The sequence below is a fragment of the Marinoscillum luteum genome, assembly GCF_044005705.1.
In the GTDB taxonomy this organism is placed as follows: Bacteria; Bacteroidota; Bacteroidia; order Cytophagales; family Cyclobacteriaceae; genus Marinoscillum; species Marinoscillum luteum.
The window spans coordinates 1-57,671 of the sequence record NZ_JBIPKE010000020.1 but is presented as its reverse complement, the minus strand read 5'-3'; the positions used below and the strand labels follow the sequence as shown (position 1 = coordinate 57,671).

Sequence of the window (57,671 nt, the reverse complement as noted above, 5' to 3'; positions counted from 1 at the left end):
GAAAACATGGATTAAAGGCGCGAACCTATGGATTTTGGCATGCCGATTTTCCGGTGACATATGTGAAACGATTTATGGAACCAATGGGTCAGGGCATGGCCAAAATGGGCGAGCGAATGGCCTGGAAGTACGCCCGCAAAAACTACAACCAGATGGATGGAGTGGTGGTGTCTAGCAGGCTGATTATGGATAGGATGGAAAGGAATGGTTTAAAGAATGTTCATTTTTTGCCACTGGGGGTGAATGAACAACTTTTTAATCCAGGCAGAAGGGATGTGGGGCTGATTGCCGAATTGAAGAAGGGGAACGAAGATCGGTTACTGCTGTTTTTTCCGCATCGGTTTAGCAAAGAAAAAGGGCTGGATGTCATACTGAAGGCTTACCACATGATGTGTGAAGGACTGGATCATGAACCAGTGTTGATCATAGCTGGCGCCGGCCCCTATGAACATTTAGCCAGAGAAGCCGGTGAAAAGTATGAGTTTGTTGAACTCAGGGGATTTATAGAAGGAAAGGAAGAAATGGCTCGGTATTATGCCAGTGCAGATCTTGGGTTTGCACTGAGTAAATGGGAAACTTTCGGGCTTTCGCTGTTGGAATCTCTTAGTTCTGGCTTACCGCTGATAGCGGCTAATGAAGGAGCGGCCTATGAGCATATCGATACATCTGGGGCGGGTACCATAATTAAAGAGGTAACCCCCGAAGCAGTGGCCAGAGCGGTAATAGAGTTCTCATTAATGGACGCTAAGAAAATGCGTGAAAAGGCCAGAGCATACGCTGAGCCATTGACTTGGGAAAGCTGTTTTGAGAATCAGTTGGCCATCTACAGGGGTTAGTCAAACAGTTTCCAATCCCCTTCAAAATACCGATAGAGGGCGTCATTGTTCGAATTGTCCGCATTGGCAGTGTCTCTAAGGCCCTTGGTTTTTAGGTGCTTGTAGGATTCCATTCGGCAGTAGGCGAAATTTCCCATCACCAAAGTCCTCGGGATTTTCTTTTTGGCCAGGTGGCCACTCAGCCAGATGTCATCAGCAAAAAAGGCTCCCTTTGGCGCATGTACATAGTCGAATACTTCGTTGGTGAAAAACGACTTTCTGATTGCATAAGAGGAGGCTCCCTGTATGATTTCCACGGATGTGTTACCCGATATATTGGGTTTGGGCTTTACTATTTTCAAACCCGCTCCACGCAGGATTTTTTTGTCCGAATGTTCAAGTGATTTGGGTATCCTCCATCCGCACAGCGTCAGCGCATGATTAGGAAGTGTCCTGGCATGGTGCAGGTAATTTTCTATCAGCTTTTTGGGGTATACCTGATCATCATCCAGCACAATGATCAGTGCGTCAGAAGGGATGGATGGAATTTTAAGGGTAGGCAATGATTTGGATGCCGGCCCTAGGTCCTCTTCGATGAAGTTGATATGAACTAATTTCATATGGTTGATAAAATCAGGGATTTCATACCTAATCCCGCCTTTCGATATTTTGGGGATATTAATGATAATTTCCTCCGGTAAAACAGACTGATCTGAAAGAGAAATGAGGGTGTCCCTGAGCTTACTTATCCGGGAGGGGGTAGTGGTCAGGGAGACGTACACCCCGGATTTTTCCTTTCGCTTTAATTTTGGCTGAGGGTGGAAGAAAGAAATCTTAACGTATCGTAATAGCTCCGGGATTACAGCCATTATTTGACGAAGCTAAGGATTTTCTTATACCAGTGACCTGCCCACAACTGCGGTAGGTTGTTGAATTGAGGAGATAGCTCAAGCCACTTCTTTTCAAGTGCTTCCTCGGTCACTTCTTCCCAATCTTCCACGATCCACACCGGGAACTCCCGGTACATGGGGTCCAAAGGAGTGGAGGTAACCACAGGGATAGCTCCCAGGTAAAGGGCTTCCCAAAGCCGGAAGGTATCCAGCGCCTCTCCCGGAGGAGCAATCACGAACCTGGATCGGTGCATCTCCTGGGCATACTGCAGCCATGATCGCTCACCCACACAGGTGGCAAAGGACTGGGCTTTGAAGTAATTCACCGTTTGAAGCCGGTTTTCGTAACGCGCCTGTTTTTTGTGTCCGATGCCCACGTTTACATAACATGTGATGTCCTTTTCTGGTGGGGTGGCCCGCATCTGATTCCAGAATTCCTGAGAACCACCACGCTCATGAGGATCACGCTGATTGGTTACCCCTAGAGGAATGGTGTTGGATTTTGGATGATCATAAACCAAGTTTTTGCCAAACCAGGCAAGCATCCGGTCGTCATCCAGATGCTTTTCATATTTAGACCAGTCTGGGGTCATGCCATTGTGAGTGATCAGGACAAATTCCTGATCAATCTTGTGGATGATTTTATCGAAAAAGATATTGACAAAGTCGCCGGGTCTGGTCTGAATGGCATAGACGATCAGTGGACTGTCCTTTTTGGGTATGGTGGGGTTATGAGAGCTTTTATCGATGATCACCTCTCCGATGGCCCTGAACGTATCTCCTGAGAGGTAAGGAAAGAGTGTTTTGTATCGGTAGTCAAAAATGTCAAGTTTCCTATTGATCGGGGCCTTCCAGAATTTCCTGACTCTTCTTGATTTTAAATTTCCCATGCTTGGTTGTCGTAATGAAAAAGGACGTAAATATCTTAAAGATCGTTTACTTTGCCCACAAAACAGGTCATAAAGATGGGTTTAAAATTGGTGACATTGGTGGATAAGATTGACGAGCGAATGTCGCCCCTGCAGCGGTCTTGTGAGGAGCATGGTTTGCAGCTGGAAGTGGTGGGTGTGGGTACTGTCTGGAAAAGAAATGCTTTTAAGTTTAGGGTGTTGGAGAAGTACCTTCAATCAGAGGGAGTTGATGATGATGATGTGCTATTGCTGGTGGATGCCTTTGATGTGGTGATGAATGCCGGAGAGAGTGATCTCATGGAGAGATACCTGGCACAGAATGCAGATGTGGTGTTTTCTGCTGAGGCTAATTACTACTTCCGTGAGGCTGATCTCAGCCTGAAGTATTGGAGGATTTATCCTCGGCAAGAGGGTTCTGTTTATCACTTTTTGAACTCAGGTACCTTCATGGCCCGGGCTTCCGCCCTGAAAGCTTTGTTGTCTGAAATTTCCGTTACCTATGGTGTGGATTATCAGGATGATGATCAGCTATATCAGGTAAGATCGGATCAGTACTTATATAGCCGTTATTATGTAGATGCTACGGTGGGCCTGGTTCATCCAAAGTTCACCATCAAACTGGATTCAGAGCAGAAGCTTTTTGGCTGCTCCGGCGGACGAATGTGTGTGGCATCCTGGGGACGGGTATCAGAAATACAGGATTACCTGTTTTTTAAATATGAGCGGAGGATGCTAAAAACCTTTTGGATAAAAGAAACTCAGGAAAATTGTCGCGACCTCAGTTTTTCGGGAGGACAATTTCACAATACCCTCACAGGAAGTTCCCCGGCAATCATTCACCTTCCCGGGACTTATACCCGTTTTGAAACCGTTTTGAATAAGATCAAAGGAAAGCCCACGTTTAACCGATGGACATGGGCGCGGCCTCTGGCTTTGGTACTGAGTTTCATAGCTTTTCTCAGGTCAGTGGTCAACTTTTGGTACATATCGCGAGTGAATAGAGGGGTAACTGAGATTAAGGGTATTTTTCCTATACAAAAGGGCGCTGACCTGACTAGGTTTGCGGACGGAGGTTATTTTAGGTCCGGGAAGTGCTACCCCAAAGACAATCCTTTTACGATTTGAGTGAGTGGTATTATGATTAAAAAAACATTAGGTGTCCTTTTATTTCTTTTGGCCATTGCCGGAAAAACGCAGGTTTTGTACCCAGATTCTTATCTGGTGGACTACAATAAGTTGCTGGAATTGCAAAATGATTCGCTGCGCAAACGCATCATGGTGAATACTGCAAATGTTTCTCCTAATGAGTATGACAGAACTCCTGAATGGAATGCCTGGGGAGATCATTATCAGATTTACACAGGTGGTGAGAGTCGTTTTAGCGTCCTTCCAGTGATTTCTTCTTTTGGGTTTAACTCGAAGTACCCCAGAAGCTATAACGACGGGCCCGTATGGCGTGGTAAGGGGATGAATGCAGATATTAATTTTGGTTTTAGAGGACATTTTGGGATGCTTCATTACACCTTCGCTCCAGTGGTTTACTATGCCCAGAATAAGGATTACCCTCGGCCTAATGGTGCTGCTAGCGAATTTAGTTATCCCTATTCATCTAAGATAGACTGGGTGCAGCAGTATGGGCCTGAGGCTGTTACCAGATTTCATATGGGGCAGTCTGATTTACGCCTGATTTATAAAAAACTGACACTCGGAGTTTCCACACAGAATGTAGTACTGGGTCCATCGCAGGTTAACCCAATCATCATGAGTAACAATGCCGCGATGTTTCCGCATATAGATTTCGGCACAGATACGCCTATTGAAACAGTGATCGGAGATTTTGAATTTAGATCCTACTGGGGCATTATGAACGAGTCTGATTACTTCGACGATAATGATAGAAACAATCAGCGGTATTTTCAGGGTGGAGGAGCCTATTACAGGCCATCCTTTCTTCCCGGTCTTTCCGTGGGTGCCACCAGGATTCACTATAGGGACTGGAAGATTCAGAAGTTCGCTTTGAGTGATGTTTTTCTTTCTTTTGCTGATTTTTCGAGCAATAAGGATAGCCTGAGTTCGGGTAGTGTGGTCAACGATGTATACGACCAGATGATAGCCATCAATTTAAAATGGACTTTTGAAGAGGTGGGTTTTGAAACTTATCTGGAGTTTGCTAAAAATGACTTCAGCAATATCCGTGCGCTGGCCACAGAGCCCGAACACAGCAGAGCCTATACCATTGGTTTTATCAAGGTGTTTGATCTAGGTGACAACAAGGCAGTGAAGGCTACTTACGAGCACACAACATTAGGTCAAACCCGATTGATCAAATTGCGATTTTCGCCTCCTTATTATTTGCATCACCTGGCACCTCAGGGCTATACGGAGGGAGGGCAACTGCTTGGCGCGGGCATTGGGCCGGGTTCTAATGGTGATATACTTATGGTTAATTATTATTTCCCTCAAGGGATGTATGGGATGAGCTTGCAACGAATCAGGTTTAACGACGACTATGCATTTGCCGCCTTTGATCCCAATGGTGACAGACCCTTTGATGTGGAGTACACGGCTACCTTAAAGGCTCTGCGCTTTGTAAATGACTTTACAGTAGGAGCAGAGCTATCGCTCAGTAACAGGCTCAACTGGCAATATATCAAAGATAACGATGTGAATAATCTCTACTTTAGGTTTGTATTGGGGTACCAGTTGGCAAATTTGGCGAAACAATAAATAAAGTATACTTTTCCAAATTACACTCACGAAACAATGGTAATTTGACGCTAAAAGAGCTCGGACAAAATCTGATCATAGGAATCAATCGCTATTCTCCAAAACCCATCTTCCATCCATTTAGAATGACCGGGCCGGAGAAAAAACTCTTCGATGCTACTGTTGGTTTGTCCGATTACTACCTTGAATTTGGGATGGGAGGTAGTACTTTTCGTTCTTTGGGAAAGTCTGAAGCCGATATATGTTCTGTCGATTCTTGCAAGGAATGGGTGAATATGATGAAACAGTATCTTTTCATTCGCCGAATGGAGAAGACAAGGTTGAATCTGGTTCACGTGAACATCGGGCCAACAGGAGAATGGGGAAGACCGCTTGGTGATGAATCCAGAGAGCTCTTTCCTTCCTACTCAGCGGAGGTCTTTGAGCAGATAGAAAGCGAAAAAATAGATACTGTATTAGTCGATGGACGTTTTCGGGTTTCGTGCGTGCTCAAAACCATCATGGAGTGCCACACCAATAAGCGATTGAATATCCTCTTCCATGACTTTCACCGGGAACAATATCAGGTGGTGCTGAAGTACCTCGATGAAGTGTCGATGGTAGATACTCTGGTACTCCTGAAGCTCAAAAAAGAGATTGACTTTGATGCCTTAGAGCAGGATTACGATCGGTATAAATACGATTCTGATTAATGAGCTATTAATTGAAAAACTCCTGCAGCTGATCGTGCAGCAGGTGAGTTTCCAATAGCTGACCTTCTTTGAGCATGATCACCTCATCTGCACAGTCGAAATAGGATTCGTCATGGGTGATGGCAAAAACGGTTTTACCACGAGCCTTCAAATCCGGAATCAATTTCTTGTAGAATATTTTCTTATAGTACGGGTCCAAACCGGCTGCCCACTCATCAAACAAGTAGATGGGTTTGTCTTCCAGATAGGATATCAGCAGTGCCAATCTTTTTCTCTGCCCGGTGGATAGGTTGGTGGTGGTGAGTTTTCTGTTCACGATTTCCACTTTTTTGTCCAGCTCCAGCAGTTTCAAATATTCCTGAGCTTTTTCATCGATGACGGACTGTGGGATATGGATGATTTCATCAAAAAGGTAGAAGTCTGCAAAGATGACATTAAACTGGTCTCGGAAATTTTCAACATTCTCAGGGACCACCTTTTTTCCGAAGTGGGTCACTTCACCTTCCTGAGGAGGATAAAGGCCGCAGAGTACTTTGGCCAGGGTGCTTTTACCGCTACCATTCCCACCTATGAGGAAAGTCACCTGACCTTTTTTGACATCCAGATTGATCGGGCCAAGTTTGAAAAATTTCTCTTCTTCGGTGTGGTAGTAGCTATAGGCAACATTTTTCAATGAAATGACAGGCTCAGATTCCACTACGGGGAAAATCTTGGTGTTGTCCTCTTCCAAAGCCGGGGCGGTTTCTTTTTCCAGATCCAAACCGGCTGAGTCAATTTGCTCCAAAGCGATATTGATTCGCTGAAAATCAGGGAGTACCCGGGTGATTTTAGAAAGAGGTGCAATGGTGAAAACCGTTACCGTGAGGAATTGAACCATTACGTCATAGGTCGTTACACCAGTTTCTTTGATGATCAAAAGGATACCACCAATCCCCAGAAACAGGATAACCTCGCCCCATCGGGAGAATATCTCCACGGTCGTTTTGCCAATTACCTGATGCTTTTTTTGCTCTTCGGTGAGTGGTTCAATGATTTCCTTGGTGTAGAGACTCCTGAATTTTTTATTGATGGTGAGTTCTTTGAGGCCGTAGATAAGTCCTTCAAAATAGCCGAAAAGCACATTCTGATGGTTTCTGGTTTTCCTCAGGCGTTCGCCATAAGAGTTGAGCGGGAGCCTGTACAGGATAAAGGCCATCAGAAATACAATCATGAATAAACAAAAGAGCTTCCAGGAGATGAAGATCATGTAAGCGAAGCAGGCCATTACCGTGGTGACCGCTGTGAAAATGGCTGGTAGCTTGATAATGATGGAGGAAATAGTGTTGATGTCATCCGTGAGGATGGTGAAAAGCCTTTTGGTCTGATATTCGAGCTTGTGAAAGGAGGCTTTCAGAATTTTATTGCTGATGGTGAGGCGCATGTCCTGGATCACCACCTGGCTGAGGAGTGTGATCAGGTAAGCACCAAAAATGCTGGTGGTGACATAGACGAGCAGGATGCCCAGAAATTGCCAGATGATCGTGTCGGAATTGGCCATTTCGGTTTTGATGGCCTCATTGATCATGTAGATCACCGCAGTGAGGGCAGTTCCGGAGATGAAGCTGGCAATGGCTGCTACGGTAAATTTCCATGCCGAAGACTTGAAAAGAAGGGCAATTACTTTCATAGATATTAATGTCGCCTGTACAAAATTCAGGAATTCGCAAAGTTAAGCGATCTGTGCGAAGTACATACTTCAATTTGAGTATACATGTTCAACGTGAAGTCTGAGCTTTTAACCTACATTGGTTTGGTTTAGTTTTGCTCATTCCAGATCATGAAGAATAACCCTCCTGTAAAAATTTTCTGTTTTGAACAAACTGGCAAGTCGCCCCGCGATGAGCGTCCTGATAACTTGCTGAAGGCCGAGGTGGAGTGGTGTCCTGTGGTGACAACTCAGGAGCAGTGGCTCCAGGTACTTATCGATGCGCTTGATAAAGAGAATGATCAGACAGTGGTTTTGGTTATTTCAGACCCGGAGCGGGTTTCCCTGAGTGGTGAGGTGGCCATGCTGGCAGACAGATTTGCTCTACTGGGTACTGATGCGGTTTTTGCCGCTTCCTCAACCTATTTACTGGAAGACCAAAGACTCCACTATTTTTACTGGAAACACTACCCAAGACCTCATGAGCGGTACAATTACCTGGATTCTACAGCCTTTGTGGGAACTGCCGGTGGCTTGAAGGCCCTACTTCGTCAGGCCATGGAGCGTTATGGGGAGCAGTGTTCTTATCACGATACACTAAGCAGATATTATGCTGATTCGGCCTGCGGATGTTTTCAGTCTGAAGTCAATTTCATTCTTGATCATGATCAGGTGTTGATAGCGAGCACCAGGTTATCTGCAAAACCACAGGCTCAAAAGGGATGGATGTACGAGATGCTTTATGCCCGAAACGAACGGGATATTTACAGTCAGAACCACCTCATTTCCGCTTTATCCAAGTCTTTGAATATTTCCCGGATGGGAGATACTTTCCGCCATCTGACCGGGACCAACCCACTGGTGGTGGGGCAGGATACGCCATCACCGGCAACCCCCGGCAAAGCATCTTTTCTGCTCAATATGAGGGCGCATTTGCAGACTGTTCGTCAATTGTTCTTGATTGGTAAGGCCAATAAATGGCATTTTCAGAAGGAACGAATATTCAGGCACCTGCCAAATAAGAGTGCAGTGATTCACAAAGCCACGGAGCTGCTGGTGGGTCGACTAGAGGCCAAGAAGCCGGTGAGTTTTGCCCATTATAATGACGGAGAGCTTACGTTCATTCAGGATTTCTTAAAAGGCGAGCAGCATGAAAAGTGGTTCGGAAGGAAACAGCAACAATACAATCCGGTACTCGCAGAGCGGCTTTATGAGGCAATGCGCTTTCAAAAAGAAGGCTATCTGGTGGGAGTTCCGTGTTCTCTGGATCATCCCAAATTGAGAAAACAGGCTGACGAAATAGTGGGTGATTATGAGTATAAAGTTCAGGCCATGGCCATCCATCATAACCTCGCTTTCATGCCGCGCTTGTTGGAGGCACTAAAGGGTCGGGAAGTATACTTTTTCACCAATGAGTATCAGGATCTTTCATTTTTTGAGGCTTTTGGGGTAGAAATGGTTTCAGAGCGAATATTTCAGGTGCCTTTTAGAAACTCATACCTTGAATATGACCGATTTAAGGATATGAGGTTTCCTGATGAGGCGGTAGTGGTGCTGACCTGCGGAATGCTGGCCAAAATATTGACCAAAGTGTGGTACGAAAATCACGATTCTCTATCGGTACTTGCCCTTGGCTCTAGCTTAGATGATCACATTCAAAAGAAAAACATATCCTTTGAACTATATCCGTCAGACCTGCCGCTGACACGAAACCTACACCGCTCCAGGTCATTCCTTTTTGGCTATAAGCCTACCTGCAAGGAGTGCTTTGATTTTGATGATTAATCATTCACCAGGGTGTCCATCTCAGAAATGAAATAATCAATTTTCTCAGCGATCAGCACTGGGGCCATGGCTTCTGAAAGAATCAACGAATCTATTTCATAGTAGATATGTCGTTCCAGGTTCATGTTGGGCAAGTCCGAATATTGAGAGGCGCTTTTGAGGTGCATTTGAGCGTACTTCAGTGCCACCATGGCCTGAACAGGATTGTTACTTTCAGCATAGCGTTCTGAAATGCGCAGCTCCGCAAGTGTGAGCGCATTCAGGGCGAATTCGAAGGCTTTGTTAAGATCCTCAGAAACGAGGGAATCTCTGGCGATCTCTTCATAAATCATTTCCAGATGAACAATTGCCTCATCCACTTTTTGCTTGCTGTTGATATCTATGTCTGTTTCGATTTTCTTAATCGATTCAATGGCCTTATCAAGGTGATAAAGGCTCCGTTCAGCCAGTTGTTCTTTGGCATAATGCCGCACATTGCTGAGGTAGAGGTCCGGTTCGGCGGATGTTTCGTTCAGTGATGGGTGGTCTGGGTTGGTTTGCGTGAATAGTCCTACTACAAACAGGATGCTTATCAGAAATACCAGCGTCCCGGCGTATTGAAAAATCTTACTTGACATGGCAAAAAGGGGTTTGATTGGCTATCATTAAGTTAACGAAAAGGAATTGAAGATGGACAGCTTTTTTGTTGTAATTACCATGCTTTTGACCTCCTATCATTCGGTGCTTTCGTTTTTAGGTTTTCTTTCTGGGCTAATCGTTAACAAATTTCCACTGGTTGAATACATTTGTTTGTTTGAAGTTTACCCAACTGATAGATGAATCATAGGAAAGTACGCTTATGTCTGGCGGTTTCAATGCTGTGTTTAGCAGGGAGTGTATACAGTCAATCAAGTCCGAGTTTTTTTCTGACATTTAGCAGACATCAGAGTGCCATATTTCAATCACAAAATAGTTTTCTGAATGGTGACAATGGCTCCGAACAGAGGATCTCTCAATGTGCCGGGTACAAAGGTGAGCTTGGCTGGCAGACAAGAAATGCCAGTGCTGAGAATCAGTTGTTGCACTATCCGGCTTTCGGTTTTGGATATACCTCCTTTCGCTTTCCTCAAACCGATGAGTTAGGCAGCCCATTCGCTTTGTATTCATTCTTAGATGCGCCATTTATCCGCACCGAGAAATTTGCCCTTAAATACATGTTTCGCTTAGGACTTTCCCTCAATTGGAAAGCCGAACACCCCGTACTCAATCCGAATAACAGTGTTATCGGATCAGCAAGAAACTTGTATATCAACTCGGGTATTTTGCTGGAATACAACGTATTCCGCAATACCACATTGAATTTGGACCTGGGGTCTTCGCATTTTTCCAATGGCCACAGGTCTTCACCAAACAGAGGTGTCAACCTGTTGACCGGTTCTGTGGGTGTGCGGTATCATTTTCAGGACTACCAAAGTTTGGCCGCCCGTTCCATAGGCGAAATTCTTGAATTTGACGACCGCAATGAGTTGTATTTTACTTTTGGAACAGGTGTTAGAGAGCAGACTTTTGGCTACTTCGAGCTGGATAAGAAGGTGGCCTTTGTTAATAAGAACTATCGCTTTTACAACCTGTCAGTGGCTTTGCAGCGTCAAACGGGCTATTTACTCAAATGGGGTGGGGGGATAGACCTGATGAGCAATGGAGCAGCCAACGCCAGACTGGAACAACTTCCAAACGGGGCCTGGAGGAAGTTGGAAGTACCACAGAGTGAAAAGTTACAACTGGGCTTATTCGGGTCTTTGGAGTGGGTAATGAAGGATTTTTCCATATTGATCCAGCCTGGCTATCGGGTTATTGATCAGGAGAAGATCCGAAAGGTGACCCGATTTTACCAGCATTTAGGAATCAAATATCATGTCCAGGATTTCATTATTGGTATGGGAATCCGATCGGTTAATTTTTCCGAATCTGAATACGTAGAGTTGAACCTTGGTTATAGATTGTTTTGGTATGGTAAATAAGGGGTTACTGGCTTTTTTGGTTTATTTAATGGCGTCCGTGCTATCAGGAGCCCAAGCTCAGAATTCTGACTTTTTCGTAGAGATTTTGGGTGGTGCTGGTGTAGGCTGGTCAGAGATGGAAGAGACTTTTATCAGTGGAGAGGACGACAAGACTTATGTCTTAACCGAGGGAACAGGTGTTGGATCCAAAAGTCTGGGCGTATTGGTGGGGAAAGCTCTGGGACAGAGTGTTTTTACAGTGCTGGCAGGGGTAGAAGTGCAGCAAACCGGAGGCAAGTACATTTTTTCAAGTGGTCATTTTTACTGGAATACAGACAAAGCCGAGTGGGATATTGAGTCCGGCGAAATCAGGAAGCTGCAGCAGGATTTGGTAAGGCTGCAATTTCCGGTCATTATCCGGGCAGATGTGGGTTCAGGCTTCCAGCTTTCATTTTCAGTTTTTCCTTCTTTCAACATCAAACACAGGGATAAGGCATGGGAGAGTACCATGGAGCTATCACCCAATTTCCGCTTTGAGGAGGATTTTGGTGCCAGGGGGCGATTCAGTCTGGGGGTGATCAAAGCGCTCGATTCCAACTTCGCCTTGTCAGTATCCTGGACCGGGGATTTTCAGGGACGTGAATTCCTGGAGGTTGATCAGGATGTAGTGACTGTGTCTCCAGCTTATCAAAACGTGCAGTTACACCTGCACATCAATTGCTCCGCCTTTTGGTAATCAGGTGGAATGAGAAACCCTGATAAAAAACAAAAAGCCCGCTGACTTTACGTCGGCGGGCTTTGTTCGTCGGGGTGGCAGGATTACAACCACCCCACGCAAATCTTTATGTATCAGCAAGTTACAAGAACGAATTTCAGCGGGTTCACCGTTCAGTTCTCAATTTATTCGAACTGGTTTGAGTGCATTTGGTGAACTCCGAAACCTCTGTAAATATACAAAAAAGCCTACGTTTTGGGTTCAAATCGTGGCAAAAAGTGCTAAAATTTATTGGCAAAGAGCCATAGATTTTAGTGCCGTTTGACTGCCTTCATCTGGCAAGATCAATCGGTGATGTAACGCTCAACAATGGCCGGTGCAAGGCCGGTGAACTCGCAAAATTCATCTATGCTGATGAACTGATGCGGTTCTTTGGAAAGCTCCTCCCTGATCTTGTTTAGGAGCTTTCTTCCGTAACGCTCGCTCATGCCCGTGATTCGCTGCACGTCTTTTGGATAGATACAGGCTCTTTTGGTTTCAATCATACTTTATCTATGCTTCATCTATGCTTTTGGTGTACTGTAAATATAGGAAATGCCATTGGCAGTTCATTTTGAACCAATCGGAATAAACGGTATCCAATGTTCCTATGCGGAACCTGTCTTTTGTCTTCCCTCCTGATTTATCTGATTTTCGGTGAGTTGCAACGAAGCAACAAATCAAAATTTCAAATGATATGGCAAGACAAGCTGGGATTATCAAGTTGAAGGGCAAGGTCGGTGACATGTCCTTTTACAAAACTAGAGATGGCTACCTGGCCCGTGAAAAGGGCGGGGTGGACAAGGAACGGATCCAGAACGATCCGGCTTTTCAGCGTACCCGCGAAAACGGTGCTGAGTTTGGCCGTGCCGGTGCAGCCGGACGGACTTTGAGAACGGCCTTCAGGCCGCTTCTTCTGCGAACCTCTGATAGCCGGTTGACCTCCAGGCTGACCAGGGAAATGGTGAAGGTCATCAAAGCGGATGCAACCAGTTCCCGGGGAGAACGGAACGTTCTCGATGGTGAACTGGAGCTTTTGCAGGGCTTTGAGTTCAATGCAAACGGTCGCTTGGGAGCTACCATGTATGCACCATTCGATGTAAGCATTGACCGGGCAACAGGTGAAGCTGTAGTGAATGTGCCGGGCTTTGTGCCCCAGAATACCATCGCTGCACCTCAAGGTGCTACGCACCTGAAATTCGTCTCTGCAGGTGCGGAGATTGATTTTGAGTCGGATGACTTCACGCTGGTGACATCCGAAAGCGGTGAGATTGCGATCGGCCCACAGGCCGAAGCGGCTGTAAGCTTGACCAATGCTTTGCCCGCTAACAGTACTAAACCCCTATTGTTGGCTTTTGGTGTAGAGTTCTACCAGGAAGTGAACGGGAGCTTTTACCCGTTGAAAAACGGGTCTTACAACGCCCTGGCGTTGGTGGCTATTGATGGTGCCCCTGCCGTTCAACAAACCTAATCCAGATTCGGATGGAATTGATTCTGACAAGAAACTATCATCCGGAGGGAACGAGTGGTAGCCTGTTTGATGGGGTGCAGCTGGTTTGCTCCACTATCGAACTTCCCTGGAGGGAAAACCAGCGAATGGTGTCGTGCATCCCGGAAGGGAGGTATGAGCTTGTAAAGCGATATACCAAAAAACGGGGCTGGCACTTGCTGGTAAAAAATGTGCCCAACAGAAGCGGCATCCTCTTTCACCCCGCCAATGATGCCCTGAAGGAACTGAAGGGTTGTATAGCCCCGGTTTCACAAGTTGTTGGCCCAGGTAAAGGGACGCAATCCAAAATTGCCGATTCCAAGCTGAAAACCCTTGTGTTTGAGGCCATGGAAAGAGGCGAAAGTGTATTTCTCATTATTCAAAAAGCAAAAATCGTATGACAATCATAGAAAGGGCGAAAGCCCCAACCCCCAAGTTTTTCAGGGTGCTCCGTAATGTAGGTCTGGCACTAGCGGCAGCTGGTGGCGCTTTGTTGGCAGCACCGATCAGTTTACCAGTCGGAATAGTTGCTCTGGGCGGCTATCTCACCGTAGGCGGGACGGTACTGACTGCAGTCAGTCAAGTGACCGTAGAGGATAGCGCAAAAGCGGACAGGAAAGATGGCTAACCTGGTAAGGGGAGGTGGCACGAAGGCAGGAACTGCCGGAGGCACGTTGCTGAGTGTCCTGGTGAATATCAGCTCCGGGGATATCCTCCACACCTGTGTATTAGCTGCTGTTGGAGCGATAGTGAGCTTTACCGTGTCCATTCTGCTAAAGGTGTTATTCCAACGGTTCAAAAGAAAACATCCACCTCCGAAGGGGATGTGATTCCCGCAAGTCGGGAAAGTTTGTGTTCCTCTCAATGAAAAGGCCTCCTCATGGGGCCTTTTTTCATTCCAGGAGTATCTGAAACATGATGGCTCTCTTGACCTGCTTTACCAGCTCTACCTGCTTTTGCAGGATCTTAGCTTTCTTCTCAAAGTCCTGAAGGAGTGCCAATGACTTTAGGTACTTCCTACGGTCTTTCAAGGCCTTTTCCTGCCCTGCCAGCAATACCGCTCTGGCATCACCTATCCTGATGAATGGGACAACAGAACCGGTCAGGTGTGGCATAAACGCCTGTGCCTGCCAAAGACCGTAAGAGAGCCAGAAATAAAAGTTCCGTGCCTCCTCCGATTCTGTGGTGATGGTGAAGCAATTGGGACAAGGGGTTTCGAGCGGCTTTCCCGCATTCAGTCCTTTGGAAAGCATGAAAAAGTGAGGCTTTACCGTGGTTAGTCCATCCCTGTAAGTTTTCATCTGGAAATTGTGCATAGTACGAGCATTTAAAGTTTAGCTCGCTCCGCTTCGCACACATTTCAAAAGAGAAAAGAAAAAAGGGAAAAAAAGAAAAGAGAAAGCCTTTGGTCAGGTGGGCATGGACAGGGCAGTCAAGGTTTTTTGGAAAAATACTACCCGCCAGTTGGCGGGTGGAGATTTTTTTAAAAACCCGCAGGGCTTGACCTTGACGGTCCTGATCAGGGTTGGCCTTGTGGGGCCCGCCTAACTTAGCTGCACTCTTTGTTTTGTTCTAATTGGTTATCGGATGTAATTTTCGAATCCCTTCTCATTAAGGTATTGGTTCATCAGATCGAATCTCATCTCTTTTATGTCATTGGTTTCTCTTAACTCATCGATCATTTGTCTAAGGGTTCTTTTTCTGGCATCCTTTGCGACAATCTTATTGAACCACTCGATCCCATTGAGATTAGGATCAGTTGACTTATTATTAGTGAATTTGATGATGCTTTCGAGTCCTGACTCTGGAATAATATCCCATGAAATACAAAGCATATTAATTGCGGTAAGTAGCTCCCGATTGAAGGGATGAATTGGTGCTTTGTCTTTGGATCCTGAAGAATTCCCATCCCCGGGTACATAATTCCCCTGTTCATGTATCAAAGGATTAAAAAGTGGAAGGGGATTGTGTTTGATAATATCAAGGAATTCGTTGGCACAATGAGTACCGACAAAAAAATATTTCGATTGAGCGTTATAATCTCCCCTGGGTCTATATGAAAAGATGTAGTATTTATCATCCAAAGACCCGCAACAGCCTTGTTTGTGTTGACCATTAAGAAGTTTCAAGTAGTTAACGGGTTGAATATAAAATTTTCGGTTGAGCTCTTCCTTTCTTTTTCTGGTTCTACAATTCATAACTGTGGCAATGGTTAACTGTGGGATTTAATTTAGTGCGGGAACGCAGGAAAACCAAAAACGGCTGGCCGGAGGCTGTGGAGCGCAGCGTAATGGACGAACGGCCAAGCCAGCCGGAGAGAGGAACGAACGGAGGCTTGCGAGCCGTCCTGCGAGTGGAGCAAGGGGGCCAGACCGGAAAGCTGTGAGGAACGAACAGCGGGGGATGGCTATGTGTGTAGTGGAATGCAGGGCTTTTGTATTTTGACTTTCGACAAAAGCCCGGAATGGAACGGAACTACACAAGGGCTGGCGTGATTTTTTGCTTTGAGCGTTGGGAAGGTATAAGCGATTGCCTGTGTGGTGGGATACCAAGCGTTGGTGCAAAAAGCATGACAGCCTGCAGCCCGCAGCGACCCGCAGGCGAGCAAAAACACGGGCAGCCGGTGGATTTTTTGCGGCTGAACGAAGTGCAGTGAGCACTGCCAAGCTGAAGCAGACCGCTTTCAATTAAACAATTCCTGCAAAGCCTGGCAAGCGCAACGAAACGAAGAGAAGCGGCAAAAAAGACAGAGTAGGCTGCCGTGAGGATGACAACCGAGTTGCAAGCAGCATGACAGGCTCGGAGCTTTAGCGGAGACCTGTAAGGCAACACAGCTTATTTTTTGACCTTAGAAAATAGACCCTTTAAAAAAATGGGCTGTGGTGGCCTGGCATGATGCTATGCCGAGGGCGGAAGACGAACACCGCTTTTCCTGCGTGGGGTCAGGGTTGGGAAAAGCAAGTGTGGCACGGTATGGAATGGAGCGAAGTGGAATGGAATAACGGGCTACTCTTGCTGTGCGGTGCTGGAAGCTTGTAAGTGCAGCGCAGCGGAATGAGCAGGCTGGAGGCACAGGGGTGTGGGGAGAGACTATCTTCGGTAAGGGATTGACCTTAATTCGCTTCTCTTTGAAGGAGATCATGATGTATGTTAGACATCACTCAGTAATTCCGCTTTACACTTTCTTAAAAAGTACTTGAATTGAAGTAAATCAGATTGGCTTCTGACATCATTATTGAAAGTAGAAGGCTTACCATAAATCAAGGATTCAAAAGTGATTAATACTTTGTTCGTGCTAAGGCCATCGTAAAGGTTTATAAGCCCATCAAATATTTGGTCTCCCATCATGATGAAAACTCCTCGGATATTCAGGCTTATGCCGTGTTCAAAACTCATTATTTCTGATTCTAATAATTCCTCAGAAATTAGACCTCTATCTAACAGCTGTTTTACAAATTTCTTTCTAGCCTGATAGGCATTAAATTTTTCTTGATCAAAGGTATACTCGTTAATCTGGACTGTAACTTTTTCCAAATCGAGAAATTTGCACAAAGTCATTCTGTGCTGGCCGGTGGTAGTAAAATAAAGAGAGCCAAACTTTGAAACTGTTCTGGATTCGTTGTAATCACTTTGGGCGTGCTCGATCAACTCTTCATGAGTCATGTTTGAATGACGAATATCCTTAAACCTTTTCAAATTGTTCAATAAGTCAATCCAGGTAATATCACTCTCATCGTTATAAGCATAGGCGTATTGAATACCTTTTATATCTAGCGGACTAATGATTCCTCTGTAAGTCTTTGTTGAATTCCGAGAATAGAACCTATAGTTCTCAATTTCATTTATTCTGAGAACCTTTTCAGTATGCCACTTTTTAGGACGAATTGGGCATCTTTTTTTCAGCCAATCAAGATTGCTCTGCTTACTCTCCACCATAGATTTCATCAAATGTTGAATAGTTCTTAAAGCCTTTCCCTCTGTTGATCCTGCCTTGCTTTGTATTGTCGATGCGATGCTGGAGGAACAAACATAGAGCCTCAAACTGGGCTTCTGGGACTTGGTAGGCACTGGCTTTAAATTCCTTTTTGATGATGCCCCAAATGGCAGCATAGTTCATTTTGGATTTACCAACATCGCCTTCCTTGTATTCGTTATATCGATCTATCAGATGCTTCACATAGTTTTTCAATTCCGCTTTTTTACCTATGGCACCATCAGCGAATTCCATCTTTGGTTTGCTTCTGGATTTATAAACAATGGTCTGTGCACTGATCGAATTGGCCACTGTAGAGTTGGACACATTGCCTTTGATGTTGATGGTATTTGATGACTTTGCACTGGATTTGCCTTTAGCTTTAATCATAAGATAGTTCTTGATTTGTTTGACCTCCTCCTCACTAATATCACCTTTTGTAATCTTGGAATGGCAAATCGGGCAAAGCATCAAAAGGTTGTCAGGGGAATTGTTTTCGGGAATTTCGTCAATATGATGAATTTCAAAATGATCTACATTCTGATCATCACAGATTGGGCACTGGGAGTTAATCTCTTGCTGTAAAAGAGATTTCGTTTTTTGGGGTATGGATTTTCGAGCTTTGGCCATGGTCTAACTTTGCTTCAGTAGTTGGTACAATTGCTGGTTGATGAAAATATTCTCTTTCCCGATAGGTTCGAGTTTTAGGATTCCAATGGATTCCAAAGTCTTTAAGTACCTGGAAGCGGCTTTTCTTTCTACGCCCAGCCCATTAGAGATATATTCTATTTTGGTATAGGGGTGAACAAACAATTGTTCGATCAAGTCTTTCGAGTAAATTTTCGGGGCTTCATTTTTTACCTTATCCTGGATCTCATTGAAGATGCTGTTGATCCCATGGATCTGGGAAATGGCCTTTGTCGCAGTATCCTCAATGGCCTTAAGCATAAACAATATCCAACCTTCCCAATTGTCTTTAGTCCTCACCTCTTGTAGCAATTTGTAGTAAGCTCCTTTGTGGCCTATAATGTAGCCACTGAGGTACAGCATGGGTATTTCCAACAGATTGTGAAGGATGAGGTAAAGCACGTTAATAATCCTGCCCGTCCGGCCATTTCCATCATAGAATGGATGGATGCTCTCAAACTGGTAGTGTTGTATGGCCATCCTGATCAGGGGAGACATTCTATCGGGTTCATCATTGATAAAGTCTTCCAGATTTTTCATCAGTCTGACTATTGTTTCTTTATCGTCCGGTGGTGTATAGATGGTTTTACCCGTCAGATCGTTTTTTAGGGAAGTACCAGGTAGTTGTCTAATTCCGGCCTCATTCTCTTCCAATATGGATTGAATCCGGACAATACCATTGGTGTTTAGGAAGCCTTTCTTTTTAATCTCTTCAAAGCCATAGAGCAGGGCTTCCCTGTATCGTAGGACTTCCTTTGTCGAAGGATCAATTGTCATTGACTTGGCCGCCAAAGCCTGGTAGAGCTTGTCATGTGTAGTAATAATATTCTCCACCTCTGAACTGGCCTGTGCTTCTTTGAGTACAATGGCATTGATCAAAATACCCTGATTGGGTAAGGTTCTTGCCAATCCCTTCAGCTCTGCAAGGGCAACAGCAGCTTTACTTTCCTGTTTGAGGATTTCGATAGTCTCCACTTTTTCCACCGGAGGAGGTAAAAGAGGCAAATCATTGAAAGGCTGTGAGGGATCAATATTCTTCATTCCTATAATTACGTGAGACAAAAATACGAAAATTGGGACATGAAACAAGTTATATGTACCATGATGGGACATGAGACAAAAACCTTAAGAATAGGACATGAAAACCTGCACATGTACCACGCTGGGACATGTCACACCCTTTTATCCTTCGCTTCTTTATCAAAAGCAATCACATTCATCATTTCTCTCATCCTCGATCTTACCCTATTCCCATAACAGTTCTCAATCTCACTGGCGGAAAGATTGGTGGTAGCATGAGTGAGCATGTGCCGACCAATGAACATATCGTAGCGGCTTAGAAGGATCTCGGCCATCACATTGGTTTCGTTTCCATAATATTTGATGTTGGACTCTACTCCCAGGTCATCAAAACAATAGGCTTTAGGGATCAGCTCTCCGCTTGTTTGCTGGAAGGCTGCTTTGGAGTATTTGTTGATAACAGGATAGCCGTCCTGGATGAATTCCAGAGTGATATCACGAGCGGATTTGATGATGTACTGTTCTTTGGGTGCAAGCATGAAGCGAAGCAGGGTCATCAGGGAGGTTTTGCCACAACCGACCGGACCAGTCAGCAAGATGCCCTTGTGGAGGTCAATGCCGTGCTTTTCAGCATTGGGTTTGTCCTGATAGAAGTAGACCAAAAGTTTGAATATAATCAAGTGGTCTTCCTTCCATATCCTGAATTTTGGACTAGTGTAGGCTTTGCCTGCTTTCTCCAGGAATTCAAGGCATTTGTCGAACTGGATGACGTTGCTTCGAACACTCTCTGAGTGAGACTTAGAGCGGCTCGCCATAGTCCTTGCCGGTTCCTGAGTGGAGGTTTCCGGGTTTAGGACCTGGCTGATGGTTTCGCTGATCTTTTGCATAGGTATTGAATTTTTGTGCGTTCAGCATCCAGTTGCGGGCGGCTGCTTTCCAGTCCTTCATCTTGGAGCGGCCACCTACCAGCCAGCCATTGCTCTGGAAGTAGTTGTAAAACTTCTCGGCCTCCACGGGCGGATAGCCTTTTTCGTCAAAGTAGATTTTCACATGGGCTTCCAAGGGAGGAATGTCCGGGCCATAGCCAGCAGCTTCCTTTTTCTTTTGCCGCAACTTTTCTTTTTCCTTCATTTCCTTAGCATTTGAACCTCTATCAAAATTTTTGGCTCGCTCACCCAAGTTTGTTTCGTTTTCATTGTTTAAAGGGTTTGTATTGTTTGTATAAGGTCTCACGGCTATTTCACTACCTGTATCAGCACCTGTCTCACTACCTTTATCAAAACTGTACAGGTAAATGAGGCTACCCCGATGCGGATTGTATGACGGTTCGTAGCGGACATACCCGTATTGATCCAACTGCTTCAGACACTTGGTGTAGGTGTTCACTGAACCGATTTTTGACAACCTCATCAGTTCGTCCCGGGATACAGAAATCGGGTTCCTGAAAAAGTTGAGATTCCACCGCCTGAACAAGGCCATATACAAACTGATGTGGTAGGGCGTGAGCCTGGTATCTGCATCCATCTGCTGGAACGCTGCGGAAAGGTGCTTGATGTAGTTCATGCCCGGCCATGTGCTTTTACCTCAAGCGGTTTTGAAACTTATTGGACTGGAGCATCCCTTGGATGTCTGCATAGTCATAATAGATCACTCCTCCTATCTTGGTAAAAGGTAATGTGCCGTTTACCCGTAGGTTCTGCAATGTGCCGGGCGAAATGCCCAGGAGCTTGCGAACCTCATAGGATTTCAGCCATTTCTTGGTTGGCTGTCCGGAATGTTCTTTGAGTAGCCTTTTGAGATCTTCCAGGAGTTCAATCTTGAACTCACGAAGGTCATCCGTAGTAATAACTTCTGCTGCCATATCTTAACAAATGTTGATTGAATAGCGAAGATGTTCCCGTTTAGTGGGTTTTATTCACAAGGCAAACCGAAGTTGGGAAAGATTTTGTGCTATTTCTCATCAGCTTCATCCATTCTGCGGATAAGGCTTTCATGCAGGGAATCGAGGAATTTCGTCCTTCCTGTCTTTCTGATACGTATTTCGAGGAATGTGCGGTGGTATTGCCCTAAATCTACTCCAAATGTGTCTTCCAAACATTTGGAAATTTCTTTCAAGTCTGCTCTGCCATGGTTAAAGACCCCACGGGCATGGAGGGCGTACATCAGCTCAATCAGAGCTACTTTGGAGTCTGTCCATGCCATTTTCCCCTTCGGTTCGACTTGTGATTTTCCGTTGCTTAAGTCCCTCATATCCAGCTTATTCAATTCATCTTCCAAATAGACGTTGAGCAGATCATTGGCCAGGATGTTGGAAACTTTAAAATCATGGCTGGTAGAGAAATTTGGATCGGTCTCGAAAAAAAATGAATCAAGGGTTAAGCGTATATCTTGCTTGCCACGGACAAAATACTTGTGGTCCAGGTAGTTGCTGTGTGTCCGGTAATAGCGGTAAAACTCCAGGTTGTTATCAAAGTACCGTTTGAGCTTATCTAACTCGTTCTGATAGTACTTGCGTCTTACCTTGATCCCTCCGTTGGGTTTGTTGGTTTCAATATTGAATACACTGAGGTGGTAGATGAGCTTACTAACGAATTTCGGTTTGATCTCCTTGAAAAACAGGATTTCGCTAGCTTGAGAATCTAATGGGTTTTTAGTCAAGCCCTCCCTTAACTGGTTAATGGCAATCAGGACCATTTGAAAGCTCTGTTCAGATTTTTTGAGGAGGTTATCTTCCTCCAAATCGATCATTCTAAGCTTTTCTTCTAAATCTTCATATAGTTGGTTATAGTTATCAGACATTTAAAAAGTGAGTTTATCATTTCCATAGCTTTAAATATTCCTAATTACTTTTGCATCCTCACCGCATTCAATATTGCCAGTAGTGCCACTCCCACATCGGCAAATACGGCTTCCCACATAGTGGCCAGGCCTCCGGCACCCAAGGCAAGGACTATGACTTTTACACCGAAAGCCAGGCCGATATTTTGCCATACGATCCGTTTAGTCTGTTTACCTATTTGAATAGCAGTAGCAATTTTAGAGGGCTGGTCGGTCTGAATGACCACATCGGCTGTCTCGATGGCGGCATCACTACCCAAACCACCCATTGCCATGCCCACATCTGCCAGAGCAAGGACGGGAGCATCGTTGATACCGTCCCCCACAAAAGCGATGATACGGTTGGTATCCTTTTTCAGTTCTTCAACCTTTTCCACCTTTTGTTCCGGTAACAGATCACCAAAGGCTTTATCTATTCCGAGTGATTTTGCCACTTGTTGGGTCACTGCATTCTTGTCTCCTGACAGCATGATCAGTTCCCGAACTCCTGATTTGTGTAATGCATTGATTGCCTGGGCAGCATCCTCTTTGAGTTCATCTGCTATCACCAGGTAACCGGCATATTTTTGGTCAACGGCTATATGGATGACGGTATTAACCTCTCCGGCAGCATCAGCACAGGTAACGATCCCCTCCTTGTCCATCAGCTTTTGATTGCCGATGAGCACATGCTTACCATTTACTTTTCCTTTCAGACCGTGCCCGGCTATTTCTTCCTGTTGCTCGGGTTCTGAAATTTCTTTGCCTTGCTTTTTAGTATATTCTGTAATGGCTTTTGCGATGGGATGGGTGGATTTGCTTTCCATAGCAGCCGCCAGACTAAGCCAATCTGTAGTAATTCCGTCCATGGTCACGGCTTTCTGAACTTCAAACACTCCCTTGGTCAACGTACCTGTTTTGTCCATCACCACGGTGTTCACTCTGGTCATGAGGTCAAGAAAGTTGGAACCTTTGAATAATATGCCTTTGCGGGAAGCTGCCCCAATCCCTCCGAAATAACCAAGTGGAATAGAAATGACAAGCGCACAGGGACATGAGATCACCAAAAAGATTAATGCCCGGTAAAGCCAGTCTTCAAACACATAGTTTTCTACAAAAAAGTAAGGCAGGAAGGTCAATCCCACTGCCAGAAAGGTAACAATGGGTGTGTAAACCCGTGCAAACTTACGGATGAACTGCTCGGTTTTTGCCTTGCGGGCAGTGGCGTTCTGCACCAGCTCCAAGATGCGGGCAAGTGAACTTTCGTTGAACCGTCTGGTTACTTTCAGCTCAATCAGCCTGTCGAGATTCACCATCCCAGCCAGCACATTTTCTCCTTTGTTGTAGGTGGCAGGTTTACTTTCACCAGTCAGGGCGGAAGTATTGAAGCTGCTTTTTTCACTGATCATTTCCCCATCGAGCGGTACTTTTTCTCCGGGTTTCACCTGTATGGTTTCCCCAATTTGTACTTCTTCCGGGTGTACGGACACCATTTGCCCGCTTCTATATACAGAGGCCGAATCCGGGCGTATGTCCAGCAGGGCTTTGATGTTGCGTTTGGCCCTGTTCACTGCTGCATCCTGAAACAGCTCCCCGATGGCATAGAAAAGCATCACCGCCACCGCCTCAGGATATTCGCCTATGGCAAAAGCTCCCAGAGTGGCTATGCCCATGAGGAAAAATTCAGTGAACACATCACCTTTCAGTATGGACTTCCAGCCTTTGACCAATACCGGCCAACCCACAGGCAAATAGGCCAGCACATACCAGCCTATGCGGATCCATCCCTGGAAAAATGCAGGCTGTCCCCATTGATCAGCGGCTATTCCTGCAAGCAGAATGACAAGGCTTACAATACCACTTCCCCAGGTTTGCAGGAAACTGGAGGAGGTTTTTTCCTCCTGCTTTTTTGGTTTGTCCGGATGCTGGTCGGTGCTGCAGCAGGCTTTGTTGTCTATATTGTTAGTATTAGTCATACGCTTGTCTGTTTTAATGTGTGAAAAAGGAAATGATGCCCGTGACAATGAGGATGCACCCCGAAACCAGCCCGGTATTATGCTCCAGCCTGTGCCAGTTGAAACGGTGCAGGCCTTTCTGGGCGAGGTACACCCAAAAGGTGATCCCTAACACGGAAACGATGGTGTAGAGCAAGCCCACGGTCAGGATCATCGGCCATCCATGAGTCCCTGCCATCAGAAAGTAGGCTTCAATTTCCAGGCAGGGGGAAAGAAACATCATAAATACCAGCAAGGTCACTACTTGTGTTGCTCCGGCCTGGTCCAGCTTTTGCTTTTCATTGAAGTGAAAATGATGGTGTCTGTGGTGTTGGATGATGAAATAGAACCCTATGGCAATGAGCAAAGCAGGAATGACCCAACGGGTGTAACTGTTAAGCGTTTCTGCCAGTGAAAGGCTGAATAAGCCCAGAAACACGCCCAACAGAAAGGTACTCAGCGAATGAGCCAGAGCTGCCATAGCCGCAATGCGAACCGTCTTGCTACCTTGCCAGCCAAACCGTTCTTTCAGTGCCAGCACAAGCAACCAATGGCTGGGGATCAGACCGTGCAGGAGACTGAGCATGATGGTACCGGTGAGTAAGGTGGTCATGTTCGGCTTGGGTTAAATCTAGAATTCTATCTCGTTTTCGATAAATGCTTTTGCTCCACCGGGCCCTGATAGTTCAAGCCAGATAGGAGATCTTGGCCCGGCAACCGTAAGACTGAAAGTGAAAAAGTCACAGCAAAGCCGTTCGGTTTTGATGAAGTCGCTGATTAGGTCCAGCGTTTGATCCGAGCCATCAAACCTGTACCTGAACCCGTTGACAAGTTCCTGTTTTTCTAATACCATCTCTTTTAAGGAAGCTATCACAGTAGCTTTTCTTAACCTCAGCTCCAGAGTAGTGAGCTTGCAAGTGATTTTGTTTTCGTCCATAGTGATTGCTTTAAGAAGTTCGTGGGGCATACATGATTATGAGTATTGAATCTCATCTTGTTAAGTACCTACCTGAAAATACGTGTAAACACAATGCACAGTAATTGCAATTTTCATCCTGCACACTTCCCGCAAACTCCCTTTACCACCAAGTTGGCTTCTTCGCCTTTGAACTTATCTGGCAGGTCAATTTCCGGGATTTTGTACTTGGGCAAACAGAAGGTTTCGCTACACACCCTGCAATGGAAATGTACGTGCAAATCCCGTTCGATATTGCATTCACAGCCTTCTTCGCATAAGGCGTATTTGGGCGCTCCGGTACCATCATCTATGCTGTGCACCAGTCCATTTTCCTGAAAGGTCTTCAGGGTGCGGAATAGTGTCACCCTGTCCGACTTTTCAAATGCTTTTTCCAGGTCAGAAAGGCTGATGGCTGCCTCCTGACTGGTCAGGGCTTCCAGCACCAACAGCCGCATGGCTGTTGGTCGGATGTCCTTTTCTTTGAGTTTATTTTCGAGTTCTTTGATCATAGGTGTCCTTTATTTTAATGCCCGTGTCCTCCTTCTTCTTCTGTATTTTTGGCTTTCGCCAACAAGGTGAAGGCACCTTCGGTGACAAGTTGAATGTTGCTCAAGTCCTCCGCTGTATCGGCCAAAGAAATCTGCGTATAGCCGTCTTCGGTATATCCCTTGATGACTTCCAGCATTTGAAAATCGTGTACGGTTTCACCGTTCTCTGATTTCTTACCCGCATAAGAAAAAACGTATTGTTTGCCGCCAAACCGCACAATGGAGGCTTCCGGTGCAGTCAAGGTTTCATTGCTGTCGGTTTCGATCTTAGCCGCCACATACATGCCCGGCTTCAGGTCTTCATGCATCTGCTTTAGGTGGCCGTGTACGGTTACGGAACGGTCTTCCCTTACTCCACTGCCCACAAGGAACACTTCGGCTTCCCGCCATTCTTCGGGTGAATTTGCCAGGGCAAAACGGATGCGCTGACCTTCCTTTACCCGTGGGATGTCGTTTTCATATACCGTCAGTTCCACATGCAGGTCTTCGGCATTGGTGATGTCCATGATCACATCCTGTGGGTTGATGTACTTGCCTACATTGGTGTACACCTCTCGAACTGAACCGTTTACCGGGGCATAAATATTGACAGACGCTGAAACGGTACCTTGACGTATTTTTGCTGGATTGAAACCGATAATTTTCAAACGTTCTTCCATGCTTTTAATTCGTGCCTCATTGGCCAGGTAGTCACTTTTAGCCTGTTGAAAGGTTTTGCCAGAGGCCACCTTTTCATCAAACAACTCCTTCTGACGGTCATATTCTGCTTTCAGAAATTCCTGATTGGCCAAGCCCTCAAGATAATCCTGTTGGAACTGGATAAACTCCGGATTTTCAATCACTACCAAAAGCTGACCTTTTTTCACTTTGCTGCCCGGCAGCATTTCGGTATATTTCACAAAGCCACCATAGGGCATGTTGATGGAAATATTGCTCTGAGGAGGCACGTCAATCACTCCATTAACCCGTAGCTCAGAACCGATAACCTTTCTTTCGGCATTTCCAATCTGAATGTCTGCCTGATCGTATTGTGCCTCAGTGAGTTCTACCGTATTCTCACCTTCTTCGTGATGCTCCTCTGTTGTTCCTTCATTTTTTGAACCACAGGAGGCAATAGTCAATCCCAGTATAAAAACTATTGAGATTCTGTTGATGTATTTGATTGTATTTTTCATTTGTTGATTTCTTTTTATTGAACGCCTGAGATAAACTCGATCTGGATAATGGTCTGGTTGTATTGGTTGAGAATGTCCAGGTAATTAAACCGGACTGTCAATGCCCGGTTAAGTCCCTGGATGTATTCTACATAGCCAATTTCCCCGTTTTCAAATCCTTTCTGAGCTTGTTTGAGAATTAGCTCTGCCTGAGGCAGGGCGTTTTGCTCGTAGTAGTCGATACTGGTCTGAAATTTTTGGTACTGCTGAATGAGAGACCTTAGCCTGCCTTGCAGTTCGTTGGTCACCGCTTGTAGCCTTGCTTCGTTTTCCTGCTTTTTCAATTCGGCAGCCTTGATGACCGATCCTTGCGACTTGGCACCAAAAATGGGGATGGCTATTCCTACCTGAAAACCGGTAAAGCGGTCGCTGGAAGTGAAAGTGACCGGATTGCCATCCAAATCCTGATTTGGACCATTGAGAGACTGGTTGAAATAACCTATTGTGAGATCCGGTAGTAGTCGTGACTTCTCCACCGATTTTTCTCTTTCGGCTACTACCATTTGTTGGCGGAACCAGGCAAGTGTTGGGTTATTCGCAATGCCTTGCGTATCGAGTAATACTCTGCTTTCCCTTGCTTTCAGGTTGCCCACTGTGATATCTATCGGGCTTTCCAGGTTGAGCAAGGTTTGAAGCTGGGTCTGATAGATTTCAATATCGGACTGGTTTTGCTGCAACATGGCTTTTATTTCAGCTACCTGCGACTCAGCTGTTGCTTTTTCCAGCAAGTTACTTTCCCCCGTTTGATAGCGAAGACCTGCTGCCCGTACGAATCGCTGGTAAATGCTGTCCTGCTCCAGCAATAACTGTCTTTTGCTTTTTTCAAACCAAAGGATATACCAGGTAGCTTTTACCTGCTGCACCAGTTCATTTTGCGTGGCGTTTTTACGCCATTCGCTTGCTTCCATCCTCGCATTGGCCAGCTTGTTTTGATTGGCATAAACCGTAGGAAATTCGATGGATTGAGAGATATTGAACTGATTGTCATTGTCGTAAATGCTGTTGTACTGCCCATGTGTAAGGCTGAAATTGGTTTTGGACAAATTCCAACTGGCACCTTTTAGTGCTCTTTCCTGCTGAGTTTGCAGGTCCGCTGCTTTCAAGGTCGGATTGTTTTGGATCGCTATTTGTATCGCCTCATCCAGGGACTGAAAGGAAGCAGGTGATTCCTGGGCCTGGGCTTTGGAAACCTGAATGCTCAGTAAACCAATAACCAACAATGGGGCTACTGCTCCGGGTTTTACTTTAATCCCTCTTTCAAAATAATAGTAAAGGATAGGCAACACAACCAGTGTCAGGAAAGTAGCAGTGATCAACCCGCCAATCACCACGGTGGCCAGTGGACGCTGTACTTCTGCTCCACCTGATTGGGAAAGTGCCATCGGCAGAAAGCCCAGGGAAGCCACGGCAGCCGTCATGATTACCGGGCGCAGACGTACACTTGTCCCTTTGTAAATCCGCTCGAAAATATCGGAGATGCCCTCTTTTTTCAGGTGATTGAACTCGCTGATGAGCACTATCCCATTCAACACCGCTACCCCAAACAAAGCGATGAAACCAACGCCTGCCGAAATACTGAAAGGCATATCCCTGAGCCATAAAGCGAAGATGCCACCTATAGCAGAAAGTGGGATGGCTGTAAAAATGAGGATGCCCTGCTTAATGGAACCGAAGGTGAAATAGAGCAATACAAAAATCAATAGAAGGGCCAACGGTACAGCAAAGGAGAGTCGTTCACGGGCTTCCACGAGGTTTTCAAACTGGCCACCGTAAGAAACGGTGTAGCCAGGAGCAAATACCACCGATTCATCAATTTTCTGCTGAAGCTCGGTTACTATGCTTTCTACATCCCGGTTACGTACATTGAAAGCTACAATGATCCGTCTGCGGGTGTCGTCTCGCTGGATTTGGTAAGGGCCTTCCTGGATTTCCACTTCGGCCACCTGGTAGAGCGGTATTTGGTGCCCATCTTTGCGGGCGATGTAAAGGTTCCGAACGGACTCTACATCCTCCCTGTTGGTCTTATCCAATCTGACCACCAGGTCAAAACGCTTTTCATTTTCATATACCAGTCCGGCTGAAGCCCCAGCAAAGGCTGCCTGTACCGAACGGTTTACATCCCGGATGCTCAGGCCGTACTTGGCCAGTTGATCCCGTTTGTAATTAATGACAATTTGCGGAACACCAGTTACCTCTTCTATGTACAAATCCTCAGCTCCTTCCACACCAGAAGCCAGCCGTCCTATCTGTTCGGCATACTCCGAAAGCTCATTGAGATCCTCTCCGTATATCTTAACCGCCACATCCTGGCGAACTCCTGTCATGAGTTCGTTAAAACGCATCTGGATGGGTTGCTGAAATCCAAAAGTAACTCCCGGAATAACCTCCAGCGCTTCGGCCATCTTGTTGGCCAGTTCTTCCCTGTTAGAGGCTGTGACCCATTCATCTTTGTTTTTCAGAATCACCATCATGTCAGCAGCTTCTACCGGCATGGGATCGGTCGGGATTTCTCCTGCACCAATTTTTGATACTACCTGCTTTACTTCCGGGAACTGTTCGAGTAGAATTTTTTCCGCCTGGGTAGTAGCTGCAACCGTATTTTGTAAGGAACTTCCTGTAATCACCCGGGTTTCTACCGCAAAGTCGCCTTCCTCAAGTGTTGGAATAAATTCCCCTCCCATATTGGAAAAAACCCAAAGGGAGGTGCCAAATAATCCAAGTGCAATGGCTAACATCAATGGCCGTTTTTGCATCGCCCAACGAATTGTCGGGTCGTACAGTTTATGAAAGAAAGCCATGATCTTGTCTGAAATATTGGGTTTGTATTCCGTCTTTTTACTTAGTACAAGAGCGGACATCATGGGTACATAGGTAAGCGAAAGGATAAAAGCACCCAGTATAGCAAAGCTTACAGTCTGTGCCATAGGGCCAAACATTTTGCCTTCTATCCCTACTAAAGCAAGGATGGGCAGGTACACGATGAGAATAATGATCTCCCCGAATGCGGCTGAGTTCCTTATTTTGCTTGCAGATTGATAAACCTCCTGGTCCATTTCCTGCTGGGTAAGTTTTCTTCCAAGTTTCAGTAAACCCAGGTGATGGAGGGTAGCCTCCACAATGATCACCGCTCCGTCCACAATCAACCCAAAATCAATAGCTCCCAAACTCATCAGGTTGCCCGACACACCAAAGAGGTTCATCATGCCAAAGGCAAAAATGAGCGCAAGGGGAATTACCGATGCTACAATCAAACCTGCACGGAGATTTCCCAGCAGCAGCAACAAAACGAAGATCACGATCAAGGCTCCTTCAGCCAGGTTTTTGCTCACTGTACCGATGGCAGTGTTTACCAATTTTGTACGGTCCAGAAAAGGCTCAATGGTAACTCCCTCCGGTAATGTTTTGCGTATCTCAGCGATTCGGTTCTTCACATTCTCAATAACATCAGCTGAGTTTTCTCCTTTCAGCATCATTACAATGGCGCTAACCACCTCGCCTTCACCATCCCGAGTAGTGGCGCCATACCGTACTGCATTCCCAAGCTGTACCTTTGCCACATCTTTTATGAGGACAGGAATTCCATCCTGATTATTTTTGATGAGCATGTTACGGATGTCATCCATGTCGCTTACCAGACCTTCACTTCGGATGAAATAGGCACTGAGGTTTTTCTCGATATAAGCCCCTCCGGTATTCTCGTTGTTTTCTTCCAGTGCCTGAAAAATATCGGCTATAGAAACGTTCATGGCCTTGAGCCTGTCCGGGTCTATGGCAATTTCATATTGCTTGAGATAGCCTCCAAAGCTGCTTACATCCGCCACCCCTGGAGTACCGAGCAACTGCCTTCGCACAATCCAGTCCTGGATCGTCCGTAACTCACGGGCGTCATATTGATCTTCATAGCCCGGTTCGGTACCTACCACATATTGATAAATTTCCCCCAATCCGGTAGTAATGGGGGCCATACCCGGCTGCCCCACTCCCGGTGGGATTTGGGCTTGCACATCGGCCAGGCGTTCGTTTACCTGCTGACGAGCCCAATACACATCCACATCTTCTTTGAACACGATGGTCACCACAGACAGCCCAAAACGGGAGAATGAACGGATCTCGTCCAGTTCTGGGATGGTGGCCATGGTGATTTCGATGGGGAATGTGATTAAACGTTCTACTTCTTCTGCCGCCAGAGATGGGGAAGAGGTGATAACCTGTACTTGATTGTTTGTAATATCCGGTACGGCATCAATGGGAAGCTGTGTAAGCGAGTAGCCTCCCCAAATGACCAGGCCCAGCGTGAGCAGGCCAATGATCAGTTTGTTTTTGACTGAAAATTGAATGATTTTATCCAGCATTTATTTTGCATTTTGAATCCTGATTTAATGAATTGATTGGGGCAAAAATGCCCATCGGTGGAATGCCGGACGGAAATAGCAAAATGCACCTTACAGCATTGCACAAATGCAATGATTCAAAGGTTGATTTTGAAAATTGCCCGGTAAATCAGGCCTTGGGAGGCTGAAAAGGGGATTCTGAGTACTCAGAACAAAGAGAAAAACTATAGCGTGTTGCTCTTATTTCTGTTGTAATATGAATGGGAGTCATTTCTGTATACCCCCATAGTTGGGCTATGTAAGTGTATCCGTGACAGCACTGGTGCTGACCGTGAAAAGGTAAGTTTTTGTCATGCTCGTCATCATGGTGGCCTTTTGCATTTTGCCCGTCACCATAATGAAAGTCAATAAACTCTGCGAATGAAGTTCCATTATGTTCTGCATATTCCTCGTAGTGTTCAAAAAGCACCGGAAGCTTTGCTAATTCACAACATAAATCCAAAGTAGGTCCCATTGCCTGCATCAGGAACAGAAAGCTGAACGATATGGATAGAATGGAATTCATTTGCCTGCAAATATACGCAAAATTAATGTGCAAGGGTATTGCAAAAGTCGGCAAGTACCCTTGGGGATTCCTAAATAGTTCAGCTTTTCATCTTCCTTTTCAGCAATTGCGCATTAATGGCCACTATGACCGTACTCAGGCTCATGAATACTGCGCCTATTGCAGGACTAATCACCAGACCCGGAATAAATCCTGTGGCCAAAGGCAATGCGATGGCGTTGTAGCCGGTGGCCCAGGCGAGGTTCTGGATCATCTTGTTGTAGGTGGCTCTGCCAAACAGTACCAGGTTGGCAATGTCTTTTGGGTTGCTATTGACCAGGATGATGTCGGCTGTCTCGGCAGCAACGTCTGTGCCTGAACCAACGGCAATGCCCACGTTGGCCTGTGCCAGTGCAGGGGCATCATTCACCCCATCACCCGTCATGGCCACAAAGTGCCCTTCTTTTTGGAGTTTCTTAATGATTTCCACTTTTTGATGGGGCAGTACTTCACCATAGTAGCCATCCAGCCCAAGTTTGTCGCTTACTGCTTTGGCCGTTTTCTCATTGTCACCGGTAGCCATGTATAGTTTCATGCCTTTTTCCCGAAGCGTTTCGATGGCCTTAGGGCTTTCTTCCCTGATTTGATCGGACAAGGCTATGAAGCCAATCAACTTTTCTTCCAAAAGCACAAAAACTATGGTTTCTGCGGCATCAGATCCTGCCTGTTCAGGGATGTTTATGTTGTTTTCTTTCAGATAGCCGGGGCTGACCACTTTCCAGTTTTGTCCATCGATCTTGCCCTGAATGCCCTTGGCCGTCAGCGATTCAAAATTTTCAACCTTTTTCAATGTCAGACCTGCCTCTTTCGCTACTTTCACAATGCCTTGAGCAATTGGATGCTCGGACTGCTGCTCCAACGAAGCGGCAAAGGCCAATAGCTCTTCTTTGTCTATATCATCCGTCAGACTCTCATATCGTGAAACCCCAAACTTCCCTTCGGTCAGAGTCCCGGTCTTGTCAAATACCATTGCAGTAATTTTCCGGGCATTTTCAAAAGCGGTACGGTTACGGATTAGCAAGCCTTTGCTTGCGGAAACAGCTGTGGAAATTGCTACGACCAATGGAATGGCCAAACCCAATGCATGTGGACAGGAAATAACCATGACGGTCACCATTCGTTCCAGGGCAAAATCTAACGGCTTACCCAAGATGATCCAGGCAACCAACGTAATAGTACCGGCACCTATGGCAATGAAAGTGAGCCATCTGGCAGCAACATTGGCCAGATTTTGGGTTTTGGATTTGGCTTTCTGAGCCTCTTCTACCAGCGTGATCACTTTGTTGAGGTAACTTTCTTTCCCGGTTTTGGAAACCTTTACTTTGATGGACTGGCTGCCATTTACCGATCCACCAATTACCTGGTCTCCTTTGGATTTTTTCACCGGTTTGCTCTCACCCGTGAGCATGCTTTCGTCCAGGTGGCTTTCGCCCTCCACCACTGTGCCGTCCGCAGGTATTTTCTCATTAGCTTTTATCAGGATGATGTCTTCTGTTTTTAGTTCATCTACTTTGATGTCCTTGATTTGGTCTCCTTGTACCAAATGCGCTTCGGAAGGCATCATTTGCACCAGCAATTCAAGTGCTCGTGATGCTCCCATGACCGATTTCATCTCAATCCAATGCCCCAGCAGCATGATGACGATCAGTGTGACCAACTCCCAGAAGAAGTCCATTCCCTCCAAACCAAAAACTACGGCCGAGCTGTACACGTAAGCCACGGTAATGGCCACTGCGATCAGCGTCATCATACCCGGGTTTTTGTCTTTCAACTCATCCCAAAGTCCTTTGAGAAAAGGCCAGCCCCCATAAAAAAAGACAATGGTGGAAAGCCCAAAAAGGACGTACTGATCACCAAAAAAGGTTAGCTCAAATCCCAGTAATTGTTGGATCATATGAGACAATGCCAGGATTGGCACAGTGAGTACCAGAGATATCCAAAAACGCTTTTTGAAATCCTCGATCATCATGGCATGGTGGTCATGGTGTCCATGCTGATGGTCTGATTTGTTGTTGGTTTGATGCCCTGATGAATGGGACTTTTTAGTCTCGCTACCATGCTCATGATGGTGATGCTTTTGATGGTCGTGGTTATGCTTTTCCATGAGTGAAAATTTTTAGTGTTTAATCTGTTTTAAAGGGAAGGGAAATACTGAGCTTTTCCCATGACATGCGGATAGCACCTGAGCCCTCTCCCTTGTCTTCAATGGTATAAGTTAGTCGTTCGGTAAGTGGCATTTCCGTTTCCGGTGTTACCTCAATTCTGATGACATCCTCTGCCTGATCGTAATTATCGGCCAGGTGCTGCTCCCAGTTTTTGTTCAGGATCAACGTCCAGCGTTCCTGACCGGGGATGGTAAAGAATGCATATTTCCCTTTGGGGATGGTTGTTCCTTCTACCTCGATTGCTTCGGAAAATTCCATACTGGTGGCGCTGTGTGCACCTGTCACCCACACTTCATCATAAGGCACTAAGCCTCCCCAAATGACCCTACCTCTAACGGCTGGTGAATGGTAGTTAATAGAAACATGGGCATTACTCACATTGCCATGCGCTTCCTGAGGGATGCTCTTTTTCGAGTTGTCCGATTGTTCAGTAGGTGCTTTTTCCGGCTGATGGTGCTCATGCTCACCGTGTTCGCTTTTTTTGTTTTGGCAGGATGCGATCAGCAATCCCAGTGCAAGTGTGTAAATCAGTTTGTTCATCATTTTTTCTTTTTAAGTTTTGAAGCGGTTTCTATAAAAGTTTTGGAGGATACTGCGTAAAGTGTAAAGCCTGAGAGCACCGTAAAAAGGCCAAAGACTGAAAATGCCCTGAGCAGCCAATTGTTGAAATTGTCCCGCCCGGCATAATCCATGGTGTGAAACATCCAGAGAAAATCGAACCAACGCCAACTGTTGTGCCTTACCCGCTCAAAGCGGCCATTGGAGGCATCAATATACGCTACCAGTTTTTCGGGATGATCAAAGTGGACAGCCCAGGCTGGTAGCGGCCTGCCACGGTATTCATGATGGTTGTCGGTTTCAGTAATCCATTCGGTTTTCAGGATTTTCAGGTTTTTTACGAGATGGTTCTGTGCGATTTCGACCGCCTCCGTTTCGGTTATGCCCTTTTTGATTTGCCCGGTCTGGGCATTGTAGAGCAGACTATCGTTGACCCAATAATGCGGTTGGTGATTGATGTAGCGAAGCTCAAGGGATGAAATACCAAGCGTTGAATCTAACTGAGCCGGACTGATTAAGTCCGGGGGTGAATGCGTCATTACATGTTCACGATGGAACTGGTCTCCATGGATTTTGTCAATATCCGTCCAACTAAAATAGAGGCCACTGATCGTCCACCCAATAAACTGAATGCCTATAAAAAGCCCCAGATACCGGTGCGTTTTGCGGATGTAGTAGTTTCTGTTTCGTTTCATTTTTGGGTAGATTTATCTGCTCGACTTAAGAACCATTTTTCACCTGCAAAAACTATTAGCATCACAGATGCAGAAACAATAAGAACCAAAAGGTCAGATGATGCCTTGATCCATAAGAAAGCTGCCAATACGATGAAATCCAACACCATCGCTGTGAGTACAATTGTTCCATTGGCTTTCACCTCCTTCCTCAAATACTTATATACACCCCAATGAATAATGATGTCCATCACCAAATAAAAAATGGCTCCTATGGAAGCAATTCTGGTCAGATCAAAGAAAATAGTCAGGATGATAGCGATAAACACCACATACACCAACATATGCTTCTGTATTCGGCCTGACATGCCCAAATGACTATGTGGAATAAGTTCCATACCTGTAAGCATAGCCGTCATACGAGAGACTGCAAAAATGCTGGCAATCACTCCCGAAATAGTAGCTATTATGGCAATAGCAACGGTAAAATGAAGACCAAAATCTCCAAAAGCAGGTCTGGCAGCTTCAGCAAGGGAGTAATCTTTGGCTTGAATAATTTCAGAGATTGTAAGGCTTGAGTTTACAGCGAAAGCAACCAGAAAATACACCACTGTGCATATCAACAAAGAAATAATAATAGACAGGCCAACATTTTTTTGAGGTTCTGTAATTTCGCCACCACTATTAGTTATTGTAGTGAATCCTTTGTAGGCCAAAATGGAAAGTGCTAAAGCCCCAATATAACTGGTTGCTGAATAATCAGTGTTTTTGATGGCTTTTGGTATCAACCCTTCCAGAGAAAAACCCACTGCCCAGAGAGCTCCTATGGCAAAAATCAGAATTCCGATAATTTTGATAAATGACATGAACTGTGATGACTTTCCTATCAGCTTGTTGCCAGATATGTTAATCAAAAAAGCGCTAACCAAAAGAGCAACACCCAATATGGGAATCCAAAGTTCCTTGTTTTCAACTTCGAACAGTTGTAGGGTATAAGAGCCAAAAGTTCTGGCAACCAGGCTTTCGTTGATTACCATGGATAGTGCCATTAATAATGATGCAGAAGCTGTTATGGTTGATTTACCATAAGCTTTTTTCAAAATCATGGCTATCCCCCCAGCCGAAGGATACGTATTTGAAACTTTGATGTAGGAGTAAGCACTAAATGCTGAAATGAGAGCTCCCAAAACGAAAATGTAAGGAAACCAGGTCCCTGACAGTTCAGCCACCTGGCCCAATAATGCAAAGATTCCTGCACCGATCATTACACCAGTGCCTAAAGCAATTGATCCTAATAAACTTAAACTTCCTTTTTTATAACTTTCTTCCATAACTTCCTAATTAAAACATGACAGATAATCCGCCCCCTGCTCCGAAGCGGTTGTCATAGCTTGTCATCAGTGAAAAATTCTTAGAAAGCATGTATTGTGCACCGGCACTCCATACAATTTCTTCTTTGTAATTTTGGCCGGCCTCCAGACCGTTTACCAATCCTGCGTCAATTTGATATTCGTAATAGCCAAAAATTGATAACTTCGGAAATATCATCAGCGATCGACCGATTCCAATTCTAGGCCGAAGCTCATTATCTATCCTTAGGTCAACATTGAACATATAAGGTGTAAACCACCGGATACCAGCCACGGCAATTGTCTTCATATCATCCAAACTATTCCTGGTGGTATTCTCAACATTAATACCTCCAAAAACCCTCAAATAATCGTACAGATAATACTCATAAGAAAATTCAGCTTCCAGGTTCTGATTCCATCCGTATTCCATTGATAAATTGAATTGATTGCGAATGTTTGAAGTGGTCAGATTGACTGTTGTATTATGTGAGGCAACATCTGCCATTCCCCAACTATAGAAGCGGTTGGTTTCGTGAATCAGTTTGGAAATTGGAAAGGGTTTCATTCTAGGGTCTTCCGGTGTATCATAGCTGACTACCCGTGCCATACCACCCATCATATGATAGAGAATATGACAATGAAAGAACCAATCCCCATATTCGTTCCCGTAAAACTCAATGGTTACTTTTTGCATGGGGGGCACATTCACCGTGTGCTTCAGGGGTGAGTAATCACCGCTTTCGTTGATGACACGGAAAAAATGACCATGCAGGTGCATGGGATGGTGCATCATCGTCAGGTTGTTAAGGGTGATTCGGGTAATTTGCCCCTCTTTGATTTTTATTTTATCGGTTTCAGATAGGGGAATACCATTCATGCTCCAGATGTAGCGGTTCATATTCCCAGTAAGATTGAGGAGGATTTCATTGACTGGAACATCCTTACCATAAACCGTTTTTTCAGGTGATTTCAGATAATTGTAATTGAATTCTGAAAACATGTCCATGTTTTCCATCCCGGGCATTTCAGCCATGGGAGCACTTGGCGGATCCATTTTGGAGTTTTTATCATCAGACATATCCATTGAGGAATGATCCATTTGGGAGACCTCTTCCTTATTTCCGGCCATATTCATACCCGGCATATCATTATCCGGGTTTTTGTCGCCTTTCATTTGCATTCCCCAGTTCTCCATCATTTTTTGGGGATCGTCCTTTTTAGGATTAAATTTTAGGGCAGGAGCCCCCATGCGCATGTCCATTTTTGCCATTTGCATCATCATCCCTATTTTATCAGGGCGGGGAACATCTTCGGCTGCTAAAACTTCACCTTGGCCCAAAAAAGCAGAGGCTGTTCCCGAACCATCCTGAGCGGTGGCCCGAAATTCCATCTTTCCACTTTCCGGAATACTTACAATAAAATCGTAGGTCTCCGCAATGGCAATAAATGTTTTATTGCGCTTGACCGGCTCAACATTTAGTCCATCGGCCGCAACTAAGGTCGGCATTTCACCACCAAACGTCATCCAAAACGAGGTAGAAGCTGCCCCGTTAATAATTCTAAGCCTAACCTTTTCTCCGGGTTTGAAATTGGAATATTCCTGAACTTGTTCACCATTAACTAAAAAGGCCGGATAATATATATCGGCAATGTCTGCACTTTCCATTCTCTGCCTCCAGAAATTTAACTGTGCTCCCATTGCACCTCTGGCAATAACCCGGTTGAGGGGTGTGGCCGTACCTTTTCGCCAGTTGTACCATTCGGTTCCTCGTTTCAAGAAACGAAGTACGTTCATGGGCTTTTCATTTGTCCAGTCCGAAAGTATTATAACAAGCTCTTTGTCATAGGCCAGGGTTTCTTCTTTAGGATGGATGACGATAGAGCCAAAAACACCACTCTGCTCTTGCAGCATGGTATGTGAATGATACCAATAGGTACCGGCTTGTTTCAGGGGAAATTCGTACTTCTGTGTTTCCCCGGGGGCAATGGGCGGAGTGGTAAGGAAAGGCACCCCGTCATAAAAATTTGGCAACAACAAACCGTGCCAGTGAATGGAAGTTTCTTCATCCATCTCGTTTTTTACATATATTACGGCATATTCATCTTCGGTAAAAGTAAGGGTAGGTCCAGGGATACTGCCATTAATGGCCATTCCCATTACTTCTTTGCCTGCCCTGTTCACTGCCAGCTCATTTATGGAAATGGCATATTCTCTTACAGGAAGATTATCAGTGTTGCCTTCGACTGATTTTTCAGTGAGGTTTTGTGCCCTCGTAGACAGGCTAAGCAACGAAAAAGAAATGGTCAAAATATAGTAGAATCTTAAGTTCATGATTTCCGTAATTAAATTTGATTTTTGATTTTCAATGATTTAGTTCCCTCATAATAGCAAAATGACCCGATCCTGGTATTAATAAAGCCTGTCTCCTGCACATCCGAAAACCCTGCCTCACGGATGTAATCCGGCAGCAAACCCTTTACATTGGCCGTAGTGGTTTTGAAACCGTCCAGCAACTGCACAGTGTAAAAGGCCATGCGCATCCATCGGTTCTTTGCTTTGCCCCAATCGCCAATGATGAGCTTGCCGCCCGGCTTCAATACACGGTAGATTTCCCTGAAACAATGTGCCTTGGTTTCATCATCCAATTGATGAAATACCAGACAACTGTAAGCCTTGTCAAAAACAGCATCATCATAGGGAAAAATATCTCCATTGTAGAGTTGGAGGTCAACCAAGATGTCTTTGTCTTTGAGTTTTGAAAAAGCTATTTCCCTTACTTTCGGATCAATGTCCAATCCGAAAAATGAAGAGTTGGGAGACTGTGAAGAGGCAATCGCCAGATTGGCTCCTGTACCATAACCAAATTCAAAAATTTGCTCCAGAGGTTCGGGTTTTAAACGGTTAATTAACTCGTTTCTAAATTTCTTTTCCGGCATGGTGATGCGTATGGTAGCATCGTACCATGCTGTAAGAAAATCATACCCGAGTGCGGGGATGAATTTCTTCTCAGACTTATGTTCATCATGGTTCATTTTTTCTCTCAATTGTTTTTGTTCTAATTTCTCCCAGCCTTGGTAGACCAAACATTTATGTGAACCAAATGCACAAAAAATACAACACTGATCACCCGGAACAGTAATCTTACATTCACAGCCCTTACAATAGAAGCTATTTAGCTGCTCGTTATAAGGTATTCTGCAAACCTGCTGCTGGCCACATACCGGACAGGTAAGTACCGAATCAAAAAATAACCCAGGCATACTGGTGATTTCAAGTCATTTAATGGTCATGCTCCAGTTCCAAAAATTTACCTTCCGGCCCTACACCTTCTATGTGTACCAATTGTGCTCCGTAATGTCCTGCCTGTGCCACAGCATAAGCAGCGCTCAATAACACAACTGCTACGATAGCCATTGCCCATCTTTTTGATTGGAAAATGAATAGGTTGATTCCTTGCAATAGCAGGCCGATAAACCCAAGATTGATTGTCCAGTCAGCCCAGAAGTCGTGTTGTTCCAGCACGAGCTTGGCATGTTCGGTTAGTCCGTGCGTATGCGGATGGAAGTTTCTGCCGGCCAAGTACGCAGCAATAAAACCTACCAGCACCAGGGCAAAGGCTGTCCAGGCCAATTCCTTTTTGATGAAATAGATGTTGACAACCGCCAGAATGGCCCCCACAATCAGTAATACGATAGCGAAATGGACAATCAGTGGATGGATTGTAGGGAAATCGGCCAGGTCTGCGGTGACCTTTTTTTCGTGGTGTGCATCTTGTGCATGTGCATCGTGGCTGTCTGCCTCGCTGGTACGGGTGTGGTCTGTATGCTCTTCCCCGGTGGACTGTGCATTCACCACGGTATCCGCCTGTAAGGCGAAGGCGGTACTGTCTTGTTTGCTTTTGTGGCCGTCATGAGCCGATACGGTTGCCGTAGTGAATAGTAGCAATACGACTGCTTTTAGAATATTTTTCATTGTTAAATTATTTAGGTGATTAATGATTGGTCTGTGGTTTTCTTGCTGATGAATGGGTTTGCCATATTTTCCATTGACCGTTTTCTTTTTTCAAAATGCTGGAGGCAACTCCTTTTCGCTCAATAACTGACTTGTCCTTGCTTAGCACAATGGTGTATTTGTAGGTTTCAGTAGCAAAGGCAAATGGCAAAGCGACTTCAATGGCTACTTCATAGTCACTAAACTTGAAAGATTCGAAATGATGGAGCTCCGGGCCCAGGTGGTTAGCCAGATAGTCCTGATATCGGCCTTCAACTTTGCCTGATTCAACAACAATTGATTGTGATACAAATAAATTACCCGTGCCCGTTGTGTCGAGGCTTTCAATGGCCTGTTTGTATGATTCCAGTACTTGTTTTACCTGGTTAATTTCATCCGACTGTTGCGCTTGAGTCTTCACGGCCACTATGGCAGCAAGACTTAAAAAAAGCAGTTTCAATTTCATAGATTTTGGGTTAAAGGATTGTTTTTAGTTTTTCTTAAATGCGTTGTAATTAGCCTCTGATTCAAAGTAGGCAACTGCACCTTGCGGGTTCATCAGCACGATGTAAGCCTCCGATTTATCTACAGGATTACCACTGTACGGATCAATGGCGATCCTTGCACTTTCCAGATTGTTGAGCTTATCAACACATCCCTGGCAACAGCCGTAGTAGGTTTTGCCATTTACAGGTACCGGAATTTGGGCTACACCCATATAGGCGTCATTGACCATACATACCAAGCTTGGGTCAACTGGGGTCTTTATCTCATCACTGGTTAGACTAACTGATGAGCCCATGTGGTAACCTTGAATCCAAAATACCGCTACAGTAACTACAACTATCAGTGATACCAAGGTCAGATAAGCCACTAACTTGTCTTTGCTCAATGACTTTGGACTGGCGTTGTGTTTTCTCGTTTTCATCGTATTAAGAGTTTAGTGCCTGATTGAAGAGTGGCGGCCGGATTGCATGCAAGACAACACCAGCATAAAGGCCACTCTCCAACAGGGCTTTAATTTTACTTATCTTCCTCTTTTTTCATTTCCTGTTCCAAGAAGAAACAGTGCGCAGCACACGCATGAAGTTTATAGTTTTTATGAACTGTCCCTCGCTTGTGACCTTCCGGATCCAGGATTTCGCAGGTATCATCAGTCCCTTTGGTATTCAAAATGAAGACTCCATCATTGTTGTAATAGCGACCATCTTTTTTGGCCTTACCTAAGGAGTTACCTTCAGCATCATACACTTTACCATTTTTGATAAAGCCCAGCTTTTGATTCTGATTGTTGAAAACTATGTCTTCCTTGCTGATGTATCCGAGTTTGGTGCCTCGGTCATCCGATACCTCGCCTTTTCCATTGATATGAATAAGGCGTTGCTCTGTCTTGCTACTTGGCTGTGCCAAGAGGCCCTGTGCGGCCAGCAGTATTCCTCCCAGGAATATTATACTGAAAATGATGTTCTTTTTCATTTCTGATTGATTTGTGCCTGGTGTCAGGATCGGGCTCAGCTTATAGTGAACCCAATCCCTTATGCCAAAACTAGGGTCAGTTAATCGTCTCTTTTACGCTCCCGCACTTCAGCATTTTGTCACCGAAGTATGGGTTGCGAATTTCCTTTTCGTTGGATAGCCAATAGCCTCCGGTGTTGCCGTTGGCCATGGGACAGTATTCCAGATAGAGTTCTCCCATGCTGATATCAGCACCCTTCACTAAAGTGGCCATCTCATTGCTTAAGGCGGTAAAAGCCTTTCGCTGGTTTTCCAGTGAAGCTGCCTGCGCAACTTTGGCCACCTCTGTATGGACTTTATCACTTCCTTTTACATTGTGAATCGCTTTCACCAAAGCTTCAGAAGCTGATTTTGCTTTCTGAAAATCAGATGCCACCAAAGCATTCTTCAAATGGATGTAGTGCGTGTAGGAAGAACCCAGTGCCTTGTCTTTGAACATGGGCTCCATCTGTTGGGTACTTGATTGTGCACCATGTGCTGCATGGTCGTGTTGTGCGGTTGCTCCCCAGCTTACTAAAGCCAGACATAGCATGATCATTGTTTTTTTCATTTTTCTATTTGTTTAAAGGTTAAATACTTGAATCAGGGCTAAACCAGTGACCAGAAGAATGACTACTCCCCAGACCATCCGGCTGACCCATTTTTTTATTGTTGAAGGAGCTTTTTCATCTCCGGTTTTACAGCAACTTTCCATCTCTTAATGGTTATGTCCACTGGCTGCTTGCTTGGCAGGCCCTCCATCCTCAAAGACTTTTTGACCTTTGAGATACGTCTCTTTTACTTCCCCACAGGAAAGCATAGCCTCACCGAAATAGGGGTTGAGAATCTCTTCCGATTCACTGAGCCAAAAAGCCCCTTTATTGTCAAAAGCCATGGGGCAGAAATCTTTGTATACTTTATCTTTCTCCAACCCGAAGGACTCTGTCACTTCCAGTATGCTTTCTGAAAGCATAGCGAAGTGCTGACGAAGTGCTTCCAGGTCTTTTGCTCCTTTCATCATGGTGACAGCTCCTGCCAATTGTTCCTTTAGCGCCATCCAATGATCATGCGCTTTCCCTTTGAGGTTACGCATTTCTACTTTTGCCAATGCATTTTCCACTTCTACCAAACCGGATCGGGCTTCCTGAATATCATCTTTCACCAGGGCGTTCTTCACTGGGAAATAAGCATCGGCTATGGCAGTCATTTGCTGACGAAATTCCTGAGGCACCTCCATAGTCTTTGTTTCAGGGCGCATCAGCATGCTGTAGTTACCGGAAAGTTGGGCTGCAGCATCAATGGCAAACACACCATTGGTCACTATTTCCTCCCCGGCCTCCAGCCCAGCTTCCACCAACCACATTTCACCCATTCGGGGGCCTATGGTGATTTCACGCATTTCGTAAGTTGGAAATTCAGTATCAGGTACTTTTACATACACGATTGAACGCTTGCCCGACCAAAGCAGAGCGGTGCGAGTTATGGCCAAAGAGGATTGCCCTTTGCGTAAAGTGGTCCGCACCCTGGCGTTGATGAACATTTCAGGTCGCAGCTCTCCGTTGCTGTTGGAGGCCTCAGCCCTCACAGAGGCTGCACGGGTTGAAGAATTTATGACCGGATCTATGTAGGTAATCTTAGCTTTAAAGGTCTCTCCGGGAATGCCTGCTGCGGTAAAGTTGACCTCATCACCGATTTTTACAAATGGGAGATCGGATTCATACGCATCAATCATTATCCATACCCGGTTCAGGTCAACTATATCAAATAAAACTGATCCAGTGTTCACATAATCACCAACTGAAATATTCCGCTGGGTTACAATACCACTTTTGTCGGCCAGCACATCAAATTGATCCTGCACTTTTCCAGAACCTTCAAGATCGTCAATTTGCTTCTCATTAAGTTTCCATAAGCGCAGTTTTTCCCTGGCTGCCTGATAAAGTTCGGGATAGGTGGATTTGGTAGAAGCAGCCTCCAAAAGTTCCTTTTGTGCTGTAACCAGCTCGGGTGAATAAATGGTGGCCAACCTTTCGCCCTGCCGGACAACCTGGCCGGTGAAATTGACAAAAAGCTGATCGATACGTCCCGGAAATTTGGCCGTGACAGAAGCCAGTTGGCGTTCATCGGCTTTCACTTTTCCGGTTAGAAAAAGCTCCCCTTCAGGAGATACTCCTGTAACCAGGGAAGTATGGACATTGGTCATGGCCACTGCTTCGGGTGTCATCTCATGCATAAGTGGACTGGCCGAGGCAGCAGACCGTTTACTTGAAGCTGGGATCAGGTCCATCCCGCAGATTGGACAACTGCCCGGTTCTGAAAGCCGTATCTGTGGGTGCATGGAGCAAGTCCATATTTGATCAGAATCTTCATCATGTACATGAACAGCTTCTTCGGTCTCCGATGGACTTGGAGATGGCTTTGCCAGCCAGCCTATAGTGCCCCCAAGCATAAATGCTACAAGCACGGTCAGGAGGACTTTCTTATTTTTAATTAATTCTTTCATCTGTTTATAATTTATTTTTTATAGGTCAGATGGAATCTCGCATAGGTAAATTCATGCCTTTGGGCGTCATTTTGGTCATGCTCGATTTCATCGTTTTAAAATTTTTGATCACCATTTAATTCAGTTCTATTGCTGCCAGATTTTCCAGCACCGCTATTGTAATATGCTGATCCACAATTGCTGCGATCAGCTTGAGTTGATAGTCGAGAAGCTGCTGTTGCACACGCAATACTTCTTCGAAATCCCGACCATCCGTAGCGTAGCTGGTCATCAGCAGGTTCAGGGTTTGCTTTGCCAGATCGGTTTGCTCTCTGTGCAGCCTTGTTCTCCTATTTGCATCATCCAGGTCACGCATGGCGCTTGACCATTGCGTTGAGAGTTGGTTGACCGTGTTTTCTCTTCGTTGCTGCACTGCCAATTGCCTTAGCTCCGCCTCCTTTTGCAAGGCATTGTACTTTTTACGGTAAATGGGTATGGTTAACCTGACCATAGGCATCACCATGTCATTGCCACCCATTGGCATACCATCTTCAATTCGTGGAGAAAAAGGGATATAGTTTACCCCAGCCCCCAGCATGGGTCTGCCTTCCAGTCTGGCCATTTTCTTTTGTGCTTCATACGCCTGTTCCTCGGCATCCAGCATTTTCAGCATCGGGTTGTTTTGGGTGATGCTGTCCAGTATTGCCAATCGTTCCAAAGGCAGTGCTGTATCAGTCAGTGAATCCACTGGTGACACACGCTCATCGATGTTACGGTTGAGGAGTTGGTTGAATTCTGCGACAAGTGGTACCCTGGAATCTCTTAGTAGAGCCAGTGTATTTTCCAGCTCCTTGATTTCGATCCTTACCCTAAGCACATCACTCATACCAGATTTACCCTCGCCCATTGATGCGGATGAGTTCATCGAAGAATTACTCTTTGCGCTGTTTTTACTTGTAGAACCACTGTTCATACTTCCTCCCATACCACCAGTAGAAGATGTTGATGAGGTGGAGTTACCACTGCTCATCGTAGCATTCCCCGACATACCGGAAGAACTTGAACCACCCCCTGTACCTGCACTCTGAAAACGGATAAGTGCCAGTCGCTCATACTGTTTCAGGATTTCGAGGTTTTCCTCCGTGATCCTGATGTCCTCCTCCAGGCGGTACATTTCGTACCAGTTGTTTTTTACCTGAAAAAACAAACGGTTTTTAGCATCCTGGAATACTTCGTATTGGGCCAATGCCATTTTGCTGGCTTCATCCTTTTGGGTTTTCAGCATCCCAAACCAAGGGAACATCTGCATCAGTTGAATGTCTGCCTGCTGGTTGCCCATGAATCGTTCCATAGGCTGGATAAAAAAGCCTATGCTCAATTCCGGATCCGGCAAAGTGCCCACCTGCGGCACTTGTTCCAGTGCCGCCAGGTAATCATTGAAATAGGCTTTAAGCTCCGGATTGTTTTCAGCAGCTATCTCCAAGGATTCTTCCAGGCTTTGTGAGAAGCCAATGTTTTGAATTCCCAGAAGTAGTAGTAGTATTATAATTGCTATTTTTTTCATCTTCCTAGATTTAAGATTCTGTAAATACTTCGGGATTGCGTTTAATCTTGCGCTCTGCCCACCAACAGTATAGGACTGGCACCAGCAGAACCGTCATAATTTCGATGATCATGCCCCCGAATGAAGGAATGGCCATGGGTATCATAATGTCGGATCCTCGCCCGGAAGATGTGAGTACAGGTAAGAGGGCCAGTAAAGTGGTGGCGGTGGTCATCATGGCAGGCAATACCCGCTTTTTACCGGCCTCCAGTACTGCCTTGCGCACCTCTTTTACATTTTCCGGTTCCCGTTTCTCGAAGCTTTGCTTCAAATAGGTGGCTACTAGTACGCCATCATCAGTGGCTATACCAAACAAGGCAATAAAGCCTACCCAGACGGCCACACTCAGGTTGTAGGTCTTCATCTGGAAGAGTTCTCTCATATTGGTGTCAAAGACCGAAAAATCCATGAACCAACCCTGACTATACAGCCAGAGCATCATGAACCCACCTGAAAAAGCCATAGCAATGCCTGAGAATACAAATAAGGTGGTAGAGATGGCTCGAAACTGAAAATACAGGATCAGGAAAATGACCATAAGGCATAGCGGGACTACAATTGCGAGTCGTTTCTCTGCCCGCACCTGGTTTTCGTAGCTTCCCGAAAATTCATAGCGGACACCAGCAGGAATGGTCAGTTCACCTGCATCTATCTTTGATCTCAGGTAGCGTTGCGCATCCTCTACTACGGTAACCTCTGCAAACTCCTTTTTCCTGTCCAATAGCACATAGCCTACAAGGAAGCTGTTCTCCCCACGGATCATTTCGGGCCCGGGGCGATAGGTGATTTTCGCTAATTGACCCAACGGAATGTAGTTGCCTAAGGGTGTGGGTACCTGCATGTTTTCAATGGATGAAGGATCATCACGGTATTCACGGGCATAGCGTACCCTTATCGGAAAGCGCTCCCTTCCTTCCACCGTGGTGCTCAGCTTCATGCCACCGATGGCTGTTTCTATATAGTCTTGCACGTCCCGTACGTTCAATCCGTAGCGGGAAATCTGATCCCGGTCTATGTCAATCTCCAAATAAGGTTTTCCCACAATCCGGTCAGCAAAGACAGCTTCACTTTTTACCGATGGCACTTCTTTCAGGTATTTCTCGAGTTGAAGGCCGAATTCTTCAATGGTCTTCAAATCAGGTCCATACACCTTAATACCCATAGGGGCCCGCATACCCGTTTGCAACATCACCAGGCGTGTCTCAATAGGCTGTAATTTGGGAGAGGAGGTTACGCCCGGAATATTGACGACACCAACAATTTCGTCCCAAATGTCATCCGGTGTTTTGATGTGATCCCGCCACTGGCGGAAATATTCTCCATCAGGATCAGGAGTGAGATGCTTTATATCTATTTGCTCAGGGGACATGGTTTCCGGGTCATAAACGTCTCCATTTTGAAGCAGAAACTGACCATCATCATTCACCCGAAAGCGTTGCTTGGTTCCATCTATATCCGAAACATATTCGCTTTTGTAGCTGATGGTATTTTCAAACATGGAGATAGGGGCCGGATCAATGGCCGTTTCCGCACGGCCTGCCTTACCTACCACCATTTCCACTTCGGGAATGGCTGTTACCATCATGTCCAGTTTTTGCAGTACCTCACGGTTTACTTCTATGCCGGAGTGCGGCATGGATGTGGGCATCAGGAGAAATGAACCCTCATTGAGAGACGGCATGAACTCTTCGCCTAAGCCCGGAAACACTTCAGATACAGCCGTCCATCCCGGGGTTTCCCTTAAGTTCCAGCCTAATTTTTCTGTTGCTTTTGGCAAAAAGCCGAATACCTTGTCAAAACCCAGCCAGATATTGGCACCTAATAAAATAATGACAACAGGTATAACCAGGAACAAGCCCTTATTGTCCAGGCACCACATGAGTATTTTAGGGTAAAGCCTGAGGAACAAAGTGAAGGTGCCAAGCACAAAGCCTAGAATCACCGCTATAAACAGGAAGTTGACCAGCAAGCTGTTGGACACACCCAGCGGAACCCATTCGGTGGCCAACAGCCAAGCAACCGCAACCACTGTAACGCCTACCATCATCAGGTCACGGTACTTACCTAATCTTTCAGGAAAATGATGCAGCAGCACATTGATCAAACCAAAACCAAACAGCAACCATCCTGCCCAAGACCAGACGGTGAAGGCTATTACCGGGCCGACAATGAGTAACAGGTAATTCAGGTACAGACTTGTTTTGCCTTTGCCTTTTTTCATGGAGAATATCCAGTGAGAAAAGGCAGGCATGATGACCAGCGTAAAGATCACCGCTGATACCAACGCAAAGGTTTTTGTATAAGCCAACGGGCCAAATAGCTTTCCTTCAGCAGCTTGTAGCGTAAATACCGGCAAAAAGCTGACTATGGTCGTGCTGACGGCTGTTAGAATCGCAGTGGCCACCTCAGTGGTGGCATCATACACGGTTTTTAATTTTGACTGGCCTTCGGGAGCAATTTCCAGATGCCTGAGGATGTTTTCATTCAGGATAATCCCCAGATCCACCATGGTGCCGATGGCAATGGCAATACCGGACAGGGCTACAATGTTGGCATCTACTCCGAAGTATTTCATGAATATGAAGCACATGAGTACCGCCAGTGGCAAAAGCGCTGAAATGAGGATAGATGCCCGCAGGTTGTACACCATCACAATGATCACAATGATGGTAATCAATATTTGCAGGCTGATGGCTTCATACAAGGTACCAAGGGTTTCGTAAATCAAGCCGGTGCGATCATAGAAGGGTACTATCGTTACTTTAGAAACCGTGCCGTCTGCCAGTGTTTTGGACGGAAGTCCATCGGCTATTTTTTCAATTTCCGCTTTTGTCGCATTGATGATTTTCAAGGGGTTGTCACCGTAGCGGGCAATGACCACTCCGCCCACAGCTTCAGCTCCTGACTTATCCAGGATTCCGCTCATGTTGCGGGGCTGTGGGCCAATGTTTACCACGGCCACATCCTTCACCCGAATGGGTACATTATCGGTTACTTTCACCACGGCCTTGTCCAGGTCGGCCAGCTCCTCCACATATCCCAGACCTCTGACGAAGTAATCCACCCGGTTTACTTCAATAGTGTTGGCACCTACATCGATGTTGCTGTTTCTCACTGCCTGCATCACGTCCATGAGCGTAACCCCATGCGCTTTTAAAGCTGCCGGATCGACATCTACCTGGTATTCTTTGACATAGCCACCTACGGAAGCTACTTCGGCCACACCCTCTACAGCAGTAAGCGCATAACGGATGTAATAGTCCTGGATGGTACGAAGTTCGTGCAAGTCCCAACCTCCGGTAGGGTTGCCGTCTTTATCGCGACCTTCCAGCGTGTACCAATACACCTGCCCCAGGGCGGTAGCATCCGGCCCCAGTTTGGGTTGTACATCCGGTGGCAATAGTCCTGACGGAAGTGAGTTCAGTTTTTCCAGTACACGTGAACGGCTCCAGTAAAACTCTATATCTTCATTGAAGATGATATAAATACTGGAAAAGCCGAAGGCTGAACTACTTCGAACGCTTTTTACACCGGGAAGGCCCAGCAAAGCCGTGGTGAGCGGATAGGTGATCTGATCTTCCACATCCTGTGGAGAACGTCCCATCCATTCAGTGAAAACGATTTGCTGGTTTTCGCCAATGTCCGGGATGGCATCAACCGGAACCGGGTCACGTGGGAGGAAACTTGTCTCCCAGTTAAAAGGAGCAGTGACTATGCCCCAGGCTACAATGAGTAGCAATACGAGAACGGTAACGAGCTTATTCTCGAGAAAGAATTTGATTATGGAATTGAGCATTTTTCATTCAATTTTCTTTAAAACTGGATTGACTTGAGCGCATACAAATGCATGCACTTGTGGCGCAGCATAATGCTATGCCTAGTGAAAGAATTGAATGAAAAGCTTAAATAAGGAAGGATTGAACGAGCACAGGTATGTCACGCTCAATCAGAGGGGGGGAATAATCGTTATACGAATAATAATCAACTGCAGGAGCGCTGAAAAGAAAGGATACCACAGCGTAGAAAACTGCGATCATTTGAAAATCAGGAACCGCAACTTTGGACACTTGGGTAAGGTCTTCATGTCCTTCCATTACTACAGTCTGGTCTTCGCAACAACCCTTTTTAGTGACCTGCTGATGTTCGCAATCTGGATCATGCTTATTCGTGGCACAAGGTGATTTCTGTGTGGCCATTTCGCAGGGCTCAGCCCCGGAAAAAAGTGCAATGCTCTCCAACTGCCCCATGCAAAAATGCATACCAAAGGTGAAGCTCGTGGAACTGAGCAGCACCAATATGGAAAGCAGGATGGCCGATATTTTTCTAAAACGTTGCACTTTGGAGAAAGTCTAATACGAATCTACGGAATTTAGTTCAGAATGTTCGATTTTAATATCAAAAATGATGGTTTGTATTTCAAATACCTCAATATGTAGATGTTTGAGATTTATTTTCCATCTAAAAATTTTGGTCTGTTGATGCTTATTTTTAAAGTCGTTATCTCTTATTCAGGAATGATCAGGAATGAAAAGAACCCCGTGTGGGTGAACTCATCCACACGGGAGTTCCGTCAGAAACTAATCACCGCTTCAACCACGACTCCACTAAATTCAGCCCCGGCAAAACGCCCTGTCCAAGCATTGCCTTCATATTGCTGCTTCATGTACTCAACTTTTGTTAAAACGTTCTTTGAAAGATACCAGCCTCCACCAAAATTGACCCTGCTGATTTCCAAATCTTCTGTGGCACTTTCACGCATTTTACCAGTTACTGTATTATATCTACCCCCAAGATAGAAACGTTCATCAGCTCCAAACCTATACAATACCTCAGCTGCTATTTGTGTGAATGCGCCCTCTGTGTCAGCTTGAGGTGTTGTGAATTCGTTGCTTCCATCGGCCAGTTCATAAATACCAAAGAACTCCAAGCCTTTGAACTTGATAAACGGGTTAATCTGCAAGGCTGTGAGCTTTGTAAATCTGGCATTAAACTGACCATCACGAGGGCCACCTTCGGTATTGCCATCCACATCCGGTACTGTAAAAAGCACATTGTAATACCTGGAGCCTCCACGGTCTCCACCATATAGATAGGTGCCTGTTGAGGTGCCTTTATTGATGTACCAGGATCCGGTCAATCGTACTCTCAAATCCTCGCTCAGTTGTTTATCGTACCCCAACTTACCGAAGAAAGAAGGCTTATTGTCTGTATTGTCGTTCACAGTTACATTTTGATTGAGCTTGCCGTTTGTCAACCCAACCACTGCCAATAAACCATTCTTTTGAACTGTAAGCTCTCCGAATGCCTCGGTGGAGAATGCATCCATAAGATAATTCCCCACAAAAGGGTTGAAAATACCTCTCGCATTGTCCGTTCTCCTGAAATGTGCGTCTCCATAGTTGAACTCATCTAACCCTATGGTAATACTTGCATATTTCATTACTCCTTCCAGAAACCCGGGTTTAACAAAGTCAAGATTATCCACTCTCATGTATCCACCCTTAATCCATGCTTCGTTGTGTGCTCTGGAAGAAAGATAGGTCCTGAGGTGCATCCGAACACCTTCCATTACCTGAACGTCAAGGTTGAGGTTAGCTGAAGGTAAATTGAAATCGGAACCAAGCTCAACCAAGGTACCAGCATCATTACTTTGGTTAAGACCCTGAAATTGCATGGCGAAATCACCGCCTACTCTTACTTTGAGGCCTTCAAAGATGACTGTATCCTCTTTTGAGGGCTCGAATACATTCAGGCCGTTTTTATCGTTTGGCCTGAAATACTGCAAGCCTGGTTGTTGGGCGTATGTGGTATTGATCACCATCAGTGTCAAGGCAATGAATACCAATTGAATTTTATGAAACGTTTTCATGATTTTAACAATTTGTTGAAAGTCTGATTAAAGAAACTTGATGATAGTTTTGTCGGATAGATCGTGTCTAATGCTGTTCGAATATCCCGGAACAGCTATATTTCACAGAACCATTTCCGACATTGCCCGAAGGTTTTATAACCGGGCAACTAACTGATAATCAGATGTTAGCTAAAGAAGAAATGACTGGAACAGGATAGAGCGATACCGCCCTGACCAGCCGGGGGGAGCCTTTTTAGGAGTTGTGTAGTTTCTTGACTCGAAAAATTGTGTAGAAGGCAAATGAAAAGAAGGCTGAGCCAATGCCACTTGTGAAGAAGCAATGACCGGAATGTCAGAATGAGGTGTCCTGAAATCATCGAGAGAGAAGATGGTTTCCTGATCCTCACAACCATCACAAGGGTTGCTGTGATCGTCACAGCATGGTTCGTGGTGTTTTAGAAAAAGCTCGAAGCTGATCAGTTCGCCCCCGCAAAAGTGCTGAAACACTGCCATCCCTTTGCCAGGGAGAAGCATTACAATGAGCAGGACGATATATAAGTTGCGCTTCATGAGCCTTTTAATGTAAAATGCCATTCATTGAAAGGGAATCTATTTAGTATCCACTTCAATATGACTCAAAAGTACGCAACGGTTATTGAGAGGGCTATGACATTGCACATGTCAAAACATGACCTACATCATGTTTGAACAAAGGCGGGTTTATCCAACTGAAATCAGTACTCTTTGGGATTGTTACAGGTGCGTGAAGATGATAAAGAGAGTCGCTATCTATTTTCGAAATGGATATGCTATCTGCTTTAGATAAGATTTCGGAAAGTTTGGCTCTTCTGCTATACCAATTTCCCCAATACCTTCGGATGTGTAAATTTTCGGATCATCAAAGCTGGTTTTGAAGATGTAGTCCCAAATGGTCAACCATGCCCCGTAATTTACCTGTGCATCCTTGAAGTCAGCTCGATGGTGCCACCTGTGTAACTCTGCCACACAAAAGAACTTCTTTAGTATCCCTGCTTTATAATCCAGATTGGTATGTTGCATCATCATATTGATTGCCAGGAATGCAAGTGCGAGTACAACAACTTGTTGGGGCACACCAATAATCAGACAAGCGATGATTCCCGGACCACCTTCTAATATCTGATGGAGTGCATGGCGTTTTTCGCCATTGAGAAAATATAGCCGTTCCGAGCTGTGATGAATGGCATGAAGCTTCCACAACCATTGGTACTTGTGACTTTGCCAGTGTACAAAAAATAAAAAGAAATCAATGATTATTAGTGCAAATATTACCTGTATCCATAGTGGTATATTCGTAGGGAACCATTTGAAGAAAGTAAAATAAGCAGAGACCCAGATAAAGCTAAACTGCGCTGATATTTTGATCAGGTAGTTTATGATATAATAGGTAAAATCAAGATTCCAGTCTTTGCCGTCCAGCCAGTTTTTCTCGAACGGCATCCATTTTTCAAGAAACAAAGCGATTATGCCAAACAGGGCAATGATCGGGATAGTCACAAGGTATTGGTTCAACCCTGATTGTACACCCAACAGTATCAGGCACCAAGCCGAAAGCATGAATATTGGGTAGAGGCTGTATTGCAGTATTCTTTTCATCCTGTAGATTTTTTACCCTACAAAGATGAATAGCCTTAAATTGAATTACTTGTATAAACCTGCTAACCTTTCAGAACACTGGAAGGCGCAACGCCAAACATTTCAGTAAACGTCTTTGAAAAGTGTGGAAGGTCTGAGAAGCCACCATCATAACAAGCTATGGTCAATGAATTTCCTAATATGATTGATTCGACTGTGGACTGCATTCTTGCCCACAGAATATACCTCCGAAATGGAATTCCCACGTGCTCTTTAAATAAATGAGCATACCTTGACGCAGACAAGTGAACCTTTGAAGCCATGTCTTCAATTCTCATTTCCTGACTAAGTGATTCTTTAATGTGTTGAATGGAATTGACAATCCTTTGATCTGATTGAGTTGAATAAGTATGATGACCAGTCAATTGATCCACTAATAGTCTGGTATAATGCATGACATCAATCTCCTTGCCCATGATCCAATGCTTGAATTCATTCATGATTTGTTCATTCGGTAATTTTTGAAGACCAATAATTTCCTTATCAAGTTGATATGTCTGTTTTAAACGTTCTGAAAACTGATGGAAAGGATCCATAAAAATGAAAACAGGAATACTATTTCCATGACAGCTAAATTGATGTTTTATGTCATGAGGGATTATAGACAAAACGCTAAAATTTTCTTTGCCACTATTATCAATTATTTTATGTTGACCCTGAGTGCAATAGATTATTTCTGTGGCATGATGTGCGTGAAGTTTAGTAGTGGCAACATGTCCTGAATATACACCAATACCGTCTTTAAAAAACAATCTGAAGGCCTCCATAATCCTTGCCGTTTAACAGCAGTTTTTTTTACTACCCTCTTGAATCGGAGGACAAGCCTTTGTTCCATAACTACAATACACGCAACAATCTCCTTCTTTTGGTTTTAGCACCTGGTGGCAGTTTTCGCATTCGTAAAAATACTGACAGGCGTCATTGGGCATGGTTTCTTCCTTCTGATGGCCACAATTGGGGCAGGTGATGGTTGATTCTAATATGATTTCCATTTATTTCTCTGTTTTATTAGTCACGGAATATCCGGTTGAGTTGATGGCTTCCTCAATTTTCGGGATACTTGTTTTGGACTTGTCAAACTCCACGATGGCATTCCCCTGGTCGGAGGAGGCGGTTACATTCAGGATGCCGCTGAGCTTATTTACTTCATGCACTACATGCGCTGCGCACCCCTGACAAGTCATGCCTTTGATTTGAAAATTTACGGTCTGAATGTCTGACTTATCAACGATGATCACTTGCTTTTCAGATTTAGGGTAGAAAATGTGAGCATAAAGCGGGAACACCAACATCAGGGCAGCAAAGACCGTGATTATTGAAAGGAACTTTTTTGTTTGCCAAAAGGAGGGCTGAAGGTCCTCCTCACAGGCACATTCTTTTTCCTCTTTGGCCTTTGGTTTGAATTTCTGATACCAGGCAAAGCCTAATACAACCACTGTGATGCCGACAAAAAAAGGCCTTGCCGGATCGAGCCATGAGAAAGTGGACGCAATCCCGCTTGCACCGGCCACTAATGCAAGCACCGGGGTGATGCAGCAAAGTGAACTTACTAAAGCAGCTAAAAGGCCGCTGGTTAAAAGGGAATTTTTCATATACTTAATTTTCAAAAAAAGAAGGGCTCTGCGCCCTCCCAGTTACTTTTTCTTACAGCAGGCGGGTACTTCCGCCACTTTCATATCATAAGGACATTCCGGAGTGCCTGCCAAAGGGCAGGTAACTTTTGGACAATCTGGAGTACCTTCCAAAGGACAAGCTTTTGGAGATGAGTTGATCCCGTAAGCAAGGCCACCAATTGCGAGAATACCCGCTGTGGCGAAAATCATGAGTTTACTTTTCATATCAATCTATTTTAATGAAACATCTCTCCAAAGGTCAGTCACGGGGGGAGGGGGTATCCAAACGTTCGGATAAAAATTTCTTCAATTCTTCTTCCACCATGCGGGCTTCTCGTAGTTTTTCAGGCACTTCTTCAAGTTTAAGCTCTGGAAATAGTGTTCTCAGCTTTTCTATTGTTTCTTCATTGCCACAGTCGCCAGGGCAGCTCTGGTAAGCTGACGAGATCCTTTCTGCTAGTGCTTTCCTGTAGGTATCATCCAATAGCTCATAAGTAGTCTTAGTAAGCATGGACTGCACAGCTTTTAGCTGCAAAAGGATATTTTCAACCTGGTCCACATCATCTATTTTGCTAAGGATGTATCCCAGCTGACCTGTTGCTGTTTTTAGCGAAACCTTTATGCTTTGAGTGAGATCATGGGGTATCATAAGGCAGGAATTGAATTTGGGAGCTTATACAAATCGAGCACAGATGAAATGATTCGCTGACTTTGCGCTTCTACTGAATAAAAGATCGTTTGTCCCGATTTTTTAGTCGTCACGATTCCTGCATCCTTCAGCTTTTTCAAATGCTGGGAGACGGCCGGCACGGTCATGCCCAGGATGTCTGACAAGTCGCACGGACAAAGTTCATTTTCCTGCTTCAAGAGGTACAGGATTTTGAGGCGGACCGGATTACCGGCAAGATTCAGTACATCTGCCAGTTCTAAAAAACCTTCCTCCTTGCTTTTCAAGTCTTCCCTGCACCTATTGATCTGGTCGCTATCGGCAAAGACACGGATACATGTATTCATAACTTGTATTTAAGTATTTGCTTAACAAAGTTAGGGAATGCCGAGTATTTAAGCAAGTACTTAAATACAGAAAAGGGCTATTTCGCCCTTCTCATCAATTTTGGTGCTGCCAGCCTTTCACGGAGAGCCTGCATATCCTCGCTTACTTTTTTCTCTACCACCTTGGCATAAACCTGGGTAGTGGTGATTTTTGAATGACCAAGCATCTTGCTCACAGTTTCCAAAGGCACACCATTGCAAAGGGTAACAGTGGTAGCAAATGTATGTCTGGCCAGGTGAAAGGTGAGGTTCTTTTCAATTCCGCAGAGGTCGGCAATTTCTTTCAAGTAGGAGTTCAGCTTTTGGTTAGAAATCATTGGAAATACCGATCCTTTCTGCAGTGCCCTTGGATGGGTCTTGTATTTCTCTATTATTTCCCAGGCTTTGGGAAGGATAGGAACCCTTACTGGCTGGTCAGTCTTTTGCCTGCAGGTGGAAAGCCAGTATTCCCCATCAATGCCAATCGTAATATTGGATGGTGTCAGGTTCATTGCATCGATGTAGGCCAGCCCGGTATAACAGCTAAATACAAACAGATCCCTTACCCACTGCAAACGCACAATTTTGAAGTCTTTGTTTTCTACTGCCTCCAACTCTTCGTGATTGAGGAAATCCCTATCCACTCGGTGAAATTTGAGCTGGTACTTATCAAATGGATCCCGGCTCACCCATTCCATTTTTACAGCCATAGTCACCATCTTCCGGAAACGCTCCAGGTGCTTCATCACTCCATTATTGCCAAGTGGTTTCTGGTGGTCTTTGGGTTTGTAATTGCGGAGGTAGAATTCAAAATCGGTGATGAACTTATAGGAGAGCTCGGATAGAAACATGTCGGTAGTACCAAACCGCTCTTTCAAAAATCTGTGGATGTACTTCTGAGTGGTGAAGTAGTTTTTCATCGTGCCCCAAGTCAGTGTATCCCTCATAGCCTGGTTGTGATAATCCACCAGCTTGCATAAGGTGAAGTCCTTTTGGTCTGTACCCAGGAACATGCTTTTGATGGCATCTGCAGTGATCAATCGCTTTTGTACCTGCATCTCCTGATAGCATTCCATGATACGGGCCTGAACCTCATCCAAATAATGATTGAGCGATTTGATTTCTTCCCGGCTGCCCTTGGCCATGCCTTTGCTGCCATTCCAGTCGCTTGGTTTGATCCAGCGCTTCAATGATATTTCAACTCTGCGGCCATCAACGGTGACCCTGGCATAGATTGGGAGTAGGCCATCTTTGGCCTTGTTCGTTCTTGTGATGAACTGAACTCCGAAGGTGTTTGTAGTTCTCATGAC

Annotated in this window: 58 protein-coding genes and 1 pseudogene (1 of these 59 running past the window's edge); 12 read left to right on the top strand and 47 right to left on the bottom strand. The window is 45.2% G+C overall.

The window, feature by feature from the left end; all coding sequences use genetic code 11:
* Positions 1–836 carry the 3' portion of a glycosyltransferase gene (locus ACHKAR_RS18245; RefSeq protein ID WP_395418860.1) on the top strand. 250 nt of this gene lie to the left of the window's left edge, so the window shows 836 of its 1,086 coding nt (coding positions 251–1,086); its start codon lies off the left edge, out of view; it ends in the stop codon at positions 834–836.
* Here the strand turns inward: ACHKAR_RS18245 and ACHKAR_RS18240 are convergent.
* Complete coding sequence (locus ACHKAR_RS18240) at positions 833–1,684, bottom strand: hypothetical protein (RefSeq protein WP_159581017.1); 852 nt, start codon at positions 1,682–1,684, stop codon at positions 833–835. The two genes, ACHKAR_RS18245 and ACHKAR_RS18240, sit on opposite strands and share 4 nt — an antisense overlap.
* Positions 1,684–2,595: an exostosin domain-containing protein gene (locus tag ACHKAR_RS18235; protein WP_395418859.1), complete on the bottom strand. Its 912-nt coding sequence runs from the start codon at positions 2,593–2,595 to the stop codon at positions 1,684–1,686. The genes ACHKAR_RS18240 and ACHKAR_RS18235 overlap by 1 nt, the downstream gene beginning before the upstream one ends.
* Positions 2,596–2,670: 75 nt before the next feature.
* On the opposite strand from ACHKAR_RS18235, the gene ACHKAR_RS18230 reads away from it, so the two are divergent.
* Genes ACHKAR_RS18230 through ACHKAR_RS18220 form a run of 3 tightly spaced genes read left to right on the top strand, consistent with a single transcriptional unit; the run spans position 2,671 to position 6,035 of the window.
* On the top strand, positions 2,671–3,741 hold the full coding sequence (locus ACHKAR_RS18230) for a glycosyltransferase domain-containing protein (protein ID WP_395418858.1): 1,071 nt from the start codon (positions 2,671–2,673) through the stop codon (positions 3,739–3,741).
* 12 nt (positions 3,742–3,753) lie between these two features.
* On the top strand, positions 3,754–5,343 hold the full coding sequence (locus tag ACHKAR_RS18225) for a capsule assembly Wzi family protein (RefSeq protein WP_395418857.1): 1,590 nt from the start codon (positions 3,754–3,756) through the stop codon (positions 5,341–5,343).
* 44 nt (positions 5,344–5,387) lie between these two features.
* The gene (locus ACHKAR_RS18220; RefSeq protein ID WP_395418856.1) at positions 5,388–6,035 is read left to right on the top strand and encodes a hypothetical protein; all 648 of its coding nucleotides are present in this window, start codon (positions 5,388–5,390) and stop codon (positions 6,033–6,035) included.
* Between the two features lie 7 nt (positions 6,036–6,042).
* On the opposite strand, the gene ACHKAR_RS18215 is transcribed toward ACHKAR_RS18220, so the two are convergent.
* Entirely contained in the window at positions 6,043–7,701 is a 1,659-nt protein-coding gene (locus tag ACHKAR_RS18215) for a cyclic peptide export ABC transporter (RefSeq protein WP_395418855.1), read from the bottom strand.
* Between the two features lie 150 nt (positions 7,702–7,851).
* On the opposite strand from ACHKAR_RS18215, the gene ACHKAR_RS18210 reads away from it, so the two are divergent.
* Positions 7,852–9,504, top strand: coding sequence for a hypothetical protein (locus ACHKAR_RS18210; protein WP_395418854.1), 1,653 nt, complete (start codon positions 7,852–7,854; stop codon positions 9,502–9,504).
* Here ACHKAR_RS18210 and ACHKAR_RS18205 read toward each other — a convergent pair.
* Positions 9,501–10,121, bottom strand: coding sequence for a hypothetical protein (locus tag ACHKAR_RS18205; RefSeq protein ID WP_395418853.1), 621 nt, complete (start codon positions 10,119–10,121; stop codon positions 9,501–9,503). The two genes, ACHKAR_RS18210 and ACHKAR_RS18205, sit on opposite strands and share 4 nt — an antisense overlap.
* Before the next feature lie 198 nt (positions 10,122–10,319).
* Between ACHKAR_RS18205 and ACHKAR_RS18200 the strand changes: the two genes are divergently transcribed.
* Positions 10,320–11,504, top strand: coding sequence for an acyloxyacyl hydrolase (locus tag ACHKAR_RS18200; RefSeq protein WP_395418852.1), 1,185 nt, complete (start codon positions 10,320–10,322; stop codon positions 11,502–11,504).
* A gap of 28 nt (positions 11,505–11,532) precedes the next feature.
* Positions 11,533–12,219: a hypothetical protein gene (locus ACHKAR_RS18195; RefSeq protein WP_395418851.1), complete on the top strand. Its 687-nt coding sequence runs from the start codon at positions 11,533–11,535 to the stop codon at positions 12,217–12,219.
* Between the two features lie 323 nt (positions 12,220–12,542).
* On the opposite strand, the gene ACHKAR_RS18190 is transcribed toward ACHKAR_RS18195, so the two are convergent.
* Positions 12,543–12,743 carry a hypothetical protein gene (locus tag ACHKAR_RS18190; protein WP_236587555.1) on the bottom strand — a complete coding sequence of 67 codons (201 nt, stop codon included), beginning with the start codon at positions 12,741–12,743 and terminating at the stop codon, positions 12,543–12,545.
* Between the two features lie 191 nt (positions 12,744–12,934).
* On the opposite strand from ACHKAR_RS18190, the gene ACHKAR_RS18185 reads away from it, so the two are divergent.
* The 4 genes from ACHKAR_RS18185 to ACHKAR_RS18170 are packed head-to-tail and all read left to right on the top strand — an operon-like array spanning position 12,935 to position 14,556.
* Complete coding sequence (locus tag ACHKAR_RS18185) at positions 12,935–13,708, top strand: hypothetical protein (protein ID WP_201430280.1); 774 nt, start codon at positions 12,935–12,937, stop codon at positions 13,706–13,708.
* A gap of 11 nt (positions 13,709–13,719) precedes the next feature.
* Positions 13,720–14,127 carry a DUF5675 family protein gene (locus tag ACHKAR_RS18180; protein ID WP_395418850.1) on the top strand — a complete coding sequence of 136 codons (408 nt, stop codon included), beginning with the start codon at positions 13,720–13,722 and terminating at the stop codon, positions 14,125–14,127.
* Entirely contained in the window at positions 14,124–14,354 is a 231-nt protein-coding gene (locus ACHKAR_RS18175; protein WP_395418849.1) for a hypothetical protein, read from the top strand. The genes ACHKAR_RS18180 and ACHKAR_RS18175 overlap by 4 nt, the downstream gene beginning before the upstream one ends.
* A complete protein-coding gene (locus tag ACHKAR_RS18170) occupies positions 14,347–14,556 on the top strand; it encodes a hypothetical protein (RefSeq protein ID WP_395418848.1) in 210 nt (69 codons plus the stop codon). The genes ACHKAR_RS18175 and ACHKAR_RS18170 overlap by 8 nt, the downstream gene beginning before the upstream one ends.
* 63 nt (positions 14,557–14,619) lie before the next feature.
* Here the strand turns inward: ACHKAR_RS18170 and ACHKAR_RS18165 are convergent, their stop codons facing one another.
* Complete coding sequence (locus ACHKAR_RS18165) at positions 14,620–15,042, bottom strand: DUF6943 family protein (RefSeq protein WP_395418847.1); 423 nt, start codon at positions 15,040–15,042, stop codon at positions 14,620–14,622.
* Positions 15,043–15,306: 264 nt separating this feature from the next.
* Complete coding sequence (locus tag ACHKAR_RS18160; protein WP_395418846.1) at positions 15,307–15,669, bottom strand: hypothetical protein; 363 nt, start codon at positions 15,667–15,669, stop codon at positions 15,307–15,309.
* A 275-nt stretch (positions 15,670–15,944) separates the two neighbouring features.
* Between ACHKAR_RS18160 and ACHKAR_RS18155 the strand changes: the two genes are divergently transcribed.
* The gene (locus ACHKAR_RS18155; protein ID WP_178371493.1) at positions 15,945–16,112 is read left to right on the top strand and encodes a hypothetical protein; all 168 of its coding nucleotides are present in this window, start codon (positions 15,945–15,947) and stop codon (positions 16,110–16,112) included.
* A 764-nt stretch (positions 16,113–16,876) separates the two neighbouring features.
* On the opposite strand, the gene ACHKAR_RS18150 is transcribed toward ACHKAR_RS18155, so the two are convergent.
* The 40 genes and pseudogenes from ACHKAR_RS18150 to ACHKAR_RS17955 all read right to left on the bottom strand — a co-directional run.
* On the bottom strand, positions 16,877–17,671 hold the full coding sequence (locus ACHKAR_RS18150; protein ID WP_106565254.1) for a hypothetical protein: 795 nt from the start codon (positions 17,669–17,671) through the stop codon (positions 16,877–16,879).
* A complete protein-coding gene (locus tag ACHKAR_RS18145) occupies positions 17,649–18,089 on the bottom strand; it encodes a hypothetical protein (RefSeq protein WP_242617536.1) in 441 nt (146 codons plus the stop codon). Before ACHKAR_RS18145 ends, ACHKAR_RS18150 begins: the two co-directional genes overlap by 23 nt.
* A 57-nt stretch (positions 18,090–18,146) precedes the next feature.
* Positions 18,147–18,329: pseudogene (locus ACHKAR_RS18140) on the bottom strand (HNH endonuclease signature motif containing protein); the annotation flags it as partial.
* Between the two features lie 3 nt (positions 18,330–18,332).
* Complete coding sequence (locus tag ACHKAR_RS18135) at positions 18,333–19,448, bottom strand: Fic family protein (RefSeq protein WP_395418845.1); 1,116 nt, start codon at positions 19,446–19,448, stop codon at positions 18,333–18,335.
* 110 nt (positions 19,449–19,558) lie between these two features.
* Positions 19,559–20,293: a P-loop NTPase family protein gene (locus ACHKAR_RS18130; protein ID WP_395418844.1), complete on the bottom strand. Its 735-nt coding sequence runs from the start codon at positions 20,291–20,293 to the stop codon at positions 19,559–19,561.
* Positions 20,205–20,969, bottom strand: coding sequence for a hypothetical protein (locus ACHKAR_RS18125; RefSeq protein ID WP_395418843.1), 765 nt, complete (start codon positions 20,967–20,969; stop codon positions 20,205–20,207). Before ACHKAR_RS18125 ends, ACHKAR_RS18130 begins: the two co-directional genes overlap by 89 nt.
* A gap of 16 nt (positions 20,970–20,985) precedes the next feature.
* Positions 20,986–21,267 (bottom strand): helix-turn-helix domain-containing protein, encoded by a 282-nt coding sequence (locus tag ACHKAR_RS18120; protein WP_395418842.1) that lies wholly within the window; start codon positions 21,265–21,267, stop codon positions 20,986–20,988.
* Positions 21,268–21,356: 89 nt separating this feature from the next.
* Positions 21,357–22,205, bottom strand: coding sequence for an RteC domain-containing protein (locus tag ACHKAR_RS18115; protein WP_320002386.1), 849 nt, complete (start codon positions 22,203–22,205; stop codon positions 21,357–21,359).
* A 44-nt stretch (positions 22,206–22,249) separates the two neighbouring features.
* The gene (locus tag ACHKAR_RS18110; protein WP_201430289.1) at positions 22,250–24,199 is read right to left on the bottom strand and encodes a heavy metal translocating P-type ATPase; all 1,950 of its coding nucleotides are present in this window, start codon (positions 24,197–24,199) and stop codon (positions 22,250–22,252) included.
* Between the two features lie 13 nt (positions 24,200–24,212).
* Positions 24,213–24,830, bottom strand: coding sequence for a hypothetical protein (locus ACHKAR_RS18105; RefSeq protein WP_144606384.1), 618 nt, complete (start codon positions 24,828–24,830; stop codon positions 24,213–24,215).
* 18 nt (positions 24,831–24,848) lie between these two features.
* On the bottom strand, positions 24,849–25,154 hold the full coding sequence (locus ACHKAR_RS18100; RefSeq protein WP_144606382.1) for a hypothetical protein: 306 nt from the start codon (positions 25,152–25,154) through the stop codon (positions 24,849–24,851).
* A 113-nt stretch (positions 25,155–25,267) separates the two neighbouring features.
* Positions 25,268–25,684 carry a Fur family transcriptional regulator gene (locus ACHKAR_RS18095; protein WP_201430291.1) on the bottom strand — a complete coding sequence of 139 codons (417 nt, stop codon included), beginning with the start codon at positions 25,682–25,684 and terminating at the stop codon, positions 25,268–25,270.
* Positions 25,685–25,698: 14 nt separating this feature from the next.
* A complete protein-coding gene (locus ACHKAR_RS18090) occupies positions 25,699–26,898 on the bottom strand; it encodes an efflux RND transporter periplasmic adaptor subunit (RefSeq protein WP_320005610.1) in 1,200 nt (399 codons plus the stop codon).
* 14 nt (positions 26,899–26,912) lie between these two features.
* Positions 26,913–31,289 (bottom strand): CusA/CzcA family heavy metal efflux RND transporter, encoded by a 4,377-nt coding sequence (locus ACHKAR_RS18085; RefSeq protein ID WP_395418841.1) that lies wholly within the window; start codon positions 31,287–31,289, stop codon positions 26,913–26,915.
* A gap of 148 nt (positions 31,290–31,437) precedes the next feature.
* On the bottom strand, positions 31,438–31,833 hold the full coding sequence (locus ACHKAR_RS18080; protein ID WP_219956399.1) for a hypothetical protein: 396 nt from the start codon (positions 31,831–31,833) through the stop codon (positions 31,438–31,440).
* A 79-nt stretch (positions 31,834–31,912) separates the two neighbouring features.
* Complete coding sequence (locus ACHKAR_RS18075; RefSeq protein ID WP_395418840.1) at positions 31,913–33,976, bottom strand: copper-translocating P-type ATPase; 2,064 nt, start codon at positions 33,974–33,976, stop codon at positions 31,913–31,915.
* A 19-nt stretch (positions 33,977–33,995) separates the two neighbouring features.
* Entirely contained in the window at positions 33,996–34,580 is a 585-nt protein-coding gene (locus ACHKAR_RS18070) for a DUF2911 domain-containing protein (RefSeq protein WP_395418839.1), read from the bottom strand.
* Complete coding sequence (locus ACHKAR_RS18065) at positions 34,577–35,290, bottom strand: PepSY domain-containing protein (RefSeq protein ID WP_395418838.1); 714 nt, start codon at positions 35,288–35,290, stop codon at positions 34,577–34,579. The genes ACHKAR_RS18070 and ACHKAR_RS18065 overlap by 4 nt, the downstream gene beginning before the upstream one ends.
* Positions 35,287–36,600, bottom strand: coding sequence for an APC family permease (locus ACHKAR_RS18060; protein ID WP_395418837.1), 1,314 nt, complete (start codon positions 36,598–36,600; stop codon positions 35,287–35,289). The genes ACHKAR_RS18065 and ACHKAR_RS18060 overlap by 4 nt, the downstream gene beginning before the upstream one ends.
* A gap of 10 nt (positions 36,601–36,610) precedes the next feature.
* Positions 36,611–38,953 carry a multicopper oxidase domain-containing protein gene (locus ACHKAR_RS18055; RefSeq protein WP_395418836.1) on the bottom strand — a complete coding sequence of 781 codons (2,343 nt, stop codon included), beginning with the start codon at positions 38,951–38,953 and terminating at the stop codon, positions 36,611–36,613.
* 11 nt (positions 38,954–38,964) lie between these two features.
* The gene (locus ACHKAR_RS18050; protein WP_395418835.1) at positions 38,965–39,654 is read right to left on the bottom strand and encodes a class I SAM-dependent methyltransferase; all 690 of its coding nucleotides are present in this window, start codon (positions 39,652–39,654) and stop codon (positions 38,965–38,967) included.
* Positions 39,655–39,901: 247 nt separating this feature from the next.
* Positions 39,902–40,567, bottom strand: coding sequence for a hypothetical protein (locus ACHKAR_RS18045; RefSeq protein WP_395418834.1), 666 nt, complete (start codon positions 40,565–40,567; stop codon positions 39,902–39,904).
* A 46-nt stretch (positions 40,568–40,613) separates the two neighbouring features.
* Positions 40,614–41,078, bottom strand: a complete 465-nt coding sequence (locus ACHKAR_RS18040) for a nuclear transport factor 2 family protein (protein WP_395418833.1) — start codon at positions 41,076–41,078, stop codon at positions 40,614–40,616.
* Positions 41,079–41,102: 24 nt separating this feature from the next.
* Entirely contained in the window at positions 41,103–41,540 is a 438-nt protein-coding gene (locus tag ACHKAR_RS18035; protein ID WP_395418832.1) for a hypothetical protein, read from the bottom strand.
* Between the two features lie 95 nt (positions 41,541–41,635).
* Positions 41,636–42,088 (bottom strand): 5-fold beta-flower protein, encoded by a 453-nt coding sequence (locus ACHKAR_RS18030; RefSeq protein WP_349530771.1) that lies wholly within the window; start codon positions 42,086–42,088, stop codon positions 41,636–41,638.
* Positions 42,089–42,164: 76 nt separating this feature from the next.
* Complete coding sequence (locus ACHKAR_RS18025) at positions 42,165–42,677, bottom strand: DUF3347 domain-containing protein (protein ID WP_395418831.1); 513 nt, start codon at positions 42,675–42,677, stop codon at positions 42,165–42,167.
* A 147-nt stretch (positions 42,678–42,824) separates the two neighbouring features.
* Positions 42,825–44,609 (bottom strand): efflux RND transporter periplasmic adaptor subunit, encoded by a 1,785-nt coding sequence (locus ACHKAR_RS18020; protein WP_395418830.1) that lies wholly within the window; start codon positions 44,607–44,609, stop codon positions 42,825–42,827.
* A gap of 115 nt (positions 44,610–44,724) precedes the next feature.
* Positions 44,725–46,152: a TolC family protein gene (locus ACHKAR_RS18015; protein ID WP_395418829.1), complete on the bottom strand. Its 1,428-nt coding sequence runs from the start codon at positions 46,150–46,152 to the stop codon at positions 44,725–44,727.
* Positions 46,153–46,162: 10 nt separating this feature from the next.
* Entirely contained in the window at positions 46,163–49,987 is a 3,825-nt protein-coding gene (locus ACHKAR_RS18010; protein WP_395418828.1) for an efflux RND transporter permease subunit, read from the bottom strand.
* Between the two features lie 106 nt (positions 49,988–50,093).
* Positions 50,094–50,528: an HYC_CC_PP family protein gene (locus ACHKAR_RS18005; RefSeq protein ID WP_395418827.1), complete on the bottom strand. Its 435-nt coding sequence runs from the start codon at positions 50,526–50,528 to the stop codon at positions 50,094–50,096.
* Positions 50,529–50,761: 233 nt separating this feature from the next.
* Positions 50,762–52,060, bottom strand: coding sequence for a hypothetical protein (locus ACHKAR_RS18000; RefSeq protein ID WP_395418826.1), 1,299 nt, complete (start codon positions 52,058–52,060; stop codon positions 50,762–50,764).
* A 171-nt stretch (positions 52,061–52,231) separates the two neighbouring features.
* Positions 52,232–52,612, bottom strand: a complete 381-nt coding sequence (locus tag ACHKAR_RS17995; RefSeq protein WP_395418825.1) for a hypothetical protein — start codon at positions 52,610–52,612, stop codon at positions 52,232–52,234.
* Between the two features lie 219 nt (positions 52,613–52,831).
* Positions 52,832–53,677: a sterol desaturase family protein gene (locus ACHKAR_RS17990; RefSeq protein WP_219956422.1), complete on the bottom strand. Its 846-nt coding sequence runs from the start codon at positions 53,675–53,677 to the stop codon at positions 52,832–52,834.
* Between the two features lie 62 nt (positions 53,678–53,739).
* Positions 53,740–54,483 carry a helix-turn-helix transcriptional regulator gene (locus ACHKAR_RS17985; protein ID WP_286969832.1) on the bottom strand — a complete coding sequence of 248 codons (744 nt, stop codon included), beginning with the start codon at positions 54,481–54,483 and terminating at the stop codon, positions 53,740–53,742.
* A gap of 12 nt (positions 54,484–54,495) precedes the next feature.
* Entirely contained in the window at positions 54,496–54,708 is a 213-nt protein-coding gene (locus ACHKAR_RS17980; RefSeq protein WP_219956425.1) for a GDCCVxC domain-containing (seleno)protein, read from the bottom strand.
* A complete protein-coding gene (gene merTP / locus ACHKAR_RS17975) occupies positions 54,709–55,308 on the bottom strand; it encodes a mercuric transport protein MerTP (protein WP_395418823.1) in 600 nt (199 codons plus the stop codon). It lies immediately after the preceding gene.
* A 42-nt stretch (positions 55,309–55,350) separates the two neighbouring features.
* The gene (locus ACHKAR_RS17970) at positions 55,351–55,554 is read right to left on the bottom strand and encodes a hypothetical protein (RefSeq protein WP_144606306.1); all 204 of its coding nucleotides are present in this window, start codon (positions 55,552–55,554) and stop codon (positions 55,351–55,353) included.
* A 34-nt stretch (positions 55,555–55,588) separates the two neighbouring features.
* Complete coding sequence (locus tag ACHKAR_RS17965) at positions 55,589–55,978, bottom strand: metal-sensing transcriptional repressor (RefSeq protein WP_130276909.1); 390 nt, start codon at positions 55,976–55,978, stop codon at positions 55,589–55,591.
* Entirely contained in the window at positions 55,975–56,343 is a 369-nt protein-coding gene (locus ACHKAR_RS17960) for an ArsR/SmtB family transcription factor (protein WP_395418821.1), read from the bottom strand. Before ACHKAR_RS17960 ends, ACHKAR_RS17965 begins: the two co-directional genes overlap by 4 nt.
* 77 nt (positions 56,344–56,420) lie before the next feature.
* A partial coding sequence (locus ACHKAR_RS17955; protein ID WP_395418820.1) for a site-specific integrase occupies positions 56,421–57,671 on the bottom strand: 1,251 nt, incomplete at its 5' end.

Excerpts from the sequence above, each read along its gene's own strand:
- ACHKAR_RS18000 (WP_395418826.1), bottom strand. The coding sequence starts at position 52,060 with ATGAAAACGTTTCATAAAATTCAATTGGTATTCATTGCCTTGACACTG.
- ACHKAR_RS18225 (WP_395418857.1), top strand. The coding sequence starts at position 3,754 with ATGATTAAAAAAACATTAGGTGTCCTTTTATTTCTTTTGGCCATTGCC.
- ACHKAR_RS18025 (WP_395418831.1), bottom strand. The coding sequence starts at position 42,677 with ATGAAAAAAACAATGATCATGCTATGTCTGGCTTTAGTAAGCTGGGGA.
- ACHKAR_RS18145 (WP_242617536.1), bottom strand. The coding sequence starts at position 18,089 with ATGATTAAAGCTAAAGGCAAATCCAGTGCAAAGTCATCAAATACCATC.
- ACHKAR_RS18065 (WP_395418838.1), bottom strand. The coding sequence starts at position 35,290 with ATGAAACGAAACAGAAACTACTACATCCGCAAAACGCACCGGTATCTG.
- ACHKAR_RS17995 (WP_395418825.1), bottom strand. The coding sequence starts at position 52,612 with ATGAAGCGCAACTTATATATCGTCCTGCTCATTGTAATGCTTCTCCCT.
- ACHKAR_RS18190 (WP_236587555.1), bottom strand. The coding sequence starts at position 12,743 with ATGATTGAAACCAAAAGAGCCTGTATCTATCCAAAAGACGTGCAGCGA.
- ACHKAR_RS18085 (WP_395418841.1), bottom strand. The coding sequence starts at position 31,289 with ATGCTGGATAAAATCATTCAATTTTCAGTCAAAAACAAACTGATCATT.
- ACHKAR_RS18040 (WP_395418833.1), bottom strand. The coding sequence starts at position 41,078 with ATGAAATTGAAACTGCTTTTTTTAAGTCTTGCTGCCATAGTGGCCGTG.
- ACHKAR_RS18200 (WP_395418852.1), top strand. The coding sequence starts at position 10,320 with ATGAATCATAGGAAAGTACGCTTATGTCTGGCGGTTTCAATGCTGTGT.
- ACHKAR_RS18070 (WP_395418839.1), bottom strand. The coding sequence starts at position 34,580 with ATGATGAACAAACTGATTTACACACTTGCACTGGGATTGCTGATCGCA.
- ACHKAR_RS18170 (WP_395418848.1), top strand. The coding sequence starts at position 14,347 with ATGGCTAACCTGGTAAGGGGAGGTGGCACGAAGGCAGGAACTGCCGGA.
- ACHKAR_RS18110 (WP_201430289.1), bottom strand. The coding sequence starts at position 24,199 with ATGACTAATACTAACAATATAGACAACAAAGCCTGCTGCAGCACCGAC.
- ACHKAR_RS18080 (WP_219956399.1), bottom strand. The coding sequence starts at position 31,833 with ATGAATTCCATTCTATCCATATCGTTCAGCTTTCTGTTCCTGATGCAG.
- ACHKAR_RS18240 (WP_159581017.1), bottom strand. The coding sequence starts at position 1,684 with ATGGCTGTAATCCCGGAGCTATTACGATACGTTAAGATTTCTTTCTTC.
- ACHKAR_RS18015 (WP_395418829.1), bottom strand. The coding sequence starts at position 46,152 with ATGAAAAAAATAGCAATTATAATACTACTACTACTTCTGGGAATTCAA.
- ACHKAR_RS18105 (WP_144606384.1), bottom strand. The coding sequence starts at position 24,830 with ATGACCACCTTACTCACCGGTACCATCATGCTCAGTCTCCTGCACGGT.
- ACHKAR_RS18060 (WP_395418837.1), bottom strand. The coding sequence starts at position 36,600 with ATGGAAGAAAGTTATAAAAAAGGAAGTTTAAGTTTATTAGGATCAATT.
- merTP (WP_395418823.1), bottom strand. The coding sequence starts at position 55,308 with ATGAAAAATTCCCTTTTAACCAGCGGCCTTTTAGCTGCTTTAGTAAGT.
- ACHKAR_RS18230 (WP_395418858.1), top strand. The coding sequence starts at position 2,671 with ATGGGTTTAAAATTGGTGACATTGGTGGATAAGATTGACGAGCGAATG.
- ACHKAR_RS18050 (WP_395418835.1), bottom strand. The coding sequence starts at position 39,654 with ATGAACCATGATGAACATAAGTCTGAGAAGAAATTCATCCCCGCACTC.
- ACHKAR_RS18095 (WP_201430291.1), bottom strand. The coding sequence starts at position 25,684 with ATGATCAAAGAACTCGAAAATAAACTCAAAGAAAAGGACATCCGACCA.
- ACHKAR_RS18150 (WP_106565254.1), bottom strand. The coding sequence starts at position 17,671 with ATGAAATCTATGGTGGAGAGTAAGCAGAGCAATCTTGATTGGCTGAAA.
- ACHKAR_RS17990 (WP_219956422.1), bottom strand. The coding sequence starts at position 53,677 with ATGAAAAGAATACTGCAATACAGCCTCTACCCAATATTCATGCTTTCG.
- ACHKAR_RS18215 (WP_395418855.1), bottom strand. The coding sequence starts at position 7,701 with ATGAAAGTAATTGCCCTTCTTTTCAAGTCTTCGGCATGGAAATTTACC.
- ACHKAR_RS18120 (WP_395418842.1), bottom strand. The coding sequence starts at position 21,267 with ATGGCAGCAGAAGTTATTACTACGGATGACCTTCGTGAGTTCAAGATT.
- ACHKAR_RS18090 (WP_320005610.1), bottom strand. The coding sequence starts at position 26,898 with ATGAAAAATACAATCAAATACATCAACAGAATCTCAATAGTTTTTATA.
- ACHKAR_RS18115 (WP_320002386.1), bottom strand. The coding sequence starts at position 22,205 with ATGTCTGATAACTATAACCAACTATATGAAGATTTAGAAGAAAAGCTT.
- ACHKAR_RS18195 (WP_395418851.1), top strand. The coding sequence starts at position 11,533 with ATGGCGTCCGTGCTATCAGGAGCCCAAGCTCAGAATTCTGACTTTTTC.
- ACHKAR_RS18100 (WP_144606382.1), bottom strand. The coding sequence starts at position 25,154 with ATGGACGAAAACAAAATCACTTGCAAGCTCACTACTCTGGAGCTGAGG.
- ACHKAR_RS17970 (WP_144606306.1), bottom strand. The coding sequence starts at position 55,554 with ATGAAAAGTAAACTCATGATTTTCGCCACAGCGGGTATTCTCGCAATT.
- ACHKAR_RS18130 (WP_395418844.1), bottom strand. The coding sequence starts at position 20,293 with ATGCAAAAGATCAGCGAAACCATCAGCCAGGTCCTAAACCCGGAAACC.
- ACHKAR_RS18030 (WP_349530771.1), bottom strand. The coding sequence starts at position 42,088 with ATGAAAAAGAACATCATTTTCAGTATAATATTCCTGGGAGGAATACTG.
- ACHKAR_RS18185 (WP_201430280.1), top strand. The coding sequence starts at position 12,935 with ATGGCAAGACAAGCTGGGATTATCAAGTTGAAGGGCAAGGTCGGTGAC.
- ACHKAR_RS18180 (WP_395418850.1), top strand. The coding sequence starts at position 13,720 with ATGGAATTGATTCTGACAAGAAACTATCATCCGGAGGGAACGAGTGGT.
- ACHKAR_RS18010 (WP_395418828.1), bottom strand. The coding sequence starts at position 49,987 with ATGCTCAATTCCATAATCAAATTCTTTCTCGAGAATAAGCTCGTTACC.
- ACHKAR_RS18035 (WP_395418832.1), bottom strand. The coding sequence starts at position 41,540 with ATGAAAACGAGAAAACACAACGCCAGTCCAAAGTCATTGAGCAAAGAC.
- ACHKAR_RS17985 (WP_286969832.1), bottom strand. The coding sequence starts at position 54,483 with ATGGAGGCCTTCAGATTGTTTTTTAAAGACGGTATTGGTGTATATTCA.
- ACHKAR_RS18020 (WP_395418830.1), bottom strand. The coding sequence starts at position 44,609 with ATGAAAGAATTAATTAAAAATAAGAAAGTCCTCCTGACCGTGCTTGTA.
- ACHKAR_RS18235 (WP_395418859.1), bottom strand. The coding sequence starts at position 2,595 with ATGGGAAATTTAAAATCAAGAAGAGTCAGGAAATTCTGGAAGGCCCCG.
- ACHKAR_RS17965 (WP_130276909.1), bottom strand. The coding sequence starts at position 55,978 with ATGATACCCCATGATCTCACTCAAAGCATAAAGGTTTCGCTAAAAACA.
- ACHKAR_RS18075 (WP_395418840.1), bottom strand. The coding sequence starts at position 33,976 with ATGGAAAAGCATAACCACGACCATCAAAAGCATCACCATCATGAGCAT.
- ACHKAR_RS18205 (WP_395418853.1), bottom strand. The coding sequence starts at position 10,121 with ATGTCAAGTAAGATTTTTCAATACGCCGGGACGCTGGTATTTCTGATA.
- ACHKAR_RS17960 (WP_395418821.1), bottom strand. The coding sequence starts at position 56,343 with ATGAATACATGTATCCGTGTCTTTGCCGATAGCGACCAGATCAATAGG.
- ACHKAR_RS17980 (WP_219956425.1), bottom strand. The coding sequence starts at position 54,708 with ATGGAAATCATATTAGAATCAACCATCACCTGCCCCAATTGTGGCCAT.
- ACHKAR_RS18055 (WP_395418836.1), bottom strand. The coding sequence starts at position 38,953 with ATGAACTTAAGATTCTACTATATTTTGACCATTTCTTTTTCGTTGCTT.
- ACHKAR_RS18125 (WP_395418843.1), bottom strand. The coding sequence starts at position 20,969 with ATGAACTACATCAAGCACCTTTCCGCAGCGTTCCAGCAGATGGATGCA.
- ACHKAR_RS18165 (WP_395418847.1), bottom strand. The coding sequence starts at position 15,042 with ATGCACAATTTCCAGATGAAAACTTACAGGGATGGACTAACCACGGTA.
- ACHKAR_RS18210 (WP_395418854.1), top strand. The coding sequence starts at position 7,852 with ATGAAGAATAACCCTCCTGTAAAAATTTTCTGTTTTGAACAAACTGGC.
- ACHKAR_RS18175 (WP_395418849.1), top strand. The coding sequence starts at position 14,124 with ATGACAATCATAGAAAGGGCGAAAGCCCCAACCCCCAAGTTTTTCAGG.